Here is a 55,635-nt window from a genome sequence, read left to right on the forward strand (position 1 = left end):
CTACGATTGAATAAATAAATATACTTATATATCAAATAGATAAAAATAAGATCCAATTTTTGGCCATCACGTCACCGGATAGGTTCATCTTTTTTCCGATGTGAACAAGTCATCAGTGCCCATACCAAAGGCACCAGGCAGGAAGGGGGGAGAAAACCTTCCTGCCTGAAGCATATCGACCCAGGATGAGTGCCCCGCAAGGCATCAGCCCGGAACCACACGCATCAGTTGCCGTGCAACTTGCGGCTATGACTGTGGACCTCGTCGACCAGGGCAGCCACCACATCCGGCTCGGTGAACTGCGAAATGCCATGGCCCAGATTGAAGACATGACCGGCACCGGCATCGACCGTACCGAAGTCATCAAGAATGCGGCGGGCCTCTGCCCGAACGCTTTCCTCGGTACCAAACAGCATCATCGGGTCCATGTTGCCCTGCAGCGCCACGCGATCTCCGACACGCCGACGTGCCGAAGCCAGATTGACGGTCCAATCCACCCCCATGGCATCACAGCCACTATCGGCGATATCTTCGAGCCACAGCCCGCCCCCCTTGGTAAACAGGATGACAGGGATTTTCTGGCCATCGCGCTCACGCTTGAGCGCCTGGATGACCTGTCGGCTGTAGGCCAGCGAAAATTTCTGGAACCAGCCATCGGCCAGCACGCCGCCCCAACTGTCAAAAATCATGACCGCCTGTGCTCCCGCCTCGATCTGGGCATTCAGATATTGGGCAGTCGTCTGCGCCACGATATCCAGGATGCGGGTCAGCAAGTCCGGCCGCGTAGCCATCATGGTCTTGATCAGGCGATACTCACGCGTACTGCCCCCTTCCACCATATAGCAGGCCACGGTCCAGGGACTGCCGGCAAACCCGATCAACGGTACCTGCCCATCCAGTTCGCGGCGAATCTGGCTAACGGCATCGAACACATACTGCAGTTCCGACATGTCCGGCACAGCCAGGCGTCGGACGGCATCTTCGTCACGCACCGGTCGTGCGAACTGAGGGCCTTCGCCGGCCACGAAGTCCAGCCCCAGTCCCATGGCATGAGGCACCGTCAGGATATCCGAGAACAGGATCGCTGCATCCAGCGGAAAGCGCCGCAACGGCTGCAGCGTGACCTCGGTCGCAAAATCCGGGTTCTGCGCCAGTTGCATGAACGAGCCAGCCTGGGCCCTGGTTTCACGATACTCAGCCAGATAGCGACCTGCCTGGCGCATCAGCCAGACCGGCGTATAGGGAACAGGCTGGCGCATCAGGGCGCGCAGAAAGACGTCATTCTTGAGGGGCGTGGCGGGCATGTGGCTTCCTATCATTGAGTCGGGCTGATTTTAACCGCTATGCCCTTTTTATTCATGGGGTTATGTCAACACGATAGGGTTCAGCCCTGATCTGGTGTTTGCTCATCAGCGCCCACAGGGAACGACGATGCTTGCGGGCGATCCGCGAGGCATGCGTGATATTGCCACGCGCCCGATGCAGCAGGTCATGCAGATAGGCCTGTTCGAAGCGATCCGTGACACGGCGCTTGGCCTGCTTGAAGGACTCATCCCCGCTTGCGCGGCCTGCCGGTCCGGGCGAGGCCTGTCTCTGCCAGGGCCGGGCATCACTCACCGCGTAGCGCCCGGGCAACTCCATGATGCCCGTCGGGCAGTGAGCCGTCCTGCCTGCAGGCAACATTGCATCCGCAAGGCCATCGAGGACAATATCCGGGCCTTTCAGGCGCTGCCGGCCATGACGTGCCATCAGGGTCAGCATGCGTGCCCTGACGACATCGGCATCGTCCTGACGATAAAGATAGTCATCCAGACCAAGATGCACCAGATCGCGTACCGCGACGGCACATACCTGATGCATCAGTCCCAGCAGCGGTGTCTCGAAGCGTATGCCCTGGCCCTGCGCAGCACCGGCCAGGGCCGTACGGAACCAGGCCAGCGAATTGCGCTCGATGGGCAACACGCAGATATCATATCGGCGCAGCACCATGGCCAGGGCAGGCAGCATCCCTGCAGCATCATCCATGCAGCTCCAGTCCAGTCGGTGCAGTCGGGTCCGAACCAGTGCCGGCTGCATATGTGCCAGCCATCGCTGCGTGGACAAGGCCTGCGCCGGCAGTGACAGGACCGCACAATCCAAGGTGTATGTCATCTCCGGGACTCCTATTTTGCCAAGAAGATAGAAGCGTAGTCGCATGCATCGGAGTGAACAATCCGCAAATCTAACAGAACCCTGCAAATGAAAAACCGAATTCCTGATGAAACAGCAGCATTCATTCAATTTAAACAAGTGCTCCATTCATGGACAGCCATGGACATTCACGAAGCACAGGCGCTCATGGATGCCTTCATTGAAAACCTGATCCTGTCCGGATGGAACAGGAAAAAAACATATGAATTCATTTTTTATTATGCAAGAAAAAACCTGTCCAGCTCAGACCACAAGAAAATCCCCGAAATTGCCTTTGATTACTTGGGAAACATAGAGTCAAGCATTATCGGGCACTGCAGCCATGATTCATTTTTAATATTTCCTGGAGAACCGACAGACACGGAAGAACTCATCGCCCATATCAGAGGGGAAAAATGGAAAATCGATATTGAAAATCCTGACACTGAATTTTCAAAAAAATGAAATTTATTATCACCTCTACCAAAAGGTGAAAGCATTTTCTTTGCTAAAAATCATGTAAACAGGACTGAGCCAGTCAGACACACCCATGCAACAATCCTGCTTTCCGGGCTTCCAGCACAATGGTAAAGTGTTTCGATATATGACCCATTACGTGTATCTGGCCGGATGGGCTTTCATTTCAGTGCAACTGCATCAATCAGGAAAATCGTATGAATGAATTTCGCATTGTCGTGATCGGTGCCGGGGAAACCGGCACGCCACTGCTCACCCAGCTCCTCGGTGCCTCTTTCGTCAAAGTCCTGGGCGTTGCGGATCTGGATCCGGAACAACCCGGCATCGCCCTGGCAAGGCAGCATGGCGTAACCACCACTCAGGATTTCATGACGCTGGTCAGCAAGGGCAACGAGGTTGATATCATCATTGATGTGACCGGCGTACCCAAGGTTCGCGAAGAACTGCGCAAATACATGGTGGATACGGCCAACGAGCACACACTGATCATGCATGAGCAGATCGCCTTGCTGATGATGTCGCTGTCAGCCGGCAAGCTGGTGCAAGGCAAGCACGGAAATCAGGAATACCACTGACCCGGCGTGCAGACCATCCTGGCACTCGCCGGGAACGAGCAGGAAAGAAAAAACCGCCTCAAGAGGCGGTTTTTTTACGCAGCGGCTGCGCAGATCAGTGACGACTGGAACGACTTTCGCGCAGGCGGCGCGCAGCGGAAGCCTGGGCGGCCAGCATGGCCAGTTCAGCTTCGACCACAGCGATATCCGCCTTGTCGGTGGCCTTGGCCAGGGCTTCTTCGGCACGCTTGCGTGCCGCTTCGGCCTTGGCTTCGTCCAGATCGGCAGCACGGATCGCCGTGTCAGCCAGCACCGTGACAGCGTTGGGCTGCACCTCGAGGATGCCGCCTGCCACGAAGATATGCTCCTCGCTGCCGTCCGGGCGCACCAGCTTGACGGTGCCGCCGGCCTTGATCCGGGAGATCAGCGGCGTGTGGCCGGGCAGGATGCCCAGCTCGCCTGCTTCACCCGGCAGGGCCACAAACTTGGCCTCGCCGGAAAACAGGCTTTCTTCCGCGCTGACGATATCAACATGCATGGTTGCCATAATGCAATCCTCTTTGACCGGTATGCCGGATTACTGCAGGGTCTTGGCTTTTTCGAAGGCCTCGTCGATGCTGCCGACCATATAGAAAGCCTGCTCGGGCAGTGCATCGCACTCGCCTTCGACGATCATCTTGAAACCACGGATGGTTTCGGCCAGCGGCACGTACTTGCCAGGTGCACCGGTAAAGACTTCTGCAACGTGGAACGGTTGCGACAGGAAGCGTTGGATCTTGCGGGCACGGGCCACGGCCTGCTTGTCGTCGGGCGACAGTTCGTCCATACCCAGAATCGCGATGATGTCACGCAGTTCCTTGTAGCGCTGCAGCGTTTGCTGCACGCCACGGGCCACGCCGTAGTGCTCTTCACCCACGACTTGCGGGTCGAGCTGACGGCTGGTGGAGTCGAGCGGATCGACAGCCGGGTAGATACCCAGGGCAGCGATGTCACGCGACAGCACGACGGTCGAGTCCAGGTGAAGGAAGGTCGTGGCAGGCGACGGGTCGGTCAAGTCATCGGCAGGCACGTACACGGCCTGGATCGAGGTGATCGAACCGGTCTTGGTCGAGGTGATCCGCTCCTGCAGCTTGCCCATTTCTTCGGCCAGCGTAGGCTGGTAGCCCACAGCCGAAGGCATACGACCCAGCAGTGCCGACACTTCGGTACCGGCCAGCGTGTAGCGGTAGATGTTGTCAACGAAGAACAGGATGTCACGGCCTTCGTCACGGAACTTCTCGGCCATCGTCAGGCCCGACAGTGCCACGCGCAGACGGTTGCCCGGGGGCTCGTTCATCTGGCCGAACACCATCGCCACCTTGGACTCGGGCAGGTTGTCCTTCTGGATCACGCCTGCGTCGGCCATTTCGTGGTAGAAGTCGTTACCTTCGCGGGTACGCTCACCCACGCCGGCGAACACCGACAGACCACTGTGCTGCTTGGCGATGTTGTTGATCAGCTCCAGCATGTTCACGGTCTTGCCCACGCCGGCACCACCGAACAGGCCGACCTTGCCGCCCTTGGCAAACGGGCACACCAGGTCGATCACCTTGATGCCGGTTTCGAGCAGCTCGACCGACGGCGACAGTTCGTCGAATGCCGGGGGGGCCTGGTGAATGGCACGGCGCTCTTCGGTCGCGATGGGGCCGACTTCGTCGATGGGACGACCCAGCACGTCCATGATGCGGCCCAGCGTAGCCTGGCCGACCGGCACCGAGATCGGAGCACCCGTGTTGGACACGGCCATGCCGCGGCGCAGGCCGTCGGACGAACCCATGGCGATGGTACGCACCACGCCGTCGCCCAGCTGCTGCTGTACTTCGAAGGTCAGACCCTTCTCAGCGAAAGCCGAACTGTCGTCGGCCAGCGTGAGAGCGTCATAGATTTTGGGCATGTGATCGCGGGGGAACTGAATATCCACCACGGCGCCGATGCACTGAACGATGGTTCCGTTGCTCATGTCGATTCCTTGCTTGATGACTGTTGTATGGGATGCTGTCGATGGCCTGATGATCAGACCGCGGCAGCGCCCCCCACGATTTCGGAAATTTCTTTGGTAATCGCCGCCTGACGGGTCTTGTTGTAGACCAGTTGCAGATCGCCGATGACTTTCTTGGCGTTGTCGGATGCAGCCTTCATGGCCACCATGCGCGCCGATTGCTCGGACGCCATGTTTTCGGCAACTGCCTGGTAGATCAGGCCTTCCACGTAGCGGTGCAGCAGGTCATCGATGACCGACTTGGCATCCGGCTCATAGATGTAGTCCCAGCCATACTTGCTCTCGAGCGCAGACTGCTGCTCCTCTTCGAACGGGCTCTTGAGACTGCCATCGGGCAGCGGCAGCAGACGCAGGAAAACCGGCTCCTGGCGCATGGTGTTGACGAAACGGTTGGTGGCCACGTAGACGGCATCGATCTTGCCGGCCATGTAGTCATCGAGCTGCACCTTGATCGCACCGATCAGGCGTTCCATGTTGGGACGATCGCCCAACTGGGTTTCCTGCGACACGATGTTGGCACCGATCCGCGTCAGTACACCCAGACCCTTGTTGCCAAGCGGGGTGAACTGCGTGCTTACGCCTGCGGCCTGAAACTCCTTGAGCCGCTGGAGCACCACACGCATGATGTTGGTGTTGAGACCGCCGCACAGGCCCTTGTCGGTCGATACCACCACCACGCCGACCGCACGCTCCTGAGGCGCGGCGACGAGATAGGGGTGCGAGTACTCGGGATTGGCGCTCATCAGGTGCGAAGCAATTTCCCGCACTTTGATGGCATAGGGGCGGCCTGCTCGCATCCGGTCTTGCGCCTTGCGCATTTTGGATGCAGCCACCATCTCCATCGCCTTGGTGATCTTGCGTGTGTTTTGCACACTCTTGATCTTGGTTCGGATTTCCTTGATTCCGGCCATTGCACTTTATCCTGTCAAGGCATCGCCCGAAGGCGACACCCTAGGTCCATGAGCCTCAATAGGTCCCGTTCTTGATGAAATCCTTGATCGCATCGACCAGAGCGGCTTCGTCGTCCTTGACCAGCTCTTTCTTGTCTTCGATGCGCTGGATCAGATCAGCGTACTTGGATTGCAGATAATCCTTCAGGCCCTTCTCGAACGGCAGGATGCGCTCGACCGCGACATCATCCAGGTAGCCGTTGTTGACCGCAAACAGCGACACGGCCAGTTCCCAAACCTGCAGCGGCTGGTACTGGGGCTGCTTGAGCAGCTCGACCACGCGCTTGCCGCGCTCCAGCTGACGGCGGGTGGAATCATCGAGATCGGAAGCGAACTGCGCGAACGCAGCCAGTTCACGATACTGAGCCAGGTCGGTACGGATACCGCCGGACAGCTTCTTGACGACCTTGGTCTGGGCAGCGCCACCGACGCGGGACACCGAGATACCGGCGTTGATGGCGGGACGCACACCTGCGTTGAACAGATCGCTCTCGAGGAAGATCTGGCCATCGGTAATCGAAATCACGTTGGTCGGCACGAATGCGGACACGTCACCGGCCTGGGTTTCGATGATCGGCAGCGCCGTCAGCGAGCCCGTCTTGCCCTTGATTTCGCCGTTGGTGAACTTCTCGACATACTCTTCGTTGACACGAGCGGCACGCTCGAGCAGGCGCGAGTGCAGGTAGAACACGTCGCCAGGGTAGGCTTCGCGGCCGGGCGGGCGGCGCAGCAGCAGCGAGATCTGGCGATAGGCCCAGGCTTGCTTGGTCAGATCGTCATAGATGATCAGGGCGTCTTCGCCGCGGTCGCGGAAGTATTCGCCCATGGTGCAGCCGGAGTAGGCCGACAGGTACTGCATGGCAGCCGAGTCGGACGCCGTGGCAGCCACGACGACGGTGTATTCCAGTGCGCCATGCTCTTCGAGCTTGCGGACCACGTTGTTGATCGTCGAAGCCTTCTGGCCGATGGCGACGTAGATGCAGGTGACGCCCTTGCCCTTCTGGCTGATGATGGTGTCGACCGCAACAGCGGTCTTGCCGGTCTGGCGGTCACCGATGATCAGCTCGCGCTGGCCACGACCGATGGGCACCATGGAGTCAATTGCCTTCAGGCCGGTCTGCAGCGGCTGCGACACGGACTGGCGAGCGATCACGCCCGGAGCGACCTTCTCGATGATGTCGGTCTGCTTGGCATTGATCGGGCCCTTGCCATCGATCGGCTTGCCCAGTGCATCAACCACGCGACCCTTGAGTTCGGGGCCGACCGGCACTTCAAGAATGCGGCCGGTGGTCTTGACCTGATCGCCTTCGGAGATGTGGCTGTAGTCGCCCAGAATCACGGCACCGACGGAGTCGCGCTCGAGGTTCAGTGCCAGACCGAAGGTATTGTTGGGGAATTCGAGCATTTCGCCCTGCATCACGTCGGACAGACCGTGGATACGGGTAATGCCATCAGTCACGGACACGACGGTGCCTTGGGTGCGCACATCGGTCGAAACGGCCAGATTCTGGATACGGCTCTTGAGCAGTTCGCTGATCTCTGACGGATTGAGTTGCATGTTCAGACTCCTGGAATCCTGTTATCTCGTCGCCATCAGGCGGCCAGCGCGTCGCGCAGGCCAGCCAGCTGGGCTTGTACGGAAGTATCTAGCACCTGGTCACCCACCGTGACACGTACGCCGCCGATCAGCGAAGGATCGACCGTGACATGTGCCTCGATTTTGAGACCGAATTTTTTTTCAAGCCCGGCCACGAGTGCATCGACCTGTGCTGCGTCGAGTTCGTAGGCACTGACGATTTCCGCCTGGGCGCTGCCTTCGTGGCGCAGCTTGAGCGCGTTGAACTGCGACGAAATCTCGGGCAGCAGCAACAGGCGACCGTTTTCGGTCAGCAGCTCAATGAAATTACGGGCGGCAGGCGGCAGGTCCGATTTGACCAGCCCGGCAAACAGCTCGAAACGCTGATTTGCGGACAGGCGAGGATCGTTGAGCGCGGCCTGCACATCGGGCAGCGCTGCTACCTGGGCCAGTTCATCCACCCGTTCTGCCCAGCGCCCGAGGCCTTCCGCATCATCGCGGACGGCAGCGAACAGCGCTTCGGCATAGGGTCTGGCAACGGTCGAAAGTTCAGCCATGGCGGTTCCGAATTAAAGCTGGGCCTTGAGCTGGTCGAGCAGCTCGGCGTGTGCGCGGGCATCGACCTCGCGCCGGAGGATTTGTTCTGCGCCGCTCACTGCAAGCACAGCCACATCGTTGCGCAGCGATTCGCGTACACGCTGTGCCTCCTGCTCGGCTTCCTGGCGAGCCTGTGCCACGATACGGGCACGCTCGGCTTCGCCTTCCTTGCGAGCCTGCTCAATGATGCGAGCAGCCTGCTTGTCCGCATCGGCCAGACGGCCCTGGTTTTCAGTCTTGGCAGCAGCTTCGATCAGGCTGACACGAGCCTGCGCCTGAGCCAGATCCGCCTTGCCTTTTTCTGCCGCAGCGAGGCCGTCGGCAATTTTCTGGCGGCGCTCCTCAATGGCCTTCGTCAGGGGCGGCCATACGAATTTCATCGTAAACCACGCCAGAACGAAGAACACGAGCATCTGGAAAAAGATCGTCGCGTTGAGATTCACGGTCGTTCCCTATTACATCAATCGGCATTGGGCCAGGCCCGCCGCCACAGATTCTGCCAGGCCAGGCATGTCATCGACATGCCCCGCCCGCGCGTGAAGAACCCCCCGCTGCTGCGGGAGCAGCCTGCGCAATCAGCCGACGAACGGGTTTGCGAAAGCGAACAGCAGAGCGATACCGACACCGATCAGGAACGCAGCGTCGATCAGACCGGCCAGCAGGAACATTTTGGTCTGCAGGGTGTTGATCAGCTCAGGCTGACGAGCCGAAGCTTCCAGGTACTTACCACCCATGATAGCAATACCGATGCAAGCGCCGATCGCGCCCAGACCGATAATCAAACCGCAAGCGAGCGCAACGAAAGCGACGTTGGTCATGACAACTCCTTGGTTAAAAATCTGAAATCAGAAAAACAGGTTATAGGGGGAACTTCAGGATATTCCGATCCGCAGCAGCAGACAGGTCAGTGACCTTCATGCGCCTGACCCAGATAGACCAGGGTCAGCATCATGAAGATAAAGGCCTGCAACAACACAATCAGAATATGGAAAATGGCCCAGACGGAACCAGCCAGCACGTGGCCGATACCCAGACCGATGCTCATGCCGTCGAGTCCGACCCATGCACCACCCAGCAGGGCGATCAGCATGAAGACCAGTTCGCCGGCGAACATGTTGCCGAACAGTCGCATGGCCAGCGAAACCGTCTTGGCTGCGTATTCGATCAGATTCATCAACAGGTTGGCGGGAGCCAGAATAATGGCACCGAAGCCGTGACCATGGAAGGGCGCGGTGAACAGTTCCTTGATGAAACCGCCCGGGCTCTTGATCTTGATGCCGTAGTAGAGCATCAGCAGCAGCACGCCCAGCGACATGCCCAGCGGGATGTTCAGATCGGCGGTCGGCAGGACGCGGTGGTAGTACAGTGGATCGCCATGTTCGGCACCCAGGCCGGTAAGCTTCCAGATAGTGGGCAGCAGGTCGACCGGCAGCAGGTCGAGTGCATTCATGAGAATGACCCACAGGAACACGGTCAAGGCCAGCGGGGAGATAAACAGACGGCTCTTGGCGTTGGGAACGATGGACTTGGCCTGATCGTCAACCAGCGCCACGACCATTTCGACGGCAGACTGAAAGCGTCCCGGGACACCTGCCGTCGCACGGCGCGCAGCCAGCCACAGCACGAACACGACGACCAATCCCATCATCAGGGACCAGGCGATGGAGTCATAGTTGATGATGGACCAATCGGCAACCGCAGTCTGCTTCTCGCCGATGGTATTGAAATGCACCAGATGGTGCTGAATATAAGCAGATTGAGGCGATACGTCGCTGGCAGCAGCCATATTTCTTCCTACCCGGTTTGCAGACAGGCCCTGGGGCCCCGTTTATGACAAATCCAATCCCATCTTCTTGCGAAACGGCACAAGCAGCAGATAGCCCTTGAGCGTGAGCAGCAGTCCCAGCAGCAACGCCGGCCAGACCAGCCATTCTCCCGCGACACGCGCCAGGATCCACAGAAGCAGGCCAACCGCGACCAGCTTGAGCATCTCACCCACGAGAAGCACACCCGAACCGGTACGCCTCTGCGCGACGTGAAACATCAGTCGTGCCGCATACAACGCGTTGGGTATCAGATAGGCCAGGGCACCTGCCAGAGCTGACAATGCCGCCCACTTGCCGGCAAAAACGGCCGACAGCAACACTGCCACGCCTGCCATTACAGCCTGCGCCAGCACCGCCCACATCAATCCCCTGCACGCCCGGCTGGTCAGCGCTGCGCGTTCCGCTTCGGTGAACTCCCGCGCCTGCTGCTCCATGCACCGCTCCCGGTTTTCTGCTTCCTGCCGATTCTGTCCGCAGACACGATTCGCAAGTTTCAAATCTCATCAAGTATAGCGTGATTTTTGGTATCCCATCAAGCAAAGGCAGCACCATTTCGTTACAGACCTCCTTTTGAAAAGGTTGCGCAAATTGGTCGCACTCGCATGGGCACGGACACCCGCCATCCCCATACTGTATGGCATGACACCTCCTCCCCCACCGCCTGTCGACACTGTCCTGCATGCCTGGCTGCGCCTGTCCCTGGAGCCTGGCATCGGCCCCATCGCGGCACGCAGCCTGCGCGATGCCCTGGATACGCCAGCCAATTTTTTCAGCCGTCCGCCTGCCGGCTGGCCAGTTGCCCTGCCACGTGCGTTGACGGCACGACTGGAGACCCCCATGCAGCCACAGATTGCCGCAATGATCGACCGCATCGAGCACTGGCGGCAAACACCAGGCAGACTGATTCTGACGCAGGACGACCCGCGCTATCCGGAATTGCTGCGGCACATTGCCGACCCGCCCATTGTGCTCTACGCCATGGGCGACATCGACTGCCTGGCCTTGCCGGGTTTTGCCATCGTCGGCGCACGCAGTGCCACCCGCTACGGCCTGGATGGTGCGCGCCGGTTTTCCCACCATCTGGCCGCCTGCGGCTGGTGCATCGTCAGCGGCCTGGCCAGCGGCATCGATGGTGCCGCCCACGCCGGTGCACTCGAAGCCACAGGGGGCCGCACGATTGCACTGCTGGGCAACGGGCTCGACCACATTTACCCACCCCGTCACCGCGCACTGACCGAACGCATTCTGGGACAGCACGGCCTGCTGCTATCCGAATATCCCCCCTGGCAACAGGCCCGCCCCTTTCACTTTCCACAGCGCAACCGCCTGATTGCCGGCCTCTCACGCGGCATACTGGTGGCCGAGGCCAGCCACGGCAGCGGTTCGCTGATCACTGCGCGCCAGGCAGGAGAAATGGGCCGCGACGTCTTTGCCCTGCCCGGTTCCATCCATTCCCCCCTTTCCCGTGGCTGCCACCAGTTGATCCGCGAAGGGGCCATCCTGACGGAAAGCATGGCAGACATCGAGGTGGTGCTTGTCCCACCTCGGCCGTCTCCCTTCCCTGTCACTGCGGCTACCCGACGCCGCCCGCCTGGCGGCACGGAAAGCACAGCATTGCTGTCAGCCCTGGGCTGCGAAACTTTGCATATCGATGCACTCCAGGCGAGAACCAGCCTGCCTGCCGCCACACTGCAGACCGCCCTGCTGGCACTCGAACTGGCCGGATTCATCGCCTGCCTGCCCGACGGGCGCTACCAGGCCACACAGCCCGATTGAACCTGCAGCAGTACGACGCCAATCAGGCATAATGCACCGATAGGACATTGCCCACCCTCGCCCGGATCACATGACCCACACAGCAAGCTCTCCTGCGCCCGGCATCTCCCCCCAGGACCTGCCTCCCACCATTGCCTCCCTGCTGGCCCAGGGCCCTCTGCGTGGCCCGGCCTGGCCAGGCACAGCCAAGGCCATTGCCTGGATCGTCCTGCTGCTGACCGCACTGCAGATCGGCCGCACTGCGGCCAGCCTGCCTTTCGAACAGATCAGTGGCACGATGGCCGGCATCGTCGGCTTTTGCTTCATCGGCCTGGCCGTGATCGTGCGCGCCATGCAGACATCGACGGTCCGGATCGACAGCCAGGGCCTGCATCAATCCTGGATCACGCACCGCAGCGTCACCTGGCAGGACATCCAGTACGCAAAATTCGTACCCATGCTGTTCTCCAAGCGCCTGATCGTTTTCCGGCGGGGTGGCCGCCCGCTGGTCTTCCAGTCGGGCACCAGGGAGCTTCAGACTGCCTTCGCACATATCGCGCTGGCCTATCGTCGGCAGTAATGTGTTGTCCAGCGGGGATAACACAAACGCTTATCATGTACCCCTGAGGGGCTATGTGCTATATAACTCATGGGCACAAACAAACGTCAGGCGGTTTTGAGTTTGACTTCTATCAAGTCTACTTTTTCACCTGTACGTTAACCTTTGCCACTGGGGTTAGATCAATCCATTCAGGAGTATGTACTATGTTTCGCAAATCCCTTATCGCCGTTGCACTGAGCCTGGTTTCCGGCGTCGCCAGCGCTGCCACTTGCTCGATCGACATCAACAGCAATGATGCCATGCAGTTCGACACCAAGAGCATCGAAGTCAGCAAGCAGTGCACCGAGTTCACTGTCAATCTGCACCACGTCGGCAAGATGCCCAAGAACGTGATGGGTCACAACTGGGTGCTGGTCAAGACCCCCGACCTGCAAGGCGTGTCGTCCGACGGCCTCAAGGCTGGCCTGGGCAGCGACTACCTGAAGGCTGACGACAGCCGCATCATCGCCCACACCAAGCTGATCGGCGGCGGCGAGACCGACAGCATCACCTTCCCCATCTCGGCCCTGAACGGCACCGATGCCTACACCTTCTTCTGCTCCTTCCCCGGCCACCAGGCCCTGATGAAGGGTACGCTGAAGCTGGTCGACTGATCACGCACATGACCTGCCAGACCGTGAGTCTGGCAGCATGAAAAAAGCCTGTCGGGGCAAACCCCGACAGGCTTTTTTATTGATCGGCAGTGGCCAGATCAGCGGCGATAGTGCAGGCGACGGATCTTGTTGCCTTCCGGGTCATCCTGTCCACGGGCCTTGTTGACCACGTAGACATTGCCCTTGCCATCGACGCTGGCGTGGTTGGGCAGACTGCCACCTTCGAGCACAGCCACGATCGTGCCGTCGGGATCCACCACGGTCACGGTGTTGGCACCACGGTTGCTGACATAGGCCAGACGCGATACGGGATCGAACACGACATTGAGCGCACCGGCCCCCGTCGCCACGGTCTTGAGCACCTCGCCGTTGGCTGCATCGAGGATGACCAGGTTGTCCGCCCCCTGCGACGCCACGAACAGGCGACCGGTCTTGCCATCATAGGCCACGCCCGAAGCGCTGCGCGCACCCGGCACGGCCAGCACTTTCTCGACGGCGTCGGTCACGGTGTCGATCACGGCGACCTGGCCGGTCGCACTGACCACGAAAAGCTTGCCGCCCTCTTCATCGAGCACCAGGCTCATGGGATTGAAGGGCTGGCGACGCAGGCCGGATTCGATTTCGATCACGGGGCGCGGCTCGAAGGACACGGCATCGAAAACCGACACCTGGGCCTGGCCCGGCGTGGACACATAGGCCTTGGCACGGCGCTCATCAACGGCCACATCGCGGGCATGCCCGGCCAGGCCGGGTTCCAGCTGACGTACCAGGGACAGGTCATCCTGGCGATAGACAGCGACGGTATTGTCACGCGTATTGGTCACCCAGACCGTGTCGCGCGTATCGTCGACATCGACGCCATAGACCGCATACACATGACCATCGTCTCGGCCCGCCACGACAGCAGGTGCCACGCTGGCCTCGATTTTCAGCGTAGCGGGATCGACCTTGAGCAGTCTGGATTCGCGCACGGGCGGACGGCCGATCGCCGTGGTGACATACAACTGGTCATGCTTCGGGCTGTAGGCGGACTGGTACAGGCCAGGCGACAGTTGTTGCGCGCTGACGCGGAATCTGTCCTGATTGGCCAGCGGCACGTCAGGGGAAATCTTGAACGGTGCCACAGTGGCTGCCACCGGATTTTCGGCAGTGATCACCACCGGATGCACGCCAGGCTGTGCGTCGGCAGGCAATGCCACGGACAGTTGGAAGCCACCCTCGCCATCGGCCACAATGGGACTGGCATTGAGAACCGTATTGCCATAACGCAGCGTGACCTGCTGGCCCGGCTTGAAGGATTGCCCCACGACCGTGACCTGCTGGCCCGGCAGCACTGGCGATTCACGCACCTGGACCTGCCCCTGGAAATCGGGATCGGTCTGGCCGAACAGGCCGGCGGCCGAAGCGGAGGCGGCACCAAAGGCCAGCACAATGGCAGCGGCAAATTGCGCTGGACGCAGAACAAGGCGGCGATCGAGGCCGCGAAGGCGATGACTCATGGAACTCCCTTTCAAGAAAGAAAACTAACCTGACTGAGAATCATAACCGATAAGCTTGCCTTTAAGTGCCGGCAATATTGTCTGCAGCGCTGTTGTCCCGGTCATGTGTGCATGCAATGCCGCCACATCATGGATATCGAGACGGCCGGCATAGGGCTGCCACTGCTCAGGATGGAGGTCGAGCCCCTGATGATCCAGCGCGGCCCTGAAATACAGGATCTCGCCATCATAGTGTCGGTGATGGTGTTCGCGCACCATCCGGTTGTTGTCGTCCACGACCCGCAATACACCGGCGATCTGCGCATCGTCGAGCTCGCCAAGGGGATGGTCGCTGGCACGCAGGAAGCGGATCACCGTATCACGTTCGAGCGGTGCCCCATGAAGGGCCGACAGGTCGAATCCGGCAATATGCATCAGCGCCTTGAGCGCCATGTTTTCCTGAGGCTCCACCTGGGCGCGCCAGCAATCTGCCGGATAGGCGTCGAGCATGGCCACCACCCCCACCGGCAAGCCTCGATCCTGCAGTTCGGCGGCCATGGCCTGGGCAATGATGCCACCGACCGACCAGCCCAGCAGGTGCCAGGGCCCACCCCGATGGCTGGCTCGGATACGATCCACATAGGAGGCGGCCAGCGCCGCCATGCTGGACGGCGATGGTTGGGTAGGGTCCAGGGCCAGCGCCTGCAGGCCATGCACTGGCCGCTGGCTGTCGAGCGCCCGGCCCAGTGCGCCATAGCACCAGCTCAGTCCGCCAGCCGGATGCAGGCAGTAGAGTGGTGCAGCATCGGGATGTGCCGCCCCCTGGGCCAGCACCAGCCAGGGGCCGAAACCTTCCCCACCCGCCTTGGGCATGTTCGACTTCGCGGCAGCCCCTTCTGTCTCGGCAGCCCTATCCAGAGCTTCGAGCCAGGCAGCCATGCGGGCCACGGTGGGATGTTCGAAGACCAGTCCCAGGCCGACGGCATGTGGCCAGGCCTGGCGTACTTTCTGCACCAGCCGGGCTGCGAGCAGGGAATGGCCGCCCATTTCGAAGAAGTCCTGCTCGGCCCCCACGGGCTGCGACAATCCCAGCACCTCGGCAAACAAGGCAGCAAGTCTTTTTTCGGTCGCCCCTTCTGCCTCGCGACCCGCCACGCCGGAGAACATCGGCACCGGCAAGGCCTTGCGATCCAGCTTGCCATTGGCCGTGACCGGCAGCACCGGCAACATCACGAATACGGAAGGAATCATGTAATCGGGCACGAACGCGGCCAGATGCTGGCGCAATGCCTCGGTCGCAGGTGCCTGCTGCGGATCATGCGGCACGATGTAGGCCACCAGCCAGGCTTCGCCACGCGCATCGGCATGTGCGATTACCGCCAATTGGCCAACCCCTTCGGCACGTGCGAGCACCGCCTCGACCTCATCCAGCTCGATACGCTGGCCCCGGATCTTGACCTGATGGTCGGAACGCCCCAGGAACACGACGGCACCGTCGGCACGCCAGCGGGCCAGATCGCCCGTCGCATACATGCGCTCGCCGGCACGGAACGGATCGGCCACGAAACGCTCTGCCGTCAGGTCGGGCCGTCCCAGGTAGCCACGCGCCAACTGGCGGCCCGCCAGATAGAGATGCCCCTGCGTACCGGGCGGGCAAGGCCGCATCGCGTCGTCCAGGACATACAGGGCCGTATTCCAGACGGGGAAGCCTATCGGCACCGGCACGGAGCGGTCATCGGCTGAAGCGGGCCACCAGGATACATCCACCGCTGCCTCTGTCGGCCCGTACAGGTTATGCAATTCAACACCCGGCAGCACCTGATGGAAACGGTCACGCAACGCAGCCGGCAAGGCCTCGCCACTACAAAAAATACGACGCGGTTCCAATCCATCAATACTGGGCTCGTCAAGGAAAGCTGCCAGCATCGAGGGCACGAAATGCAGCGTCGTGATCGCCTGCTCGCGCATCAGGGCTGCCAGCCAGGCCGGATCGCGATGTGCCTGCGGCGGAGCCATGACCAGGGTCGCACCGGACATCAGCGGCAGGAAAAACTCCCAGACCGACACGTCGAACGTGACCGGGGTTTTCTGCAGGATGCGCTCATCCATGCCCACCCCGTAATGCTGCTGCATCCACAGCAGGCGATTGACGATGGCACGATGCTCGATCACCACCCCCTTGGGGGTTCCGGTAGAACCGGAGGTATACAGAATATAGGCTGCATCGTCGGCCTGCGGCGCATTGTCAGCGGCCTGCCCGTCATCCAGGAGCACCAGACGGCTGGCATCGCAATCACGTTCGACCCACAGTTGCTGCGGCACGGCCGGCAGCCTGGCGGCAACCTCGGCTGTCGTCAGCACGACCCTGGGCTGTGCCGCCTCCAGTATGGTTTGCAAACGTCCGGCGGGATGTTCGATATCCAGCGGCAGATATGCCGCGCCCGCCCGCAGGCTGGACAGCAGGGCCAGCGCCAGGTCGTTGCCACGAGGCAGTGCCACCGCGACGATATCGCCTCGTCGCACGCCGTGCTGCCTCAGGATAGCCGCCCAGCGCTGGGTTTCGAGATCGAGGGCGGCATAGTCCAGCGTCTGCTGTGCGTCCGTCAGCGCAATCCGTTCCGGATATTGCTGCATCGCTGTCTCGATCAAGGCCCAGAGCGTGGTATCGGGTACGGGATGCGCGGTATCGTTGACCGTGTGCGTCCAATACACTCGCTCCGCCGGCGTCAGTGTCTGCACCTGAGCCAGGGTATCCGCCTGCGCCGCCGCTTCGATAAAGCAAAGCAGCCGTGCCAGATGTGCCTGCACCACCTGATCATCATAGAGATCCGGATGGGCATCGATATCCAGCACCAGCCCTGCCCCACTGCCATCGGCATGGAAGGAAAACGTCAGGTCATCGACCGGCCCCGTTCCCAGGACATGCCGCGTCGCGGCCAGACCGTCAGGCCAATTGCCGGCATCGCTGAAGGGCAGCACGTTGATCATGGGACCGTACAGGCGTTTCTGCCCCCCCAGCAGGCCAAGATCGCGGCGCAATTGCTCGCTGCGGTAACGGCCATGCCGGCGGGCCTGGCGCAGGCTGCGCATGACATCCACCATGACGTCGGACAACGGTGCCTGTTCGTCAGGCCGGATGCGTACCGGCAACACATTCATGACCATGGCCGGGATCTCGGCGCTGGCATCGCCCATGCGCCCCATCCAGGGTACGCCGACCACGGTCTCGGCCGCAGCCGCATGGCGGCACAGATAGGCTGCCGTCAGGCCGGTCAGCACATCGGGCCAGGCCACATCGATGCGATCGGCCAGGGCATGCACGGCACGCTCGCAGGCGTGCGGCAAGGCCGCCGACACATGGCGAAAGGTGTGCCCGCTGACGGGCAGGCCTTCACCCAGGCTGGCCACCAGGCCCGGCTCGGCAAACGCCTCCAGCCACCAGGCGCGATCACGCTCACGGCGCTCGCCGGCACGATAATCGGCATCGGCCAGCAGGACGGTGGCGCAGGATGGCAGCGCGGTCGGTGCCGCCCCCTGCCCGGCACTCAGCCAGCGGTACCATTGGGCGACCTTGGCTTCGAGCAGCGCCATGCCATAGCCATCGATGGCGACATGGTGCACACGCAGGTACCAGACATGGCGCAGCGCCCCCAGCACAAACAGTTGCTGGCAGGCCATGGCCCGGGCCGACGGGTCCAGCGGCATCGCCATGTCCTCGTGCATCCGCTGCTGCGCCACGGCCAGCGGGTCAGCCTCCCCGCTCAGATCGATCACTTGCAGCAACGGCCGGAAGGCCGGCTCCGGCACCTGTACCGGGCCGTCATCCGGCGTCTCCTGTACGCGCATGGCCAATGCATCGGCCTGCAGGGCCACCGTATCGGCGGCCTGCCTGAACAGGTCGATATCCAGCGCACCATCCAGCACGAGATACTGGCCGGTATTGAAGATCGGATTGGACGGGTCCAGGCGTTGTGCGTACCAGAGCCCGGTCTGCGCCTCGGTCAGCGGTGCTGCAGTGTTTTCGATCATGACTGACGCCGGCTCCGCACCAGTTCCCACCAGTGTCCCAGTTCCGGACGTGCTGCACACTCTGCAAATTCGAGTTGTGCGCCCGCCTGACGCCAGCGCGTAATCAGCGTCATGGCACGCACCGAGTCGAGCCCGAAGTCGATCAGGTTGTCATCGTCGGCCAGCGCCGATGGGTCTTCATGCAAGGCACGGGCCAGATCGGCACGCATGCTCTCCAGCGTCAGTTCAGCCACCCTGTTTCTCCTGTTCCTGCTCTGCCAGCATGGCACGCAACGACGCGCGCAATTCCTTGCGGCTGATCTTGCCTGCCGCCGTGGCTGCGAACTTGTCGACAAAGACGATCTGGTCGGGTACCTTGAAGGCCGCCAGCCCGCGCTCGCGTATCCAGCGCTTGAGATCGACCGCGCGCGGCTTTTCACCACGGGCAATGATGAAGGCACAACTGCGCTCGCCCAGGTATTCATCAGGCATCGACACTACGGCAGCATCGAACACGCCAGGATGTGCCAGCAGGTGATCCTCGACCTCCTCGGCAGAAATCTTTTCCCCGCCGCGGTTGATATGGTCGCCGGCCCGCCCCTGTACCACCAGATAGCCGCGCTCGGTCAGGCGCACGATATCGCCGGTCCGGTAAAAGCCTTCCTCGGTGAACGAACGGGCATTGGCCGTTGGATTGTTGTGATAGCCACGAATCGTATAGGGCCCGCGCGTCAGCAGATTGCCCGGCTCACCCACAGGCACATCGCGGTCCTGGTCGTCCACCAGCCGGATTTCATCATCGGGACTGATCGGCCGGCCCTGCGTGCCGATCATGGTTTCGTCATCGTCATCCAGCCGGGTATAGTTGACCAGCCCTTCGGCCATGCCAAACACCTGCTGCAACTGCACGCCCAGCAGCGGGCGTACGCGCCGGGCCACTTCCGGAATCAGCTTGGCTCCCCCGACCTGCATGACCTTGAGGCTCGACAGGTCATGCTTCGTCTGTTCGGCCGCATCCAACCAGACCAGCAGCAAGGGCGGTACCAGACTGACCATGTCGGCACGCTCACGCTCAATCAGCGGGAAGGCGACTTCGGGGCTGGGTGAAGGACACAGCACGATGCGCGACCCGGCATACAACGCCCCCAGCACGCCCGGCGAACTCATGGGATAGTTGTGTGCCATCGGCAACACGACCAGGAACACGCTGTCGCCGTCCAGCCCGCAGATTTCGGCACTGGCACGCAGCGTGTAGATATAGTCGTCATGCGTACGCGGAATCAGCTTGGAGAGCCCGGTACTGCCACCCGAGATCTGCATGAACGCCACATCGGAGGGCTGTGGCCCGGTCGCTGGTACCGAGGCGGTTTCACCGGCACGGCTGACATCGTCCAGCGCCCGGAAGGGGCCCGCCTCGCCCGCCACGAACACGTGGGCTACGGCCGGCACCCGCTGGCACAGTTCGGTCGCAAGATCACGATAATCGAAACCATCCTGGCTGTCGGCGATGACATACCCTACAGCTTCGGCCGAACGGGCGAAATGCTCGATCTCGGTGATCCGGTGAGCGGGCAGCGCATACACAGGCAGGATGCCGGCCCGGAACAGGCCGAACACCACCGGGAAAAACGCCAGCACATTGGGCAGGTGGACGATCACCCGATCACCGGGCTTCAGCCCCTCAGCCAGGAACCCCGCCGCCAGCAGGTCTGCCCGGCGATCCAGCTCGGCATAGCTCCAGCGGGTCTCGCCCTCGACCAGGGCGATGCGTTCAGGATGCGCCTGGGCGCGTTCCCGCAGCATGCTGCCGAACGTTTCACCGCGCCAATAGCCTTTCTGGCGATAAAGCCGTGCCAACCCCTCTGGCCACACCTGTGAAACCGGAATCATCTTGTCCTCTTGTTCAAAAAACCTGCACTGTTCTTGTTCAATTCGTACCCATCCGGATCATAGCAGCGCGCCCTGCGCCGTCTCCATCGACGCGACCCTAGACGCCCAGGTGCCGCTGCAGGACATCCTGGCGGGCGCGCAAGGTATCCGGCGTACCGTCGAACACCAGCGTGCCACCATCGATGACCGCCACACGGGTCGCCACGGCCAATGCCAGGGCGATATCCTGCTCGGCCATGACGATGGTGACACCCGCCTGCCGCAACAGGCGTACCGAAGCTGCCACGACCTGCTCAACCGCCAGTGGTGCCAGCCCCTCGCCCGGCTCGTCGAGCACCAGCAGCGCCGGCTGTGTCAGCAGGGCACGGGCCAGGGCGAGCATTTGCCGCTCACCGCCGCTCAGGGCGCTGCACATCGACCCGCGACGCTCCTGCAGGCGCGGAAACAGCGACAGGATACGCTCCAGCGTCCATTCGCCCCGGCGCTTGCGGCCCGACCACCATGCCGCCATGCCCAGGCTTTCAGCCACGGTCAAATCAGCAAACACCCCTCGTCCCTGCGGCACCAATGCCGCCCCCATGCGGGCAACCCGATGTGTCGCCCAGCCCTGAACATCCTGACCTGCCAGCACAATCCGGCCTTCGGACTGCGGGCCCAGGTTGAACAGCGTATGCAACAGGGTTGTCTTGCCCGCACCATTGCGCCCCAGCAACGCCAGTACCTGACCACGAGCGACCGACAACTGAATATCATGGAGCACCCGTGCCCCGCCGTAGCCGGCCGAGCGAAGGTTCCAGCTCACCATCTGCGTTTCCATCACACCTCCTGCCGCGCCAGCGCACCCAGGTAGGCCTGGCGCACCGCCTCATGACTGCGGATGCGCTCGGGCGTATCCACGGCCACCAGGCGTCCGAGATTGAGGACAGCGATCCGGTCGCACTCCCGGAACACCACGTCCATGTCGTGCGCGATCAGCACCACGGCTGCATCGGCATGCAATTGCCGCACCAGCCCAAGCAACTGGGCAGCCTCGGCGACCGTCAACCCGGCAGTCGGCTCGTCCAGCAACAACAGGCGAGGCTGCTGTGCCAGGGCGATCAGGATATCCACCATCCGTTGCGCGCCATAGGACATGTCACCGACCCGCGTCTGGCAATCGTCAGCCAGCGGGCTGGCAGCCAGCAACTGGCGCGCCTTCGCCTCTGCGACGGCCAGGGCACGCCGCCCGCCCCACCAGCGATAGCCATCGCCCTGCAAGGCCAGCAGGGCCAGCGCCAGATTGCGGCATACGCTCATGTCGGGGAATATCAGGCTTTTCTGGAAGGTTCGCACGACGCCGGACTGTGCCCGCCGCATGGGATCCCAGGAGCCGATATCCTGCGCCATGAAACGCACCTGCCCCCGGTCCGGCAGCAGGAATCCACTCAGGATATTGAACAGCGTCGTCTTGCCGGCACCATTGGGACCGATCAATCCCAGCGTCTCTCCGGCTTTCAGTTCGAAACTGATGTCGTCGAGCGCCTGCAGGGCACCGAACAACTTGCCAACCGCATTGACCTGCAGCAAGGGAGTCGGCGTCATGCCTGTCTCCTGCTGCGCACACTCTGAGCCAGCCGTGCCACCCCATGCGGCAGGAAAATCACGGTCAGCACGAAAATCAGCCCGACGATCAGTTGCCAGCGCTCGGTGTAGGAACTGATATACGTCTGGATCACCAGATAGATCATGGCGCCGATAAAACCACCATGCAGGGTCCCAACCCCGCCGATCACCAGCATCACCATCAGGGTGGCGGACATGCTCCAGTGCACGGCATTTGGCCCGATGTACTGATTGACGAAAGGATAGAGCGCCCCCGCCGCGCCGGCCAAGGCTCCTGCCAGCAGGAATACCCGAATCTGGATGCGCCGCGCATCGAACCCCAACGCCCGCATCCGCTCGGGCTGATCGCGCCAGGCCGCCAGTGCCTGCCCCAGGGGTGCCCGTGCAAAGGAACGTGCCAGCGCCAGCGCCGCCAGTGCCAGCACGGCCGCCACGACATACAGCGACAGGGGCGTATCCAGCGTCCAGTCGCCCAGGCTCAAACGCGGAAAGCCGCGCAGCCCGTCGGCACCGCCGGTGACAGCCCGCCAGCGGAAGACGACCTCCCAGACCATCTGTCCAAAAATCAAGGTCAGCACCAGGAAAAACAATCCGCCGGTGCGTCGGGCCGCCCAGCCCATCAGGCCGGACAGCAATGCCCCGGCCACCACGCCGGCCGTCAGCACCAGGGGCAGGCTGCCACCCACCTGAGCCGACAGCAAGGCTGCCGCATAGCCCGCCGCGCCAAATACGGCACCATGCCCCAACGAAGCCATGCCCCCCAGCCCGACCAGCAAGTCCAGCCCCAGCACGGCTACGCCCACCAGCAACACTTCGGCAGCAAAGCGCAGGCCGAAGCTGCCCAGCAACCACGGCAGTGCAGCCAGTCCCAGGCACAGCAAGCCCCAGCCCAGCCAGGCCGGCCGCCCCTGCGGAAAAAGCAGCGACCTCATACCGTCCGCACCTCGCGCGTCATCAGCCCCTGCGGACGCCACAGCAACAAGGCCGCCATCACGCCCAGCGATGCGAAGCTGGCGAATTCGGGCCACCAGACGCGGCTGAACGTAGTCACGAACCCGAGCACCAGAGCACTCAGCACCGTCCCGGAAAAATTGCCCAGCCCACCGACCACCACGACCATCAGGGCCTGCAGCAGAGTCTCCTCATCCAGTCCGGGATAGGCTGACTGCATGCCGACCCCCAGCGCGCCGCCCAACCCACCCAGGCCGGCCGCCAATGCCATCGCAAAGGCAAAAACCCGGCGGGTATCGATGCACAGTGTTTCGACGATGCCGCGATCGGCCACGCAGGCTCGCACGACCGTACCCCACAGGGTGCGCTCGACCAGCCACCACAACAGGCCTGCCAGCGCCACGCCCAGGACGATCAGCACCAGCCGATACAGCGGAAACGGCATGCCCAGCACGAAGGCGACGCCGCGCAGCCAGTCCGGCAGCGCCGGCGACAGGGTATCGGCCCCGAAGCCCCAGCGCATCAAATCGGCAAAGATGATCGACAGGCCGTAGGTCAGCAGCACCTGCATCAGGTGGGTCCGGCCATAGAACCGGCCAAAGGGATAGCGGTCCAGCAACCAGCCCGCCACGCCAGCCGCCACGAAGGCGGCAGGCAGCGACAGCCACCAGGGCCAGCCGGCCGCCAGCCAGTAGATGCCCACATAGCCCCCCAGCAGGTAGAAGGCACCATGCGTCAGGTTGACGAAATTCATCAGGCTGAGGACCAGGGACAGCCCCAGCCCTGTCAGCAGCAGCAGGACGGAAAAAGACAGCGCATTGAGGATCTGGACCAGGTAATAGGCCATCGGATCATGCGCCCGGACCCGGATCCCGCACGCCTTCGTAGGTATGCACAACGGTGTTGAACGGCTTGCCATCCTCGCCCGGACGGACTTCATTCACATAGATATCCATGATGGCCTGGTTGTTGCGCGGATCGAAACGCAAAGATCCGAAGGCAGTATCCACCGGAGCATCCAGCAGGCGAGCCTTGAAGGCGGCCGTATCCGACAGATTGCCCGACACGGCCTCAAGGCCGGCCCGGATCACCTGTCCGGTCACATAGCCGGAGGTACTGGCCTCGCCCGGATAGCGGCCACGCAACTGGCGATAGGCCTCTACGAACCCCGCCGCGGCGGGCGCAGAAGGCGTCTGGTGGAAGGTAGAGACACCGCCCAGCCCGGCATCACCGGCAGCCGGCAGCACGTCTTCCTGGTCGAACAGGGCACCCGGCCCGAGCACGCGCACCTTGTCCTGCAGCCGGAAGTCACGCATCTGCTGCAGAAAGCGTACGGCATCCGAACCGGCAAAGAAGGCATAGACAAAATCGGGTTGCTGGGCGGCGATATTCATGACCAGCGGCGCGAAGTCGGCCGTGCCCAGCGGTGTCCAGAACTGCTTCTGGATTTGACCGCCATGCGTCTGGTAGGTCTGGATGAAGTCACCGATGTATTCCCGGCCTGCCGCGTAGTCGGACGCCAGCGTCATGCCACCGCTTTGCGCAACCTGGTCATAGGCCCAGCGGGCACCGGTATGGCCCAGCATCCAGCTGGTCTTGGTCGGACGGAAGATCAGCGGGCTAGCTGCCTCGCGCGCCAGCGCATTGGCCGAGGCATTCGACATGAAGGCCGGCACGCCGGCGTCGGTCACGATATCCCGGATGGCCAGCGCCACCGCCGCGCTGATCACCCCGCAGATGATATCGACACGATCCTGTTCGATCAGCTTGCGGGCCTTGCGCACGCCCTCATCGGGCTTGCCGTGGTCATCCTCGACCAGCAGCTCGACCGGCCGACCGGCCATCTGGCCACCCGACTCGGCAATCAGAAGCTGCAGACCGGCGCGCATGCTCTCGCCCAGCGACGCAAACGGCCCGGACAACGAGGTGATCAGGCCGATGCGCACCGGCTGCGCCGCGCCCTGCGCACGCACCCAGGTCGGCAATGCCAGCCCGGCGGCACAACCACCCAGGCCGGCGGCCAGCAGACGCCGGCGCGTCGTCATCATTTTGGGAGCCATTTTTTGCATCAGAGGATAAATACCGTGAGATTCTTGATGAGAAGCAAACTCATCTATTTTAAACAATTCGTGCCATCAGGCTCTTCACGGAATCTTCACGACAAAATCAGCCTACCAATCCTGCATGCAGTCCAGCGCATAGGGGACCGAGGCATGCAGCATGGCACGATGGTCACACTCTGGGAAACCACGAAAATCGACCGCCAGCCCAGGCACTCTGGCCAGCACCTGTCCCATGTCACGAATGATCGGCAACGTCGGGATGCCCTGCGGGCGGGCCTGCATCTGTCCAGCCACGAATTCGGCGGGCTTCGGGCGCCATTGTTCCTGTCCGCCGGCTGCCAGATAAAGCCGGTGCGGTTGCCTCTCCCAGCCTTCCGGCAGCGCTGCCCCGCCGCCGGGAGTCAGGCAGCGGGTCGCAAACGCATCGGCACGCGACAGAATGTACTGCTCATTCCACCATACCGACGGGCTGACGGCGATATGCCGATCAAAGGCGGCAGGCCGATCAAACAGCGCATGCAGCGTGAACAGCCCGCCATAGGAATGACCGTACAGCCCCTGCCGATGTGCGTGCACGCTGAAGTGCCGGGCAAGACGCGGCCGCACCGTACCCTGCACCCAGTCGAGGAACAGGTCGGCACCACCGGCACGCCGCTCGGGAATACGTGGATCGAAGTTGGCCCGGTCAGACCACAGCGCCGGCGTGTAATCGTAGGCGCGTGCCACGCGCGGGTCGGTCAGCACCATCTGGTAACCCAGTCCCACCACCAGCACATCGGGCACGGCAACCTGGTCGGCCAGGATATCGAACACCGCATTGCCATCCAGCATGAACAGCACCGGGTAGCCTTCGGGAGGAGGCGGCGCATGCGGCACCCCTATCCTGACTTCCCAGGCATGGATGCCATCCGCAGCCTGCTCATGCCACACCTGCACGTCGCGAAAAGGCGTTCGTGCCTGTGTCTCACTCATCGCTGCCGGCCTTGATCAGATAGGTGCCTCGCATCGGCACGGCCAGGAAACGCTCGTTGACGATGTCCAGCGTCTCCTGAGGCGACACGTCGGCAAAACGCTCGGGATCGAGCCAGCCGGCCAGCGCTTCGATGAACACCATATGCAGGGGCGAGTCATTGAAGGCATGCCAGATGCCATAGGCCCGACCATCCCGCACCGCCGGCAAGGTGGACAGGCCGCGTGCACCGACAACCTCGTCCAGGCTCTCGCGTGCCTGTTCCGGCGTGATGCCTGCGCCCATGTGCACGCCACCGCGACGCACGCCCGTCCCGGTCGCTACATAGACCTCGGGATTGCGGCTGACGATGTATTCGATGCTCAACTGGCCGGTCGGCCCCTTGAGCGTATCGCTGCCGATATTGTGCCCGCCGGCAAAGGCAATCAGGTCATTGAACGTGCCAAAGCCCGGCGAGTTGCAGCAATCGGTACTGCCGGCATGGGCATGCATGAGCACATTGGGCGCAGCCTTGCCTTCCGCCTGGGCCTGGGCAACCCGCTCGCGCACCCGCTGCATGCGCGACTCATAGAACTCGATGAATGCCTCGGCCCGCTCGGACTGTCCCAGTGCCTGTCCCAGCGCCCGGATGCTGGGTACGGTATTGTTGAGCGGATCCAGGAAGAAATCGACGACCAGCACCGGCACGCCCGCCGCCTCGAACGCCTTGATCAGCGGCGACTGGCTCACGTCGCCCCCCGGTGGCACGCCGGCAAAGGAAGACGTCAGGATCAGCAGGTCCGGGCGCAGTGCCAGCGCCTTCTCGATGGAAAACGTGTCCGGCGTGTGGCGCGCCACCTCGGGCACATCGGCCAGCGCCGGAAAGCGTGCCAGGTAATCCTGGTACTCGTTGGAAAAGGCCGTCTTGAATTCGTTGGACCAGCCCGCCAGGACACTGGCCGGATCGGGATGGATCAGCGACAGGACCGGCAGATAGCGCGCCTGGGTCAGGACAACCCGCTCGGCAGGCTTGGGCAGCGTCACCTCACGCCCCAGCACATCACGCACCGTGATCGGTTCGGCCTGCACCGCCGCCATGCCTGCAAGCAGCAGGCACACCATGGCCGCCACACGTCTGATCAATGAAAACATAGGCCTCTCTCATCCGCCATGCCGCAAACGGCCGATTTTATAATTAAAATCCCCCCATGACCGAAAGCACTTTTTCCGCCGACGCCATCCTGGCCTCGGCGCGACGCACATTGCAAATCGAAGCCCATGCCCTGCACGACATCGGGCAGCGCCTGGGCGACGCCTTCGTGCAGGCCACCCGACTGCTGCTGCAGTGCAAGGGGCGAGTCGTCGTCAGCGGCATCGGCAAATCGGGCCATATCGCCCGCAAGATCGCTGCCACCCTGGCCTCAACCGGCACGCCCGCCTTTTTCGTGCACGCAGCGGAAGCCGTCCATGGCGACCTGGGCATGGTCACACCGCAGGACGTGGTACTTGCACTGTCCTACTCCGGCACTGCCCAGGAGCTGCTGACCATCCTGCCCGTGCTGCGACGCCTCGATATTCCCCTGATCAGCCTGACCGGCAACCCGGATTCCGACCTGGCTCGTGCCGCCGACATTCATCTCGATGGCCACGTCGAGCATGAAGCCTGCCCGTTGAACCTGGCCCCGACCGCCAGCACGACCGTGGCGCTGGCCATCGGCGATGCGCTGGCCGTCGCCTGTCTGGAAGCACGGGGCTTCGGTGCCGAGGATTTTGCCCGCTCCCATCCTGGCGGTGCACTGGGCCGACGCCTGCTGACCCTGGTCCGCGATGTCATGCGGCAGGGCGAAGCGCTGCCTGCCGTACCCGAGCACACCCCGGTTGCCGGCGCACTCGAGGAAATCTCGCGCAAAGGCATGGGCATGACCGTGATTCTCGATGCCGCACGCAGGCCGGTCGGCATTTTCACCGATGGCGACCTGCGCCGCCTGATCGAGCGTTCGGGCGATATCCGCGCCCTTGATGTCGAAGCCGGCATGACACGCGCCCCCCGCACCATTTCACCGGACGCGCTGGCCGTCGATGCCGCCACGCTGATGGACCGTCACCGCCTGAGCCAGCTCCTGGTCACAGGCCCCGAAGGACAGTTGATCGGCGCATTGCACATGCACGATCTGCTGGCAGCCAAGGTTGTCTGACATGAGCCACTCTCCCCTTTCCTCCCTTCGCCCCGCCCACCCCGTCGAGGCACAGATACTGGCGCGCATTCCCGAAAACGTGCGCGAGCGCGCCGCTGCCGTTCGCCTGATGGCCTTCGACATCGACGGCGTGCTGACCGACGGCCGCCTCTGGTATGGCGAGCATGGCGAAATCACCAAGTCCTTCCATGCCCTCGATGGACACGGCATGCGCATGCTGCGCGAGTGCGGCATCACCGTAGCGCTGATCACCGGCCGCGAAGGCCCCATCGCCGCCCGCCGCGCAGCCGAGCTCGGCATTGCCGACATCCACCAGGGTGTGCGCGACAAGGGCCGGGTCCTGGCCGATCTGGCGCAAAAGCATGGGCTTTCGCTGGAGCAGACCGGCTTCATGGGTGATGACCTGATCGACCTGCCGGCGTTCCAGAAGGCCGGCTTCACGGCCAGTGTGTCCAGCGCCCCGTTCTACATCACCCAGTCCGTACACTGGATCAGCCAGGCTGCCGGCGGCAATGGCGCGGCACGCGAGTGCTGCGACCTGATCCTTGCCGCACAGGGCCGCCTGGGTGCATTCCTGCAGACCGGCGGTGCCTCCACGGTACTGCCCGGCGTACCGCAATGACGCCATGAAAGACCGACTTCCAGCACTCACCTCGTTTGCACTGCTGATTGCCCTGGCTGGCGGCACCTGGTGGGCGGCCGAATATGCCCAGCAGGCCGTCCCGCTCGACCCGCCACGCCGGGTCACGCACGAGCCGGACGCCTGGGCCAGCGATTTCGTGCTGCTGCGCACCGACATCGGCGGCATTCCCGTCAACCGGCTGGCAGGCACCCACATGCAGCATTTCCCGGATGACGACTCCTACGAGGTCGACCACCCCGTCGCCACTGGCCTGCGCGCCACCAATCCGGTTACAATCGGCACCGCCCGCACCGCCGTCATGGACCAGGGTGGCGCACGCATCACCCTGCGTGGCGATGCCCATCTGCGACGGCTGGCCGATGCCGAGCGTGCCGAACTGAACCTGTACAGCCCCGAACTCATCATCCTGCCCGACGCCGACCGAGCCTACACCGACCACCCTACGCTGGTCGAACAGGGGCGCTCGCAAATGCGGGGCAAGGGGATGCAGTACGATAATTCCAGCCGGATTCTGACGGTCGAATCGGCCTCTCAGGTCGACATTGCCCCCAATACGCTGCCGCAGCGCGAAACCGAGCCGCGCGCGGCCCAACCCTGATCCAATCGACTCATGACTGCACCACGCCTGTCTTTCTGTTCCCGCCTCTGTGCCGGCCTGCTGCTGGGTGCACTGCTGGTGCCTGCCACGGCCACTGCACAGGAAGCCGCCGAAGAGCCCAGCACGCAGATCCTGTCGGATTCGCTGCGCTATGACGACATCGGCCGTACCAGCGTCTTTACCGGCAACGTCATCCTGACCCGCGGGCCGATGACCCTCACGGCAGACCGCCTTGACCTGCGCGAAGACGAACAGGGCGTGCGCCATGGTGTCGCCACCGCCGACAAGGGCAAGCGCGTGCGCATCCGCCAGGAACGCCCGGAGCAGTTCGACCTGATCGATGCCAGCGGTCTGCGTGCCGAATACAGTGAAAAGGACGACCAGATCGACCTGATCGGCCAGGCCGTCGTGATCCGCTACATCTGCGGCGAAGCCATGGACACCATCCGCGGCCAGCGCATCCGCTATAACCAGACCACCGGTCTCTACCAGGCCGAAGGCGGTGCCGAATCGGCCGGCCCGGGCCAGCGCGTCCGCTCGATCGCCCAGCCACGCTCACGTGTCGATGCAGCCATCAAGGCCTGCCAGGACAAGAACGCCGCTGCCCGTCCCTGATCCCGGATACCGACTGCCACATACTGCTCATGCCTACGCCCGTTTCCGCCTCCGCCGTCCAGGACAACCTGCCCACCGGCCGCCTCTCGGCCACCGGACTGCGCAAGACTTACCATGGCCGCACCGTGGTCCAGGATGTCTCGCTCGAGTTCAGCAGTGGTGAAGTCGTCGGCCTGCTCGGCCCCAACGGCGCAGGCAAGACCACCAGCTTCTACATGATCGTGGGGCTGGTGCCGGCCGATGCCGGTCGCATCACCATCGACGACGACGCCGTCACCGCGATGCCCATGCACCAGCGCGCCCGCATGGGCCTGTCCTATCTGCCGCAGGATGCCTCGGTCTTCCGGCGCCTGACGGTCGAGCAGAACATCCGGGCCGTGCTCGAAATCCAGAACGACATCCGGCCGGCCAGCGAACGGCAGGAAATCGACGCACAACTCGAATCACTGCTCGACGAGCTGCAGATCGGCCATATTCGCCGCAACATGGCCATCTCCCTGTCGGGCGGCGAACGCCGACGCGTGGAAATCGCCCGTGCACTGGCGACCCGGCCGCGCTTCATCCTGCTCGACGAACCCTTCGCCGGGGTCGATCCGATCGCCGTGATCGAGATCCAGCGCATCGTCCGATTCCTCAAAAGCCGGCATATCGGCGTGCTCATCACCGACCACAATGTCCGCGAAACCCTGGGCATCTGCGACCGCGCCTACATCATCAGCGAAGGCTCGGTACTGACCAGCGGCACCCCCGATGAAATCGTCGATGATCCGGGCGTGCGCCGCGTCTACCTGGGCGAACACTTCCGGATGTAGCAGGCACTTGCCTTCCTGACAAAACGCTTTACACTGGAACTGTGTCAATCAGTCGCGCATAGCGTGAATGCCAGACACGGGGCGCTTTGCGCCTATCATTCCTGTCAGCTGCAAGGAGACTGCCGTATGAACCTGACCATCAATGGACACCACCTCGAAGTGACGCCTGCGATCCGCGAATACGTCACCACCAAACTGTCCCGCGTGCTGCGCCGTTTCGACAACGTCATCGACACCCAGGTCATCCTGTCCGTGGAACACCCTCGCCACAAGGCCGAAATCACCATGCGCCTGCCCGGCAAGGACATCCACTGCGAGTCGATCGAAGAGAACCTGTACGCAGCCATCGATCTGGTCATAGACAAGCTGGACCGCCAGGTCGTCAAGCACAAGACCAAGCTGCAGGATCACGCCCACGAGCCGCTCAAGCGGCAAGAAGCCAGCGCGGTCTGACCATGACGACGCATTGACCATTTACAACATCGACCCGCACATGCGGGTTGATGTCTATGTATTTTTTTGCAGTGCGTCATATAATGCCGGCCATGAACCACCTGTCGCGCATCCTGCCCGTTGGCAACATCCTGCTCGACTTGCCCGTCACCAGCAAGAAGCGGGCTTTCGAACAGGCTGGACTGCTATTCGAAAACAACCACGGCATCAGCCGCCTCACGGTCTTTGACAGCCTGTTCTCACGTGAACGACTGGGATCGACCGCGCTTGGCCAGGGTGTTGCCGTTCCTCACGGCCGTGTCAAGGGCCTGGACAAGACCCTGGCGGCCTTCATCCGGCTCAGCCAACCGGTTCCCTTCGATGCCCCCGATGGCCAGCCTGTCCGGCTGCTGATGTTCCTGCTGGTCCCCGAGACCGCGACCCAGCAACACCTCGACATCCTTGCTGAACTGGCCCAGTTGCTGTCCAACGGTCAACTCAGGGAGCAGCTCTGCAACGAAAACGATCCTGCCGTGGTCCACAAGTTGCTGACCAGCGGCACATCCTGACATTCCATGCCCCACTCGCCACCCATGCAGATATCCGTCCGTGAACTGATCGAAGAAAACGCCGACGAAGTCGCATTCCGCTGGGTGGCAGGGCAGGAAGGTGCGCATCGCATCATCCGCAATCACGAAGGCTCGTCCGCCGCAGACCTGGTCGGGCATCTCAACCTGACGCACCCTGACCGCATTCAGGTATTCGGTCCTGAAGAAATGGTGTATTTCGCCCGGCTGAGCAACCGGCGTCGGCTGTTCCGGCTGGCCGGCCTGATGACAGCCGATGTGCCGGCTCTGCTGATCGCCGACGGGCAGGAACCGCCTGCCGAGCTGATCACCCATTGCAACCAGCACAACCTGCCGCTGCTGGCGACCACGCTGCCAGCTTCCCATGTCATCGAACTGCTGCGCATCTACCTGAGCAAGAAATTTGCGCCCGCCACCACGGTGCACGGCGTGTTCATGGATGTGCTCGGCGTTGGCGTACTGATCACCGGTGAGTCCGGCCTGGGCAAGAGCGAACTGGCACTCGAGCTGATTTCACGCGGCCATGGCCTGGTTGCAGACGATGCCGTCGAGTTCCTGCGCATCGCGCCCAACATGATCGAAGGCCGCTGCCCCGCCCTGTTGCAGAACCTGATCGAGGTACGCGGCCTGGGGCTGCTCGACATCCGCACCATCTTCGGCGAGGCTTCGGTGCGCCGCAAGATGCGGCTCAAGCTGATCGTCCACCTGATGCGCGCCCTCTCGCCCGAGCAGTTCGAGCGACTCCCGCTGCAGGACCAGACCCAGGAAATACTGGGCCTGCCCATCCTCAAGGTGCAGTTGCAGGTCGCGGCAGGTCGCAACCTTGCCGTGCTGGTCGAGGCGGCCGTGCGCAACACCATCCTCAAGCTGCGTGGCATCGACACGCTGCGCGAATTCATGGCGCGCCAGACCCTGGCGATGCAGCAGCATTTCGAATAGCCCGCCTGCCGTCCCAGGACGTAACAGGTCGACACATCTGGACCGTCATGTCACAATCCGATTCCATGATCCACGTCGTTCTGATCACCGGCATGTCCGGCTCCGGCAAGTCCGTTGTCCTGCGTCTGCTCGAAGATGTAGGGTATCTGTGCGTCGACAACCTGCCGGTCCGCTTCCTGCACCAGTTCATCGCCGATGCACGTGACGAAGGTCGCTCCCGCGTAGCGGTCGCCATCGATGTGCGTTCGCCCGGCGAGATTTCCGACCTGCCGGGCGTGCTGACCGCCTTGCGCGCCATGGGCACGGCACTGCGGGTCATCTTCCTTGATGCCGACAGCGAAACCCTCAAGCAACGCTACTCGGAATCGCGCCGACGCCATCCGCTCAGCGACCGCCTCACCAACGAAACCGGTGCGACACCGTCACTGACCCAGTGCATCGAACGGGAGCGCCAGATCCTGGAACCGCTGCGCGAGCAGGAACCACCGATCGACACCTCCGACCTGATGCCGGGACAATTGCGCAACTGGGTACGTGATCTGGTCCAGGTTGACTGGCGTCCACTGGTGCTGACCTTCCAGTCCTTCTCGTACAAACGGGGCGTACCGCGTGATGCAGATCTGGTCTTCGATGTCCGCTGCCTGCCCAACCCCTACTATGACCGGGACCTGCGCCCGCTCACAGGGCGCGATCCAGGCGTGGCGCAATGGCTGGGCTCCACGCCCAGCGTGGTGCAGATGATTGACGACATCCAGCTGTTCGTGCGCAAGTGGCTGCCCCACTACATGCAGGACACCCGCAGCTATCTCACGATTGCCATCGGCTGCACAGGCGGCCAGCATCGCTCGGTCTACGTCACCGAGCAGCTTGCGCGCTGCTTTGCAGACCATGATCCGGTTCTGATCCGCCATCGTGCCCTGCCCATCCCCAAGTCAGACTGATTCCATGCCCGCCGCCCTGTCCCGACTGCTTCATCTCGCCAGCCTTTCGGCCCTGCTGATCATCGCCGGTTGCGGCACGTCGGGCTACGTACCGGGCAAAGGTGGCTACTACGAAGACGACGGCCCCGACTCGCGACCGCCTTCGGCCTCGCAACTTGAACGCATTCCTGACGCCACGCCTCGTGTCGAACCACTGGCAAGCGGCCCCAACCGCCCCTACACGGTTCTTGGCAGAAGCTACACGCCAGACACCAGCGGTCGGCCCTACGTCAAACGTGGCATCGCCTCCTGGTACGGCAAGAAATTCCATGGCAACAAGACCTCCAATGGCGAGATCTATGACATGTATGCCATGACGGCGGCACACCCCACGCTGCCCATTCCCAGCTACGTGCGGGTCACGCGCACCAGCAGCGGCAAGAGTGTCGTCCTGCGGGTCAATGACCGAGGCCCATTCCATGCCGACCGGATCATCGACCTGTCCTATGTGGCAGCACACAAGCTCGATCTGATCGGCCCAGGCAGCGGCGAAGTCGTCGTCGAGTGGATTTCCCCGGATGCCATCCGCAATGGTGCCTGGCAACAAGCCGGCAATACTGCCCTGGCCACCGGCAACAGCTATCAGGAGGAGCCTCCGATTGCCTCGATTTCGCTGGCGGCCCCCGTCAGCACGCCCATCGAGCAGGACTCAGGCTTCCAGTCGGGTACGCCATTGCCGGCCCCCGAACGCCGTCCCGAACCTGTCACCAGCGCGCAGGCAGCCCCCGCTGCATCTTCGCCACGGCCAGCAACTGCAGGCGGCTACCAGGTACAGCTCGGTGCATTCTCCCAGCACGCCAATGCGCAGCGCCTGGTCGATCGCATCCAGCCCTACCTGCCAGCCGGCAGCCAGACCGCCTATGTCGATGACAGCACGGGCCTACACCGGGTTCGCATCGGCCCGTACAACAATCTGGGCCAGGCACAGGAAGCCTCGCGGCAGGTCGCGGATCGCATCGGCGTACCTGCCATCGTCATCTCGCCCTGACGCGCTCAATCGGCCAGTTGCCTGAGTGCCAGTGCCCGTGCATACAGGACATCCCGGGGCAACCCCAGGGCCTGGGCAGCCAGACGCGCCGCATCCCGCACCGAAACGCCCCGCAGCAATGCCGACAGCAGTTCATCGGCCTGTTCCAGCGCCACCCCCCCCTGGTCGGCAGCGTCAGCCGGCGCTTCGTGCAATACCAGCGCGAACTCACCCTGCAGGCGGTGCGCATCCTGTGCCAGCCAGGCGGCTACATCCTCCAGTGCCAGGGTTTCAACCTGCTCATAGCGCTTGGTCAGTTCTCGAGCAACCGTAACCTGACGGGCTGCGCCAAAGAGTGCCAGCATATCGTCCAGCATGGCAGCCAGGCGATGAGGGGACTCGAACAGCACCACCGGTGCAGGCAAGCTACCCCACTGCCGCAGCCAGTTCTGTCTTGCCGTGGCCTTGGACGGCGCAAAACCGGCAAACAGGAAAGCGGGGTTTTCATCCGAGGTGGCACCGCTGGCCATGAGTGCCGAGATCACCGCACTGGCTCCCGGTACCGGAATCACGCGCAGCCCTGCCGCCCGGACTTCGCGCACGATACGGGCCCCTGGATCGCTGACCGCCGGGGCACCGGCATCGGACACCAGTGCCACACGGGCTCCCTCCTGCAGACGGGCCACGATATTCTGCGCGGCCCCGGCTTCGTTGTGCCGGTGTGCCGCCATCAGCGGCGTCGTCAGCCCCCAGGCATCGAATAGCACCCGCGTCGCCCGTGTATCTTCGGCCGCCACGACATCGGCCTGCGACAGCGCCTGCCAGGCACGCAGGCTCAGGTCGCCAAGGTTACCGATGGGTGTCGCCACCACATACAACGCACCGGCGGGCCAATCCTGGCTGCGCACCCTGTCCAGCATCCGTGCCCACAGCAGCGCCGAGGCCTGTCCACTCACACCAGTGCCCTCATCCTGTGTGCCGGCAGCACGGGCTTCCACGGTCATTGTCTTTCTCCTGTCTTGCGTGATCCGGCAGCGACACACCGGCCGCCCTTGCCACCCGTCTGGTGTGCGCATAAACCGCACACTCCAGCCCCCTGCCGGGGGCCGGCATCAGACAATGAAGGCCTTTTCCGGAAAAGCGACAGCCTATCACATGGAACATGCCCAGCATCTCTGCCGACTCGCCCAGGCACGCCGGCATCGTCGGCGACGGCGACAACCGGCCGTTGCCATCGAAATCGAATCTCGCCCCGGCTCGTCGCATCCGAACGAATTGGCCAACGGCCCGGGCCGGGCACCGCGACAGCGCATCGGTGCCGAGGCCGAAACACGAGCGGCAATACTGCTTCAACAACAGGGCATGCGCCTCATCGCCCGCAACCTGCGCTGCCGCCTCGGCGAAATCGACCTTGTCATGCTGGATGCACAGACACTGGTCTTTGTGGAGGTCCGCCGCCGCAACCATGCCCGCTACGGCAGCGCTGCCGACAGCATTACCCGGCACAAGCAATTGCGACTGGTCCGGGCTGCCCGATATTTTCTGCCCCGCCTGAGCGCCCGATTGCGACTCCCTGCGGTGCCGGCCTGCCGCTTCGATGTCGTGCTGGAGAATGGCACGACATCTCCTGTCTGGATCCTCCAGGCCTTTGACTGCCCACCGGATTAAATATCACAAGCCAGATCACGCTGAACAACGGCTACTGCGCACTGCGACTGGCCGCCTCGACCTGGCCGGCAGAAACAGGTGCCGACTGCCCACCCCACTCGGTGCGCAACCACGTGGTCAACTCTGCCACCTGCGTCGTATCCAGCAGGTCACGGAAGGGCGGCATGGCATACATGCGCTGCCCACCGGTAAACACCTGAGTGGGAATCCCGTGCAGCACGGCATAGAGCGTATTGACGGGATCCGGCATGGCGAGCGTGGCATTGCCCCGCATGGCCGGAGCCACGTTCGGAATCCCCTCTCCCTGTGCCCCATGACAACCTGCGCAGGCCGACATATAGAGGCGACGACCGATCTGCAGCCCGCTGTCGGCATCGGCAGTGCTGGCCTGCGACGCCAGGGCCACAGGTGCGGGGGTCGGCGCAGGCGCTGGTGCCACGATCTTGCCCGTATCGTCAGTCAGGAGATAGGTGGCAATCGCCTCGACATCCTCGGCCTGCATGGCGCTGGTCGAAAAGTGCACCACCGTATACATGCCGCCGAATGCCGTTCCTTGCGGCGCAATGCCTGTCCGCAGATACTGGGTGAGCGTGGCCTGGTCAAAGCCAACCCTTGCCAGGCCTTCGGCCGTGATGTCCGGGGCGTTCAGTCCATCGACGCTGCCCCCTTGCAGATCGCGGGGAAAATCCGTGCCCATCATGATATTGCGCGGCGTATGGCAGGCACCGCAATGGCCCAGCCCCTGGACCAGGTAGGCACCGCGCAGCCACTGATCAGAGCGATCCGGTACTGCAGGCACCTTGCGTTCCGGGAAATTCAGCAGCGCCCAGAAGTTCATGAAAGGCCGCACCGGGAACTCGAACACACCCGTATTCTCGACATTTTCCACCGCCATCGGCGGGAGGCTCATCAAGTAGGCATAGAGCGCATCAATATCTTCCGGCGTCGTGATCTGCGTGAAAATATAAGGCATCGCCGGGTACAGGTTGCGGTTGCCCGGCGCGATGCCATCACGCAGCACTCGATGGAAATCCGCACGCGTATATTGACCGATACCGTAGGTAGAGTCCGGCGTGATATTGGTCGAATGCAACGTACCGAACGGTGTACCGATCGGTACGCCGCCGGCCCCGCGTGGCCCCTGGGTCTGTGAGTGGCAGCCGAAACAGTCGCCGGCCAGCGCCAGTTCCCGCCCTCTCGGCAGCAGTCGCTGCATTTCCTCGGCGGTCAGCGGGGTGTCGACATCCGATGCCACCGATGAAGAACGAAATGCCCCCAGCAGGATGGCCAGCGCCACCACGGCACCCAGCACCAGCACGACCAGGATGCCGTTGCGCAATCTATGATTTTTCATGGTGCGTCTCCTCAATCCACGACGCAGCCAGGGGTGGCCAGGGCCAGATCCCGTACGGCTTCGTAGTAGCGCACATAGCCGGTACAACGGCAGATGTGGTCATTGAGCGCATCCTCGATGGCACTCTCCAGGTCACTGCGCTTGACGGGTTCGCGCTGGAGGCGCTCCATGAATACGGTCGCCCCCGCCACGAACCCTGGCGTACAGTAGCCGCACTGAAAGGAAAAATGATCGATGAACGCCTTCTGCACCGGCGTAATGGCCGTCACTTCGCCCGTTGGGCCGTGCGTGGCGTGGCCCTCGATGGTCCGGATGGATTTTCCATTGAAGAAGTGGGCATCGAAAATACAGGTGCGCAATTCGGTACTGGAGCCGTCGGCATGCAGCTCCATGATCGTACAGGCGTGGCAGATACCCTGCCCGCAGCCGAAATGGGTGCCGGTCAGGTTCAGATAATCATGGAGGAAGTCGATCATGGGCATGCCGACCGGCACCGCCACGGGGCCGACCTGCTTGCCGTTGATCATCAGGGTCAACATCTGTGTCTCGATGCTCATGACAGTGCCTTTTTGATTTTTTCAGGGGTGACCGGCAGCGTATAGAAGCGCTTGCCGATGGCATGGGTAATGGCATTGCCGGTTGCGGCAATGATGGGAATCATCACGACTTCGCCCATGCCCTTGGAGGGTGAAGTCTCGGAAAGCGGCGCGAGATAGTCGGCTGTCTGGCTCCAGACTGCCACATCCCTGGCACGAGGCAAGGTATAACGGTTGAAGTTCCAGGTGCCGTCGCCCGGCCCGTCTTCGTAGAGCGGCAGCTCTTCCATCAGGGCATGGCCGATACCCATTGCCGTGCCGCCCTGCAACTGCCCGGATACCAGCTCCGGCACCACCACCGTACCGGGATCCAGCAGCGTATGGTGCTGCATGATCTCCACCTGTCCGGTAAACGTATTGACGTTGAGCTCGACGATACAGGCTGCAGGCGTATAGGTCGTCACGCCGGCATTGTTGCGCTGCGTCGGTGGAAACTGCACGCTGCTGCGCCGGATGTAATCGTAGCCACCCACGGTCATCCGCTGTTTCAGCGCGGCCGGCGCACCATCGCCATAGCGCACGGCCAGTGCATCGACAGGCAACGTACGACGACCGACGCCGGGAATGTCGAACTCGGCCCGAGCCCATTCCCAGCGACTGAAGCAGTGCAACGACACGCCGGTGACCAGCCCCATTTCATGCGCCTTGCGCGCCAGTTGCTCGAACGGGATCGGCGACATGCCAGCACCGCCGATCCCTCCCGGGAACGCCCGCAGGTCGGCCAGCGTCACTTCGCCGCTGGCGATCTGTCCACCCCCCTCGCCTTCGCTCCAGATCGCGCGCGCTGCCGGCCACAGCGCATGTTCCAGCAGGAACTGCGCGGCCTGGCGTGTGCCGAAGCCGATGAAGTAGGCGCTGTTGGAAGCGCTCATGGCCGGCAGGATGAACGGTACCCAGAACGGGTCTTTCTGCAATTCATCCTGCTGTGCCTGCGTGATGGTATAGGGTTCGAAATTGCTGACCAGGGGCAAGGAGGCAAATGCCGTTTCGCCGAAATAGGCCTCATCCGGCACCTTGCCCAGTATCCGCCCCACCATGATCTGCTGGGCGGTCGTCGCACCGGTGCCGATTTCCTGCACACAATGGTGCATGGTCAGCTTGCCGTCGGCATCGAACGCCAGCGTCAGCGCGCTCGTATCGGCCCCCGTGCCATAGTCTTTCTGGACCTGGGCAAAGCCCACGCCATAGCGACGACCGGGATGGGCAGCGTCGTATTGCGCCTTGGCCTGCGCACGGCCGCGCCAGACCGGATGCTCGACCGCGCGATCCAGCATCTCGACATTGCGCGGGTCACCCAGTTGAACAGCCCCCTGGGTATTCGGATAACCAGCCCGCAAGGCATTGCGCCGTCGCAGCTCGATGGCATCCATACCCAGCTCGGCAGCGATCTCGTCCACCATCAGCTCGGTAATGGTCATGACCTGCAGCGTACCGTAGCCCCGCATGGAGCCGGCCTCGACCGCGGCCGTAGCCAGCGCCATCGAGCCCAGGTCGGACTTCGGAAAATAATAGATGGACTGCGCGGCCGTGGCGGCCACCTGGGCAACCGAAAACGAGAAGTTGGCCCGCCCGCCACCATTGCAGTTGTAGAACCCTTTCATGATCTCGAACTGGCCTGTCTTGCGGTCAGCCGTGATCGTCACATCCATCTGGATGGAGTGCCGCTTGATGCCCATCTGAAACTGCTCGTAGCGATCATTGGCCATGCGCACGGGCCGGCCATTGCCGTAGAAACAGGCTGCGATCGTGTAGAACGGGAAAATCGAATGGTCCTTCGAGCCATAACCGACCGTCGTACCGCTCAACAGCTCGATTCTTTCGACCGGAAAACGGGTATTGTCCTTGACCATCAGCGCCGCCACCCGCGCCACCTCGTAGGGTGACTGGGCAGCGATCAACAAATGCAGGGTACGCGTCTCGGCGTCGTACCAGGCATTGCCATTGTCCGGCTCCAATGCGCTGGGATCGATGGACTGCGAAAAGGCCTGCCGCTGCAGCACAAGCTTGTCGCTGTCGGCGCGGGCGGCCTCAATGTCCTGCTCGATCAGCACGGCCGCCTCCATGCCGCGCCGCATCGGCTCATAGGTTTCATGCGCAACCTTGAGCGGATCGCGTACCCCACCGCCACCGCGGTGTTTGAGCACGACAGACTGGGGCACGAAGATCCCCTTGCCATCGGCCGGCGGCCAGGTCGGGGCATTCCCATCGAAACCGCCCCAGATCACGGCATCCTGCATCGGGGAAAATTCCGGAGGATCGGTCGGCGTAGCCCCGCCGATCCGCACATAGCGTGCCGCACCATAATTGGCAGGCGGCTTGAAACCGGTTTCCTGCCCGTACAGCACCGCTCCTTTCTCGAACCGCAACATGCGCTTGGCTGCCTCGAAGCGGTCGAAGTCGTCATACACCAGCAAGGCCACCGGCTGCCCATACATGGGCGGCGTGGTGCCTTTGGGTGTCAGGAAATCCTTGCCATAGAACTCGGCGGCCAGGTCGGGGGGCTGCGGCACCGCAACCCCGTCGCGGGCCATGTCTTCGTGCAGTACCAGGCGATCCGGCTGCAGGTCCGGCCCCAGCATGGACAGGTCAACGCCCTCGAAAGTCCGGTCCGCACGCGTAGCCTTGAGAAAGAAGGCATGCGACTGGGCTTCGGGCCAGCCCGGCAGGTCCCTGGCCCGAAAGTCGCGCGCAAAGACTTTCGCCCCCGTGACCTTGCGCACGGCATCCCAGCGGTAGCGTGCCTGGCCATCGACCCCCATCCACTCCAGCCCATGCGTGCCGGAATGGACCTCCAGGGCCTCGGCCAGCGGCAGGCGGCCGAACATGACCGTGATCCCTGCGAACGTGCCTAACTTGATAAAGCTGCGGCGTGAAATCCCTTCCCGTATGCCCATGTCGTCTATCCCTTGGTTCGTTGATACAGGTGGCAGCTTTCTCGCATACCGAACGAATGATATATGTCATTCAGTATGGCGAAATTACCCTTGATAACAATGCGTGGTTATACCAACGCCACTGCCATATCACCAGCAAAGGATTACAAACTATCGGGCCCCGGGGAGGCCGGCCAGATCGGCGGGCACATCGATATCGTGCAAGACACTGTCATCGTTCACGTCAACCCATTGCACCGGATATCGGTCAAACAGGCCCCTCGCGCCCTGGTCGCCAGACAAGGCGGCCAACTCAGGCAGGCAGCTCGCACGAAAACCGACAGGATGCCCGCGCCGGCCATGTCGAACCGGCACCGCGACCGGCGCATCATGCAGTGCAGCCTTTACTTTTTCATAGGTATCGGGGCATATCCAGGGCATATCTGCCAACGCCACGACAACCGCCGGCAGGTGCTCCGGGTTGCGCGCCTGAAGATAGTGCGCCGCTGCCGCCAGACTGGCTCCCATGCCTTGTCGGGCCTGCTCCGTTTCGAGCACATGGCAGCCTGACATCTCCAGGCACGCACGCAGGGCCGGCTTGCCCGGACGCACCACGGCCAACACCCAATCCACCGCCCGGTGCAAATTGGTGGCGCTGGTTTCGGCGACGTATCGTCCATCCGCCAGCCGGGCCAGCAGCTTGTCTGCGCCAGGCATCTGCTGCGCAAAACGCTGCCCCTCGCCGGCAGCCAGGAGGATGCCCACGCAAGGCAGCGGTACGGTAGACACAGGGTGTGGGCTTTCGACATCAGACATGCGCGTAGTATATATTCAATGCCTTCCAACCATAAGACACTCCGCATGAATGCCCTGGATCTGGACGTACTGCAACGCGCCCGCGACTGGGTCATGCTCGGCCACGCCACGCATCTGATCACTGTCGTGCAGACCTGGGGATCCGCCCCTCGCCAACCCGGTGCCATGCTGGCCGTCCGTGCCGATGGCCACGTCGTGGGGTCGGTCTCGGGCGGCTGCATCGAGGACGACCTGATCGTGCGCGCCCGCGCAGGCACGCTGCCGACGGCCCCCGCCAGCCTGACATACGGCGTCACGCAGGAGGAAGCCAACCGCTTCGGCCTGCCCTGTGGCGGCACGCTGCGCCTGGTCTGCGAACCCCTGGCCGACACCTGTTGGCTCGATCCGGTGCTGGATGCCATCCAGGCACACCAGTCCACCCTGCGCACCCTGGACATGCAGACCGGCATCTCCAGCCTGCTGCCAGCCACCTCCGACGACAGTCCGGGACTCGACAACCAGACATTCCGCAGTATCTATGGCCCACGCTGGCATCTGCTCATCATCGGAGCCAACCAGACCGCGCGCGTCCTGTCGGCCATCGCCGCCACGCTGGACTTCCATGTCACGGTCTGCGACCCACGCGAAGAATTCTTCCAGGAATGGCAGGAGCCCCGCACCACGCTGAGCACCCTCATGCCCGACGATGCCGTGCTCGAACTTGACATCGATACGCGCACCGCCATCGTGGCACTGACCCATGACCCCAAGCTCGACGATATGGCACTGCTCGAAGCCCTGAAATCGCCGGCGTTCTACGTGGGAGCCCTGGGTTCGCGCGTCAACCAGGAAAAGCGGCGGGCCCGGCTGGCGCTGTTCGACCTGACACCGCCACAGATTGCGCGCCTGCACGGCCCGGTCGGCCTGCGCATTGCCAGCCGCACGCCCGCCGAAATCGCCGTCGCCATCGCCGCCGAGCTGATCCTGGTCCGCAATACGACAGGAGAAGCACAGGCGCACGCAGACAGCACAGGCCGTCACGTCTGCTGACACCGGCGTATCAAAAGCGGGGTATATTTCTTCTTTGGCATCATGAAACTCTCCCGCCATGGATATGACCTCACGCATCAGCGGCCACTTCCGCGACAGCATCGCACTGCTCGAACAAAGCATCCTCGCCCTTTCCGAACCCACTGCCGCCGGCGTGGACCTGCTGTTTTCAGCACTGATGAACGACGGCAAGATCCTGGCCTGCGGCAATGGTGGCTCTGCCGCCGATGCCCAGCACTTCATCGCCGAACTGGTCGGCCGCTTCGAGCGTGACCGCCTGCCGCTGGCCGGCGTGGCGCTCAATACCGACACCTCCATCATGACGGCGGTCGCCAACGACTACAGCTACGACCAGATTTTCGAACGGCAGGTCACCGCACTGGGGCGCCCTGGCGACGTTCTGGTCGCCATTTCAACCAGCGGGAACTCCGAGAACGTATTGCGGTCAATAGATGCAGCCCATGAGCGCGAAATGCGGGTCATCGCGCTGACCGGCAAGGGCGGCGGCCGGATCGGTACGCGGCTTGGCCCCGAAGACATACACCTTTGCGTTCCACACGATCGCACCATGCGCATCCAGGAGGTTCATATCCTGCTGCTGCATGCACTGTGCGATGGCGTGGACGCCTACCTGCTAGGAGACCCGGCATGATCAAGTCACAATCTGCCCGCCGCCTGCCCGGCACCTTCGCCCTGTGCAGCATTCTCGCAGCCGGCGCACTGTCCGCCTGCGCCCCGCTGATTGTCGGCGGCGCAGCCGCCACCACCGCCGTGGTCGTCACCGACCGCCGCACGGCCGGCACGCAACTCGAAGACCAGAGCATTGCCATCAAGGTCGACAGCGCCGAAGCCCAGCACTTCGGTGACCGCGCCCGCATCAACGCCTCGGCCTACCAGCACCGCGTGCTGCTGACCGGCGATGTACCCAACCAAACGGACAAGGACGAAGCGACACGCGTCGCCCAGGGCGTCGAAAATGTCAAGGAAGTCATCAATCAGCTCAACATCGGCCCGCCGGCCAGCTTCAGCGAACGCTCGGGCAACTCCTGGCTGGCGTCGAAGGTCCGGACCACGCTGATCAATACCCGCGATGTTCCATCCCGCACCATCACCGTCACCGCAGAACGCGGCGTCGTCTACCTGATGGGCCGCGTCACCCAGCACGAAGGCAACCTGGCTGCCGCCGCTGCCGCCAGCGTGTCGGGTGTCCGCGAGGTCGTCAAACTGTTCGAGATCCTGACGCCGGAAGAGGCTGCCCGTCTGGCCGAGGAACAGCGCCAGGCCGAAGCAAAGCGCCAGCAGGAAAGCCGGACGGAAACCATCACCCCTTGAACCCTTTGCAGACAAACACGCCATCGTGAAAAAAATAATCGCTGCAGTTGCCCTGGCCGCCGTCGCCGGCGTGGCCGCCTGGTTCTTCCTGCCGGGCAAGACGCCGGCCCCCCAGGTCACGTTCAATCTCATGAATGGTCAGTCCGTCACGACTGACGACCTGCGCGGCAAGGTCACACTGGTCAAATTCTGGGCCACGAGTTGCGTCACCTGCGTCAAGCAGATGCCCGACAACATCGACTACTACAAAACCTATCACGACAAAGGCTTCGACATGATCGCCGTGGCCATGCGCTACGACCCGCCCAGCTATGTCGAGAACTTCATCGAGACGCGTCAACTGCCCTTTCCTGTGGCCCTCGACAAAAACGGCGAGCTGGCAGAGGCGTTCGGCGACATCCGGCTGACGCCCGTCGCTTTCCTGATCGATCGCCAGGGCAATATCGTCAAGCGCTACCTGGGCGAATACGACAAAAAAGAATTCCTCGCCACGCTGGAAAAGGCGCTGGCAGGCTAACCGGGGCAGGCTCGCCCCAAGGGTGCCTGGCCCGGCCTCGGGCATCTGCCCCCACGCTAGTCGCTACGCCTCTGCACTGCTCTCCCCCAGGAGATGCTGTTTGTCTTGGACTGCCCGGTAAAAAAATGGCTGCCTCATGGGCAGCCATTTTCGATAGTTCACAAAGAACTAGGCCATCAGAACGCCGGCACGACAGCGCCCTTGTACTTTTCCAGGATGAAAGCCTTGACCTCGGGCGAATGCAGCACCTCGATCAGGGTCTGCACATCGGCACTGTCCTTGTTGTCGGGACGTGCTGCCACCAGGTTGGCATAGGGCGAATCCGAACCTTCGATCAGCAGGGCATCGGTGGTCGGGACCAGGCCGGCTTCCAGCGCATAATTGGTATTGATCAGCGCGACATCCACGTCTTCCAGCACGCGCGGCAGCGTGGCGGCCTCAAGCTCGCGGAACTTCAGCTTGCGGGGATTCTCGGCCACGTCGCGGGCCGTCGCCAGGATGTTGGACGGGTCCTTGAGGGTAATCAGCCCGGCTTTCTGCAGCAGGAGCAGCGCCCGGCCGCCGTTCGAGGGATCGTTGGGAATCGCCACGGTCGCACCATCCTTCAACTCGGCAAGATCCTTGATCTTGCGCGAGTAGATGCCGAACGGCTCGACATGGACCAGGCCGACGCTGACCAGATCCGTGCCACGATCCTTGTTGAAAGTATCGAGATAGGGCTGGTGCTGGAAAAAATTGACGTCCAGTTGCTTCTCGAAGACCTGCAGGTTGGGCTGCACATAGTCATTGAAGACCTTGATGTCCAGTTCGACGCCCTGCTTGGCCAGCTCGGGCTTGGCAAACTCCAGGATCTCCGCATGCGGTACCGGCGTTGCCGCCACCGACAACTTGCCGGCAAAACTGGCCGATGCGCTCACAGCCAGGACCGAGGCGCCCAGCGCCACCACGAGTTGCTTCAGTTTCATAGGTTTCTCCCAAAAAATAAATAAAAACTCACTTGCGCTTGAGCCTGACCACCAGCCAGTCACCAAATACCTGGGTCAACTGGACCATCACGACCAGGATGGAAACGGTCACTACCATGACATCGGTCTGGTAGCGCTGATAACCGAAGCGCACGGCCAGGTCACCGAGGCCGCCACCGCCGATCACCCCCGACATGGCCGAATAGCCCACCAGCGTAATGGCGGTCACGATCACCGCAGCCACGATAGCCGTCGTAGCCTCAGGCAGCAGTGCCCACCAGACGGTCTGCCCCGAGTCGGCACCCAGCGCCTGGCACGCCTCCATGACGCCCGGATCGAGCTCACGCAAGGCATTCTCGACCAGGCGAGCGAAGAACGGTGCAGCACTCGCCACCAGCGGCGGCACCGAACCGGCCACACCCAGCGAGGTACCGGCCAGCATGCGGGTCAGCGGAATCATTACGATCAGCAGGATCAGGAACGGAACGGACCGCAGCACATTCACGCAAATGGACAGCAGACCGTACAGTGCACGGTTTTCCAGCATCTGCCCGCGTCCGGTCAGGAACAGCACCACCCCCAGCGGCAGACCGATCAATATCGTGAACAGCAGCGCCAGACCTGTCATGAGCAACGTGTCGCCGGTAGCTTCCAGGATCATCCACCAGTCCATGCCTGCCAGGGATTGCCAGAATCCGCTCATGCCTTCAACTCCTCGAATTCAACCCCTTCCCGCGCCAGCATCTCGGGGAGCTGGGCCAGTGCTGCATCGGTGCCGGACACGGCCAGCACCAACTGACCATAGGCCGTATTCTTGATCCGCCCCACCGAGCCCTGAAGGATACTGAGATCCAGTGCCAGGTCACGGCTGATCCGGCTCAACACCGGCTGGGCAATGGCATCCTCGCGAAAGCTCAGTCTCACCAGGCGACCATTGACGCCATCGGCCAGCGCCTCCCAGCCCTGGGCATCGATACCGCTTTCGGCCAGCAGGGCCTGCGTGACTTCATGGCGTGGATGCAGGAAAACATCCACCACCGGTCCTTCCTCGACAATGCGCCCGCCTTCTATCACAGCCACCCGGTCGCAGATGCGCCGGATCACATCCATGCCATGCGTAATCAGCACAATGGTCAGGCCAAGCTGCTGGTTGATCTCCATCAGCAGCTTGAGAATGGCCTGCGTGGTTTCGGGATCCAGCGCCGACGTGGCTTCGTCGCACAGCAGGACCTCGGGACGATTGGCCAGGGCACGGGCGATCCCGACACGCTGGCGCTGGCCCCCCGACAGTTGGCGCGGATACTTGTGCTGCTGGCCTTCCAGGCCAACCAGCGCGAGCACCTCGGCAACCCGCTGCTCGGCTTCGCGGCGCGGCACCCCTGCCAGCCGCAGCGGGAAACGCACATTTTCGAATACGGTTCGGGAGTCCAGCAGGTTGAAATGCTGGAATACCATGCCTATGCGCTGGCGCAACCGCCTCAACGCAGCGCCCTGCAGCCCGGTAATGTCTTCGCCGCCGATATGCACGCTGCCCGTATCGGGGCGCTCCAGCAGATTGATCATGCGGATGAGCGTGCTTTTCCCGGCACCGGACCGACCGATGATACCGAACACCTCGCCCTTGCGGACCTGCAGGCTGACACCCGCCAGCGCAGCATGCACCCCGCCATCCGGCGTGCGGTAATGCTTGGTGAGATGCGACAGTTCAATCACGGCGGTTCAACCTCGTTGCGTACCCGGGAAAATCCCGAGAGCCTTGATCGGCAGATAAATATATAGTTATTTCAATCGTCATTCTTATATATTAAAGCTATATTGAAATATGGATGCGACGCTGATTCCAGCGTGCCTCGTGCAGTGCGCCGCTGCCACAGGCCCCTATCGCACAGCCGGCTTCACTGGCTACAATGACCGTTCCCGATTCTGACTGATCATGCACCCGGAGTCTTCGCCGACATGAGCACTTCTTCCGTTCCCGACAGCGCCGACCTTTTGACCACTGCCACGCTGGCGTCCAGGCTCAAGGCCGATGTGCTTGCCGAAGCGTTGCCGTATATCCGCCGTTTTCACAACAAGACCATCGTCATCAAATACGGCGGCAATGCCATGACCGACGAACGGCTGCAGCGCAGTTTCGCACATGACGTCGTGATGCTCAAACTGGTCGGACTCAAGCCGGTGGTCGTGCACGGTGGCGGCCCGCAGATCGACGCCGCACTGCAACGCGTCGGCAAGCAGAGCAGCTTCATCCAGGGCATGCGCGTGACCGATGCCGAGACCGTCGAAGTCGTCGAATGGGTGCTGGGCGGCCAGGTGCAACAAGACATCGTCATGATGATCAACGAGGCCGGCGGCAAGGCCGTAGGACTGACCGGCAAGGACGGCGGTCTGATCCAGGCCCGCAAGAAACTGATGCCCAGCAAGGAAAATCCTGGCGAACTGATCGATATCGGTTATGTAGGCGAAATCTCGCAAGTCGAACCGGCCGTCGTGAAAGCGCTGCAGGATGACCAGTTCATTCCGGTCATCTCCCCCATCGGCTTCGGCGAAGACGGCATGGCCTACAACATCAATGCCGACCTCGTGGCCGGCAAGATGGCCGAAGTGCTGGGCGCAGAGAAGTTGCTCATGATGACCAACATCCCTGGCGTGATGGACAAGGCCGGCAACCTCCTGACCGGACTGTCGGCTCGCGAGATCCATGCGATGTTCGAGGATGGCACCATCTCCGGGGGCATGCTGCCCAAACTGGCCTCGGCACTCGAGGCTGCCAGCAACGGCGTCAATTCAGTCCACATTGTCGACGGTCGTGTCGAACACTGCCTGCTGCTCGAGATCCTGACCGACCGCGGCGTCGGCACCATGATCCGCGCAGGCTGACAGCCCGGCATGCCCGTCACGTCGAATCGGCCGCGCACACAATCATCCGGGGCGCTCGTGCGCGGTCCGGAACGAACCCTGGCAGGGCCGCCCAGACGCCTGCGAGCCAATCGCATCGCCAGCAATGGTACGCATGCCAAATCGGGCAGCGGCCCGGTCTGGCTGTTCGACCTGGACAACACGCTGCACGACACCTCGCATGCGATTTTCCCGCAGATAGACCGGCACATGACACAGGCGGTGCAGTCCATGCTGCAGGTCGACGAAGCGCAGGCGCATATCCTGCGTGAGCGCTACTGGCGTCGCTACGGTGCCACCATGATCGGCATGGTGCGCCATCATGGCGTCGATGCCCGTGAATTCCTGGCACGCAGCCACGGTTTCGACATTCCACCCCTTATACGGGCCGAGCGCGACCTGCCACGCCTGCTCTCGCGCCTGCCCGGGCGCCGCATCCTGCTGACCAATGCGCCGCTCTGCTACGCCACGACCGTGCTGCGCCACCTGGGCATCCTGCACCTGTTCGACAGTCTGTGGGGCATCGAGGAGATGCAGTTGCACGGCCAGTTCCGGCCCAAGCCCTCGCGCAGCATGCTGCGCCACGTGCTGGCCCGTGAGGGTATCGAGTCACACCACGCCGTCCTGGTCGAGGATACGCTGGACAACCTTCGTGCCGCCCGTGCCACCGGCATGGGCACGGTCTACATCCATCACCCACATACCCCTTTCGGTGGCAAGCATCACAGACGACCTGGCTACGTCGATCTGCGCATCAATAATCTGCGGCAACTGCTGCTGCACGCATCCGCCCGTTTCCTCGTCTGACCACCCGCCAGCCCATCCGGGCAGGCATTGATGGAGGTATTGTTTTGCCCACCAACAAGAATGATTCTCCATTCTAATTTCCACACATTTTTTCAGGGTTTTCCCTTAATCACGGTTATACTGTAACCATCGTTTTCATCAACGGGACAGGCCTCACAAAGGCTGCCACCCAGTGCATCACGAGAGACCGACCATGTTAAACATGCTCAGATACTTCAGAGAAGCCGTACCATTCAAGTTCTGGCCGGCCACCATCACCACCCTCGTCCTTTTTGCCCTGTTGCTGGTGCCTACACCAGAAGGCTTGACGCCAAAATCCTGGGCCTTGCTGGCCATTTTCATCACCACCATCGTCGCCATCATCCTGAAGGTCATGGTGATCGGCGTGATGTCGATGATGGCCATCATGATCATCTCGCTGTCGCAGGTCACGGCAGATTCGTCCAAGGCTGCCATCGCCGATGCGCTGAGCAGCTTCTCCAGCCCGCTGATCTGGCTGATCGTGGTCTCCATCCTGATATCGCGCGGCCTGAAGAAAACCGGCCTGGGTGCCCGCATCGGCTACATCTTCATTTCGCTCCTGGGCAAGCGCACCATCGGTATCGGCTACGGCCTGGCCGTCTGCGAACTGTTGCTGGCCCCTTTCACGCCCAGCAATACGGCACGTGGCGGCGGTATCGTCCACCCGATCATGCGTTCGATTGCCAATGCCTTCGATTCCGACCCGGAAAAAGGCACGCAGGGCAAGATCGGTACCTATCTGGCTCTGGTCAACTACCACGCCAACCCGATCACTTCGGCCATGTTCATCACGGCCACGGCACCCAACCCGCTGGTCGTGGACTTCGTCGCCAAGGCCACCAACAACGACTTCCACCTATCGTGGGGCACCTGGGCACTGTGCATGCTGCTGCCCGGTCTGGTCGCCATCCTGCTGATGCCCATCATCATCTATTTCCTGGCCCCCCCGGAAATCAAGCACACGCCCAACGCTGTCACCTTCGCCAAGGATGAGTTGCGCAAGCTGGGCAAGCTCCGTCCGCCAGAAATCGTCATGATGTCGGTCTTCATCCTGCTGCTGGTGCTGTGGGCAGACGTTCCCGCCATGCTGTTTGGCCCGGCCTTCAAGATCGATGCCACCGTCGTCGCCCTGCTCGGCCTGTTCCTGCTGCTGCTCACCGGCACCATCACCTGGGATGACGTGCTCAGCGAAAAAAGCGCCTGGGATACCCTGATCTGGTTCGGTGCGCTGGTCATGATGGCCGGCCAGCTCAACAAGCACGGCGTGATCTCGTGGTTCTCCGAAGGCCTGCGCAGCGGCATCGTCAGCAGCGGCATGAGCTGGGAAATGGCCGCCTCCGTGCTGGTCCTGATCTTCCTGTTCTCGCACTATTTCTTCGCCAGCACGACCGCCCACATCAGCGCCATGATGCTGGCCTTCCTGACTGTCGGCGTCAGCCTGATTCCGCCCGAGTATGTCAATGTATTCATGCTGATCATGGCGGCATCGTCCTGCATCATGATGACGCTCACCCACTATGCCACGGGCACCTCGCCGATCATCTTCGGCAGTGGCTACGTGACCATGGGCAAATGGTGGCAGGTCGGCTTCGTAATGGCAGTCTGCGAACTGATCATCTTCGCCGTCGTCGGCGGGATCTGGTGGAAGGTGCTCGGCTACTGGTGATATCCGCACACCGGACAGGCGGGGTCGCGTGCGACCCGCACTGTCCGCCACTGCATGCTGAACGCATCCAGCAGCAACAGACGGCCGGCCAGGGTATCGCCCACGCCGGCCATTATTTTGAGTGCTTCGGCAGCCTGCAGACTGCCTACGATGCCCACCAGGGGTGCAAATACCCCCGAGGTGGCGCAATTCAATTCCACCGCCTCCTCCGCCTCCGGAAACAGACAGTGATAGCAGGGCGCATCGTCGCGCCGCATGTCGAAGACGCTGACCTGCCCATCGAAACGGATCGCCGCACCTGACACCAGCGGCTTGCGACAGGTCACGCAGGCACGATTGATGGCGTGCCGCGTGGCGAAGTTATCGGTACAGTCGAGTACGACATCGGCCTGGCGCACCTGTTCCAGCAGCACTTCGCCAGACAGGCGCTCGACCAGCGCCACCACCTCGATCTCGGGATTGAGCGCCTGCAGCATCGTACGCCCTGACTCGGCCTTGTGAAGCCCGAGTCGGTCCGTCGTATGCAGGATCTGCCGCTGCAGGTTGCTCAGTTCGACCCGGTCATCATCGGCCAGCACCAGACGGCGCACACCCGACGCCGCCAGATAGGCCGCCGCAGGAGAACCCAGACCACCCGCCCCTATGATCAGGGCGCTGGCAGCGCAGACTTTTTCCTGCGCCTCGTAGCCGAATTCGTCCAGCAGGATGTGCCGGGCGTAGCGCAGCAGTTGCTGATCGTTCATTGCCCGGGTTGCGACTGCACCCCTTCGGGCGTGACACGCAGCCGCTCGACCTTGCCAGTTTCGCCGTGGGCCTCATGGCTTGCCACGTCGGCACGACGACGCGGCTTGGCCTCTTCGAGCGGCTTGCCCTTGAGGTGATTGAGCGCCTGGCGCAACTGGAAGTCATCGTCACCACCCAGCTCGAACGGCTGCGGCATTTCGAACTCGTCCCAGGGGATTTCCGACGTCGTGCTTTCTTCCTCGATCTGCTGGTTGGACAGGTGCTTGCGCAGATCGGCCTCACGACGAATGATGAACAGGTCGCCCTCGGCCGTATCCGGCACGGTGATGTCCGGCTCGATGCCGGTTGCCTGGATGGAGCGGCCCGCCGGTGTGTAGTAGCGCGACGTGGTCAGCTTGATGGCCGTATCCTCGCTGATCGGCAGGATGACCTGTACCGACCCCTTGCCGAAGCTGCGGTTGCCCATGACGGTGGCGCGCTTGTAGTCCTGCAGGGCACCGGCCACGATCTCGGAAGCCGAGGCCGAGCCGACATTGACCAGCACCACCATCGGCACGGTCTTGGCCCAGGCCGGCAGGTCCGACAGGTAATCGCTGCGGCCGCGGGCGTAATCCGCAGGCGATGCCATGTAGCGATACTGCGAGTCGGGTGCGCGGCCGTCGGTGGAGACCACCAGCACATCCTTGTCAAGGAAGGCCGAAGAAACGCCGATGGCACTGCCCAGCAGGCCCCCCGGATCATTGCGCAGATCGAGGATCAGCGCGCTGGGCGGCGTGGCAAAGCCCTTGAGGTGCTGGACCAGGTCGTTGCCGGTCTTTTCCTGGAACTGGGCGATGCGGACATAGGCCACATTGTCATCCAGCAACTTGCTGCGCACACTGCGTACATTGATGATGGCACGCTCGAGCGTGACTTCAAGCGGCTGGGCCAGACCCTCGCGCATGATGGTCAGTCGGATCTTGGTGCCGGGCTCGCCACGCATCAGCTTGACGGCATCGGTCAGCGCCAGCCCCTTGGTGGAGTTGCCGTCGATACGCACGATCAGGTCGCCGGCACGGATATCGGCACGAGCGGCCGGCGTATCCTCGATGGGCGAAATGACCTTGACGAAACCGTCCTCGGTGCCGACCTCGATCCCCAGGCCGCCGAACTGTCCCTGGGTCGAGTCCTGCATTTCCTTGAAGGCATCGGCATCGAGATAGGCCGAGTGGGGATCGAGATCCGACAGCATGCCGGAGATCGCGCCCTTGATCAGTTCCTTGTCTTCGACATCTTCGACATAGTTGTTCTTGATAGCGGCAAACACGCTGGAGAACTGCCTCAACTCATCCAGCGGCAAGGGTGCGCCACGCTGCGCAACGGCGGAAATGCCCAGGCTGATCAGGACGCCTGCCAGTGCGCCAACGGCGATCAGGCCAAAATTCTTTGCTTTACGAGTGCCCATGCACCTTCCCGTATGAGTCAAACACAAATAGCCGCCGCGACATCGTCGCTAGCGCGCCAACCACAGCACCGGGTCCACCGGATTGCCCTGATGACGAATTTCGAAGTATAGGCCCGAATCGGCCAGACCGCCCGTGGCACCTGCCTCGGCAATGCGCTCCCCGGTCCGAACCTGGTCACCCACCTGCCGCAGCAGGCTCTGATTGTAGGCATACACGCTCAAATACTGCTCTCCGTGATCCACGATAATCAGATTCCCGAAGCCACGCAACCAGTTCGCATAGACAACCGTCCCCGCAGCCACTGCTGCAATGGGCGTGCCTTCGGCCGCGCGCAGGAGTACGCCACGCCAGACACCACCATCGGGACGCGGCATTCCGAAGCGCCCCTGCACCTGTCCCCGCACGGGCCAGGGCAGGCGTCCACGCAGGGTTGCAAAGCGAGCTGAAGAAGCCGACCGCTCCGGCACTGCGACCGGCGGTTCGGGTTCGGCCTGCCGGGGTGCCACTGCCTGCATATCGGCAGCCTCGTCGGCGCGGGCTTGCGCAGCCTGCCGGGCCTGTTCCCTTTCGGCACGCTCCCGTTCCGCCTGTGCCAGCGCGGCCTGCCGGCGCACCTCGGCGCGCTCGGCCGACGAGGCCTGTGCGGCAGCCTGCCCGCGGGCTTCTTCCTGGGCCAGGCGCTCGCGCTCGACCCGCGCCTGCTCCTGGGCGGCCTGGGCACGGCGCGCCGTTTCCGCCTGGCGCTCGGCCTCGGCAGTACGACGTGCTGCCTCTGCACGTCGCGCCTCTTCCGCAGCCCGGCGTGCCACCTCGGCGCGACGCGCGGCTTCGGCACGTCGGGCAGCCTCAGCCTGCTCCTTGAGCAAGGTATCCAGATCACGCACGACACGTCCCAGACGCGCCTCGTCCTGCCCGAGGCGTCCAGCTTCCGCGCGTTGTGCCTGCAACTGGCCTTCAATCCGTGCGACCACGCTGGCCCGCTCGCGGCGCTGGGCCTGCAGCGTCTCCTGCTGCTGCACCGCTTCCTGTTCGAGGCTGGCCAGTTCCTGCTGCTTGCCTGTCGTTTCGTTCTGTACGGCCTGCAGGCGATCGAGCGTGGCCTGCAGGACAGCCACGTTATCGGCGCGGGCACTGGCAAGATATTCCATGTAGCCCAGATGCCGTCCGATCTGCTGGGGGTCATCCCCCGAGAGAGCCGCCACCCAGGGGGACATCTGGCTGGCATACTGGCTGCGCAACTGGGCGGCAAGGGCCTGCTGTGCAGCGCTGCGCTCCTGGGTCAGGTGCCCGGTTTCGCTTGCCAGCCGGGCCAGTTCAGCCCGGACTGCGTCCTGTTGTTCACGCAACTCATGCAGGCGACGGCTGACGGTGGAAATCGTCTGCTCGGATGCGCGCAGTTGCTCTGACGCGGCACGGCGATCCTGCTCGCGACCATCGATATCCTTCTGAAGCTTTTCGAGCCGCTGGCGCAGCTCGGTCCGCTCCTGCGAGGCAGCCTGCTGCCGCTGCGACAGATTTCCGCCTTCCTGCGCCAACGCAGCAGATGTGACCACCACACCCGCCAGCGCCAGGCAAACGGCGCGCACGCACGCCTGCAATTGCATGATTATCCTTGCTTGGCCTTGCCCTGCGCAGCCACGGCCGCCATCGCCGCCTCGATTTCGGCTGCATCGCCCAGATAGTAATGGCGGATCGGCTTGAGATCGCCATCCAGTTCGTAGACCAGCGGCTGGCCGGTCGGGATGTTGAGATGCACGATATCGTCGTCGGAAATACCGTCGAGATGCTTGATCAGCGCCCGCAGGCTGTTACCGTGTGCCGTGACCAGCACCTGGCGGCCCGCCTTGATGGCCGGGGCGATCGAATCATTCCAGAACGGCACCACGCGAGCCACGGTATCCTTGAGACATTCGGTCGCCGGCACTTGCGCAGGTTCGAGGCGTGCATAGCGGCGATCGAAACGCGGATGCCGGGGATCATCTTCGGCCAGCGGCTCGGGCGCAATCGCATAGGCACGGCGCCAGACCAGCACTTGCTC

The 55,635-nt window shown here is 62.7% G+C and carries 57 protein-coding genes (1 of these 57 only partly in view); 23 read left to right on the forward strand and 34 right to left on the reverse strand.

Annotation, left to right across the window (positions count from 1 at the left end; all coding sequences use genetic code 11):
* Window positions 1–224: 224 nt before the first annotated feature.
* Both hemE and ABN482_RS08985 read right to left on the reverse strand, forming a co-directional pair.
* On the reverse strand, window positions 225–1,304 hold the full coding sequence (gene hemE / locus ABN482_RS08980; RefSeq protein WP_349503667.1) for a uroporphyrinogen decarboxylase: 1,080 nt from the start codon (window positions 1,302–1,304) through the stop codon (window positions 225–227).
* A gap of 52 nt (window positions 1,305–1,356) precedes the next feature.
* The gene (locus ABN482_RS08985; RefSeq protein WP_349503668.1) at window positions 1,357–2,151 is read right to left on the reverse strand and encodes a hypothetical protein; all 795 of its coding nucleotides are present in this window, start codon (window positions 2,149–2,151) and stop codon (window positions 1,357–1,359) included.
* 87 nt (window positions 2,152–2,238) lie between these two features.
* Here ABN482_RS08985 and ABN482_RS08990 point away from each other — a divergent pair, with 87 nt between their 5' ends.
* Both ABN482_RS08990 and ABN482_RS08995 read left to right on the forward strand, forming a co-directional pair.
* Window positions 2,239–2,634 carry a hypothetical protein gene (locus ABN482_RS08990; RefSeq protein WP_349503669.1) on the forward strand — a complete coding sequence of 132 codons (396 nt, stop codon included), beginning with the start codon at window positions 2,239–2,241 and terminating at the stop codon, window positions 2,632–2,634.
* Window positions 2,635–2,843: 209 nt separating this feature from the next.
* Window positions 2,844–3,221, forward strand: coding sequence for an MDR/zinc-dependent alcohol dehydrogenase-like family protein (locus ABN482_RS08995; RefSeq protein WP_349503670.1), 378 nt, complete (start codon window positions 2,844–2,846; stop codon window positions 3,219–3,221).
* A gap of 94 nt (window positions 3,222–3,315) precedes the next feature.
* Here the strand turns inward: ABN482_RS08995 and ABN482_RS09000 are convergent, their stop codons facing one another.
* The 9 genes from ABN482_RS09000 to ABN482_RS09040 all read right to left on the reverse strand — a co-directional run bounded on the left by ABN482_RS09000 (window position 3,316) and on the right by ABN482_RS09040 (window position 10,621).
* Window positions 3,316–3,747: a F0F1 ATP synthase subunit epsilon gene (locus ABN482_RS09000; protein ID WP_109061176.1), complete on the reverse strand. Its 432-nt coding sequence runs from the start codon at window positions 3,745–3,747 to the stop codon at window positions 3,316–3,318.
* Window positions 3,748–3,777: 30 nt separating this feature from the next.
* Entirely contained in the window at window positions 3,778–5,199 is a 1,422-nt protein-coding gene (atpD, locus tag ABN482_RS09005) for a F0F1 ATP synthase subunit beta (RefSeq protein ID WP_349503671.1), read from the reverse strand.
* A gap of 53 nt (window positions 5,200–5,252) precedes the next feature.
* Window positions 5,253–6,149 carry a F0F1 ATP synthase subunit gamma gene (atpG, locus tag ABN482_RS09010; protein ID WP_349503672.1) on the reverse strand — a complete coding sequence of 299 codons (897 nt, stop codon included), beginning with the start codon at window positions 6,147–6,149 and terminating at the stop codon, window positions 5,253–5,255.
* 55 nt (window positions 6,150–6,204) lie between these two features.
* A complete protein-coding gene (gene atpA, locus ABN482_RS09015; protein WP_349503673.1) occupies window positions 6,205–7,746 on the reverse strand; it encodes a F0F1 ATP synthase subunit alpha in 1,542 nt (513 codons plus the stop codon).
* Window positions 7,747–7,781: 35 nt separating this feature from the next.
* Window positions 7,782–8,321 (reverse strand): F0F1 ATP synthase subunit delta, encoded by a 540-nt coding sequence (locus ABN482_RS09020; RefSeq protein ID WP_349503674.1) that lies wholly within the window; start codon window positions 8,319–8,321, stop codon window positions 7,782–7,784.
* A gap of 12 nt (window positions 8,322–8,333) precedes the next feature.
* Window positions 8,334–8,804 carry a F0F1 ATP synthase subunit B gene (locus tag ABN482_RS09025; protein ID WP_349503675.1) on the reverse strand — a complete coding sequence of 157 codons (471 nt, stop codon included), beginning with the start codon at window positions 8,802–8,804 and terminating at the stop codon, window positions 8,334–8,336.
* Between the two features lie 132 nt (window positions 8,805–8,936).
* Window positions 8,937–9,179, reverse strand: a complete 243-nt coding sequence (atpE, locus tag ABN482_RS09030) for a F0F1 ATP synthase subunit C (protein ID WP_109061170.1) — start codon at window positions 9,177–9,179, stop codon at window positions 8,937–8,939.
* Between the two features lie 86 nt (window positions 9,180–9,265).
* Window positions 9,266–10,147, reverse strand: a complete 882-nt coding sequence (atpB, locus tag ABN482_RS09035; protein ID WP_349503676.1) for a F0F1 ATP synthase subunit A — start codon at window positions 10,145–10,147, stop codon at window positions 9,266–9,268.
* A 42-nt stretch (window positions 10,148–10,189) separates the two neighbouring features.
* On the reverse strand, window positions 10,190–10,621 hold the full coding sequence (locus tag ABN482_RS09040; RefSeq protein ID WP_349503677.1) for an ATP synthase subunit I: 432 nt from the start codon (window positions 10,619–10,621) through the stop codon (window positions 10,190–10,192).
* A 205-nt stretch (window positions 10,622–10,826) separates the two neighbouring features.
* Between ABN482_RS09040 and dprA the strand changes: the two genes are divergently transcribed.
* The 3 genes from dprA to azu all read left to right on the forward strand — a co-directional run bounded on the left by dprA (window position 10,827) and on the right by azu (window position 13,157).
* Window positions 10,827–11,963, forward strand: a complete 1,137-nt coding sequence (gene dprA / locus ABN482_RS09045) for a DNA-processing protein DprA (RefSeq protein WP_349503678.1) — start codon at window positions 10,827–10,829, stop codon at window positions 11,961–11,963.
* Between the two features lie 70 nt (window positions 11,964–12,033).
* On the forward strand, window positions 12,034–12,522 hold the full coding sequence (locus ABN482_RS09050) for a hypothetical protein (protein ID WP_349503679.1): 489 nt from the start codon (window positions 12,034–12,036) through the stop codon (window positions 12,520–12,522).
* A gap of 185 nt (window positions 12,523–12,707) precedes the next feature.
* Window positions 12,708–13,157: an azurin gene (gene azu / locus ABN482_RS09055; RefSeq protein ID WP_349503680.1), complete on the forward strand. Its 450-nt coding sequence runs from the start codon at window positions 12,708–12,710 to the stop codon at window positions 13,155–13,157.
* Between the two features lie 98 nt (window positions 13,158–13,255).
* On the opposite strand, the gene ABN482_RS09060 is transcribed toward azu, so the two are convergent.
* The 11 genes from ABN482_RS09060 to ABN482_RS09110 form a co-directional block, all read right to left on the reverse strand.
* The gene (locus ABN482_RS09060; RefSeq protein WP_349503681.1) at window positions 13,256–14,656 is read right to left on the reverse strand and encodes a YncE family protein; all 1,401 of its coding nucleotides are present in this window, start codon (window positions 14,654–14,656) and stop codon (window positions 13,256–13,258) included.
* A gap of 24 nt (window positions 14,657–14,680) precedes the next feature.
* Entirely contained in the window at window positions 14,681–18,664 is a 3,984-nt protein-coding gene (locus ABN482_RS09065; protein WP_349503682.1) for a non-ribosomal peptide synthetase, read from the reverse strand.
* On the reverse strand, window positions 18,661–18,897 hold the full coding sequence (locus ABN482_RS09070; RefSeq protein WP_349503683.1) for a phosphopantetheine-binding protein: 237 nt from the start codon (window positions 18,895–18,897) through the stop codon (window positions 18,661–18,663). The genes ABN482_RS09065 and ABN482_RS09070 overlap by 4 nt, the downstream gene beginning before the upstream one ends.
* Window positions 18,890–20,533 carry a (2,3-dihydroxybenzoyl)adenylate synthase gene (locus ABN482_RS09075; RefSeq protein ID WP_349503684.1) on the reverse strand — a complete coding sequence of 548 codons (1,644 nt, stop codon included), beginning with the start codon at window positions 20,531–20,533 and terminating at the stop codon, window positions 18,890–18,892. Before ABN482_RS09075 ends, ABN482_RS09070 begins: the two co-directional genes overlap by 8 nt.
* A 97-nt stretch (window positions 20,534–20,630) precedes the next feature.
* The gene (locus tag ABN482_RS09080) at window positions 20,631–21,350 is read right to left on the reverse strand and encodes an ABC transporter ATP-binding protein (RefSeq protein WP_349503685.1); all 720 of its coding nucleotides are present in this window, start codon (window positions 21,348–21,350) and stop codon (window positions 20,631–20,633) included.
* Window positions 21,350–22,114, reverse strand: a complete 765-nt coding sequence (locus ABN482_RS09085; protein WP_349503686.1) for an ABC transporter ATP-binding protein — start codon at window positions 22,112–22,114, stop codon at window positions 21,350–21,352. The genes ABN482_RS09080 and ABN482_RS09085 overlap by 1 nt, the downstream gene beginning before the upstream one ends.
* Window positions 22,111–23,067 carry a branched-chain amino acid ABC transporter permease gene (locus tag ABN482_RS09090; protein ID WP_349503687.1) on the reverse strand — a complete coding sequence of 319 codons (957 nt, stop codon included), beginning with the start codon at window positions 23,065–23,067 and terminating at the stop codon, window positions 22,111–22,113. Before ABN482_RS09090 ends, ABN482_RS09085 begins: the two co-directional genes overlap by 4 nt.
* Window positions 23,064–23,933: a branched-chain amino acid ABC transporter permease gene (locus ABN482_RS09095; protein ID WP_349503688.1), complete on the reverse strand. Its 870-nt coding sequence runs from the start codon at window positions 23,931–23,933 to the stop codon at window positions 23,064–23,066. The genes ABN482_RS09090 and ABN482_RS09095 overlap by 4 nt, the downstream gene beginning before the upstream one ends.
* A gap of 4 nt (window positions 23,934–23,937) precedes the next feature.
* A complete protein-coding gene (locus tag ABN482_RS09100) occupies window positions 23,938–25,134 on the reverse strand; it encodes an ABC transporter substrate-binding protein (protein WP_349503689.1) in 1,197 nt (398 codons plus the stop codon).
* Between the two features lie 123 nt (window positions 25,135–25,257).
* Window positions 25,258–26,121, reverse strand: coding sequence for an alpha/beta hydrolase (locus ABN482_RS09105; protein WP_349503690.1), 864 nt, complete (start codon window positions 26,119–26,121; stop codon window positions 25,258–25,260).
* Window positions 26,114–27,250 (reverse strand): ABC transporter substrate-binding protein, encoded by a 1,137-nt coding sequence (locus tag ABN482_RS09110; protein WP_349503691.1) that lies wholly within the window; start codon window positions 27,248–27,250, stop codon window positions 26,114–26,116. Before ABN482_RS09110 ends, ABN482_RS09105 begins: the two co-directional genes overlap by 8 nt.
* A gap of 56 nt (window positions 27,251–27,306) precedes the next feature.
* Between ABN482_RS09110 and ABN482_RS09115 the strand changes: the two genes are divergently transcribed.
* The 10 genes from ABN482_RS09115 (at window position 27,307) to ABN482_RS09160 (ending at window position 34,887) form a co-directional block, all read left to right on the forward strand.
* Complete coding sequence (locus tag ABN482_RS09115) at window positions 27,307–28,293, forward strand: KpsF/GutQ family sugar-phosphate isomerase (protein ID WP_349503692.1); 987 nt, start codon at window positions 27,307–27,309, stop codon at window positions 28,291–28,293.
* Between the two features lies 1 nt (window position 28,294).
* Complete coding sequence (locus tag ABN482_RS09120; protein WP_349503693.1) at window positions 28,295–28,915, forward strand: KdsC family phosphatase; 621 nt, start codon at window positions 28,295–28,297, stop codon at window positions 28,913–28,915.
* 4 nt (window positions 28,916–28,919) lie between these two features.
* Window positions 28,920–29,534: an LPS export ABC transporter periplasmic protein LptC gene (gene lptC, locus ABN482_RS09125; RefSeq protein ID WP_349503694.1), complete on the forward strand. Its 615-nt coding sequence runs from the start codon at window positions 28,920–28,922 to the stop codon at window positions 29,532–29,534.
* Window positions 29,535–29,546: 12 nt separating this feature from the next.
* Complete coding sequence (gene lptA / locus ABN482_RS09130) at window positions 29,547–30,149, forward strand: lipopolysaccharide transport periplasmic protein LptA (protein ID WP_349503695.1); 603 nt, start codon at window positions 29,547–29,549, stop codon at window positions 30,147–30,149.
* A gap of 29 nt (window positions 30,150–30,178) precedes the next feature.
* A complete protein-coding gene (lptB, locus tag ABN482_RS09135) occupies window positions 30,179–30,961 on the forward strand; it encodes an LPS export ABC transporter ATP-binding protein (protein ID WP_349503696.1) in 783 nt (260 codons plus the stop codon).
* A 126-nt stretch (window positions 30,962–31,087) separates the two neighbouring features.
* Window positions 31,088–31,414 (forward strand): ribosome hibernation-promoting factor, HPF/YfiA family, encoded by a 327-nt coding sequence (gene hpf / locus ABN482_RS09140; RefSeq protein WP_109061152.1) that lies wholly within the window; start codon window positions 31,088–31,090, stop codon window positions 31,412–31,414.
* A gap of 92 nt (window positions 31,415–31,506) precedes the next feature.
* The gene (locus ABN482_RS09145; RefSeq protein WP_162300425.1) at window positions 31,507–31,962 is read left to right on the forward strand and encodes a PTS sugar transporter subunit IIA; all 456 of its coding nucleotides are present in this window, start codon (window positions 31,507–31,509) and stop codon (window positions 31,960–31,962) included.
* A 24-nt stretch (window positions 31,963–31,986) separates the two neighbouring features.
* Window positions 31,987–32,919 carry an HPr(Ser) kinase/phosphatase gene (gene hprK, locus ABN482_RS09150; protein WP_349503697.1) on the forward strand — a complete coding sequence of 311 codons (933 nt, stop codon included), beginning with the start codon at window positions 31,987–31,989 and terminating at the stop codon, window positions 32,917–32,919.
* A 65-nt stretch (window positions 32,920–32,984) separates the two neighbouring features.
* Window positions 32,985–33,860 (forward strand): RNase adapter RapZ, encoded by an 876-nt coding sequence (rapZ, locus tag ABN482_RS09155; protein WP_349503738.1) that lies wholly within the window; start codon window positions 32,985–32,987, stop codon window positions 33,858–33,860.
* Window positions 33,861–33,864: 4 nt separating this feature from the next.
* The gene (locus ABN482_RS09160; protein WP_349503698.1) at window positions 33,865–34,887 is read left to right on the forward strand and encodes a septal ring lytic transglycosylase RlpA family protein; all 1,023 of its coding nucleotides are present in this window, start codon (window positions 33,865–33,867) and stop codon (window positions 34,885–34,887) included.
* 5 nt (window positions 34,888–34,892) lie between these two features.
* On the opposite strand, the gene rsmI is transcribed toward ABN482_RS09160, so the two are convergent.
* On the reverse strand, window positions 34,893–35,786 hold the full coding sequence (rsmI, locus tag ABN482_RS09165; RefSeq protein WP_349503739.1) for a 16S rRNA (cytidine(1402)-2'-O)-methyltransferase: 894 nt from the start codon (window positions 35,784–35,786) through the stop codon (window positions 34,893–34,895).
* Window positions 35,787–35,985: 199 nt separating this feature from the next.
* Here rsmI and ABN482_RS09170 point away from each other — a divergent pair, with 199 nt between their 5' ends.
* Window positions 35,986–36,534 carry a YraN family protein gene (locus ABN482_RS09170; protein WP_349503699.1) on the forward strand — a complete coding sequence of 183 codons (549 nt, stop codon included), beginning with the start codon at window positions 35,986–35,988 and terminating at the stop codon, window positions 36,532–36,534.
* A gap of 31 nt (window positions 36,535–36,565) precedes the next feature.
* Here the strand turns inward: ABN482_RS09170 and ABN482_RS09175 are convergent, their stop codons facing one another.
* The 4 genes from ABN482_RS09175 to ABN482_RS09190 all read right to left on the reverse strand — a co-directional run bounded on the left by ABN482_RS09175 (window position 36,566) and on the right by ABN482_RS09190 (window position 42,173).
* Complete coding sequence (locus ABN482_RS09175; RefSeq protein ID WP_349503700.1) at window positions 36,566–37,888, reverse strand: cytochrome c; 1,323 nt, start codon at window positions 37,886–37,888, stop codon at window positions 36,566–36,568.
* A gap of 11 nt (window positions 37,889–37,899) precedes the next feature.
* Complete coding sequence (locus ABN482_RS09180; protein WP_349503701.1) at window positions 37,900–38,445, reverse strand: (2Fe-2S)-binding protein; 546 nt, start codon at window positions 38,443–38,445, stop codon at window positions 37,900–37,902.
* Complete coding sequence (locus ABN482_RS09185; protein WP_349503702.1) at window positions 38,442–41,309, reverse strand: xanthine dehydrogenase family protein molybdopterin-binding subunit; 2,868 nt, start codon at window positions 41,307–41,309, stop codon at window positions 38,442–38,444. Before ABN482_RS09185 ends, ABN482_RS09180 begins: the two co-directional genes overlap by 4 nt.
* Window positions 41,310–41,528: 219 nt before the next feature.
* Entirely contained in the window at window positions 41,529–42,173 is a 645-nt protein-coding gene (locus tag ABN482_RS09190; protein WP_349503703.1) for a nucleotidyltransferase family protein, read from the reverse strand.
* Window positions 42,174–42,218: 45 nt separating this feature from the next.
* Between ABN482_RS09190 and ABN482_RS09195 the strand changes: the two genes are divergently transcribed.
* From ABN482_RS09195 to ABN482_RS09210, 4 genes are read left to right on the forward strand one after another with little or no spacing between them, the layout of a single operon-like run.
* The gene (locus ABN482_RS09195; protein ID WP_349503704.1) at window positions 42,219–43,202 is read left to right on the forward strand and encodes an XdhC family protein; all 984 of its coding nucleotides are present in this window, start codon (window positions 42,219–42,221) and stop codon (window positions 43,200–43,202) included.
* A gap of 58 nt (window positions 43,203–43,260) precedes the next feature.
* On the forward strand, window positions 43,261–43,854 hold the full coding sequence (locus ABN482_RS09200; protein ID WP_349503705.1) for a phosphoheptose isomerase: 594 nt from the start codon (window positions 43,261–43,263) through the stop codon (window positions 43,852–43,854).
* Window positions 43,851–44,534: a BON domain-containing protein gene (locus ABN482_RS09205; RefSeq protein ID WP_349503706.1), complete on the forward strand. Its 684-nt coding sequence runs from the start codon at window positions 43,851–43,853 to the stop codon at window positions 44,532–44,534. Before ABN482_RS09200 ends, ABN482_RS09205 begins: the two co-directional genes overlap by 4 nt.
* 25 nt (window positions 44,535–44,559) lie before the next feature.
* On the forward strand, window positions 44,560–45,051 hold the full coding sequence (locus ABN482_RS09210; RefSeq protein ID WP_143858993.1) for a TlpA disulfide reductase family protein: 492 nt from the start codon (window positions 44,560–44,562) through the stop codon (window positions 45,049–45,051).
* Window positions 45,052–45,227: 176 nt separating this feature from the next.
* On the opposite strand, the gene ABN482_RS09215 is transcribed toward ABN482_RS09210, so the two are convergent.
* The 3 genes from ABN482_RS09215 to ABN482_RS09225 are packed head-to-tail and all read right to left on the reverse strand — an operon-like array spanning window position 45,228 to window position 47,729.
* Window positions 45,228–46,016, reverse strand: coding sequence for a MetQ/NlpA family ABC transporter substrate-binding protein (locus ABN482_RS09215; protein ID WP_109061141.1), 789 nt, complete (start codon window positions 46,014–46,016; stop codon window positions 45,228–45,230).
* 28 nt (window positions 46,017–46,044) lie between these two features.
* Window positions 46,045–46,719, reverse strand: coding sequence for a methionine ABC transporter permease (locus ABN482_RS09220; RefSeq protein WP_109061140.1), 675 nt, complete (start codon window positions 46,717–46,719; stop codon window positions 46,045–46,047).
* Complete coding sequence (locus ABN482_RS09225; protein WP_349503707.1) at window positions 46,716–47,729, reverse strand: methionine ABC transporter ATP-binding protein; 1,014 nt, start codon at window positions 47,727–47,729, stop codon at window positions 46,716–46,718. Before ABN482_RS09225 ends, ABN482_RS09220 begins: the two co-directional genes overlap by 4 nt.
* Window positions 47,730–47,972: 243 nt before the next feature.
* On the opposite strand from ABN482_RS09225, the gene argB reads away from it, so the two are divergent.
* The 3 genes from argB to ABN482_RS09240 all read left to right on the forward strand — a co-directional run bounded on the left by argB (window position 47,973) and on the right by ABN482_RS09240 (window position 51,408).
* Complete coding sequence (gene argB / locus ABN482_RS09230; protein WP_349503708.1) at window positions 47,973–48,896, forward strand: acetylglutamate kinase; 924 nt, start codon at window positions 47,973–47,975, stop codon at window positions 48,894–48,896.
* Between the two features lie 9 nt (window positions 48,897–48,905).
* Entirely contained in the window at window positions 48,906–49,721 is an 816-nt protein-coding gene (locus tag ABN482_RS09235) for a pyrimidine 5'-nucleotidase (RefSeq protein WP_349503709.1), read from the forward strand.
* Window positions 49,722–49,914: 193 nt separating this feature from the next.
* Window positions 49,915–51,408, forward strand: coding sequence for a DASS family sodium-coupled anion symporter (locus ABN482_RS09240; protein ID WP_349503710.1), 1,494 nt, complete (start codon window positions 49,915–49,917; stop codon window positions 51,406–51,408).
* On the opposite strand, the gene ABN482_RS09245 is transcribed toward ABN482_RS09240, so the two are convergent.
* The 4 genes in view from ABN482_RS09245 to gpmA are tightly spaced (at most 48 nt apart) and all read right to left on the reverse strand, a layout consistent with a single transcriptional unit that may run on beyond the window.
* Window positions 51,399–52,151, reverse strand: coding sequence for a HesA/MoeB/ThiF family protein (locus tag ABN482_RS09245; RefSeq protein ID WP_349503711.1), 753 nt, complete (start codon window positions 52,149–52,151; stop codon window positions 51,399–51,401). The two genes, ABN482_RS09240 and ABN482_RS09245, sit on opposite strands and share 10 nt — an antisense overlap.
* Window positions 52,148–53,596 carry a S41 family peptidase gene (locus ABN482_RS09250; protein ID WP_349503712.1) on the reverse strand — a complete coding sequence of 483 codons (1,449 nt, stop codon included), beginning with the start codon at window positions 53,594–53,596 and terminating at the stop codon, window positions 52,148–52,150. The genes ABN482_RS09245 and ABN482_RS09250 overlap by 4 nt, the downstream gene beginning before the upstream one ends.
* A 48-nt stretch (window positions 53,597–53,644) precedes the next feature.
* Window positions 53,645–55,201: a murein hydrolase activator EnvC family protein gene (locus ABN482_RS09255; RefSeq protein ID WP_349503713.1), complete on the reverse strand. Its 1,557-nt coding sequence runs from the start codon at window positions 55,199–55,201 to the stop codon at window positions 53,645–53,647.
* A gap of 2 nt (window positions 55,202–55,203) precedes the next feature.
* Window positions 55,204–55,635: the 3' portion of a 2,3-diphosphoglycerate-dependent phosphoglycerate mutase gene (gene gpmA / locus ABN482_RS09260; RefSeq protein ID WP_109061490.1), read on the reverse strand. Its footprint extends 321 nt past the window's final position; only the last 432 of its 753 coding nucleotides appear in the window; its start codon lies off the right edge, out of view; the stop codon is at window positions 55,204–55,206.

This window comes from Corticimicrobacter sp. (genome assembly GCF_040137905.1).
Classification (GTDB): domain Bacteria; phylum Pseudomonadota; class Gammaproteobacteria; order Burkholderiales; family Burkholderiaceae_B; genus Corticimicrobacter.

Excerpts from the sequence above, each read along its gene's own strand:
- hemE (WP_349503667.1), bottom strand. The coding sequence starts at position 1,304 with ATGCCCGCCACGCCCCTCAAGAATGACGTCTTTCTGCGCGCCCTGATG.
- ABN482_RS08985 (WP_349503668.1), bottom strand. The coding sequence starts at position 2,151 with ATGACATACACCTTGGATTGTGCGGTCCTGTCACTGCCGGCGCAGGCC.
- ABN482_RS08990 (WP_349503669.1), top strand. The coding sequence starts at position 2,239 with ATGAAAAACCGAATTCCTGATGAAACAGCAGCATTCATTCAATTTAAA.
- ABN482_RS08995 (WP_349503670.1), top strand. The coding sequence starts at position 2,844 with ATGAATGAATTTCGCATTGTCGTGATCGGTGCCGGGGAAACCGGCACG.
- ABN482_RS09000 (WP_109061176.1), bottom strand. The coding sequence starts at position 3,747 with ATGGCAACCATGCATGTTGATATCGTCAGCGCGGAAGAAAGCCTGTTT.
- atpD (WP_349503671.1), bottom strand. The coding sequence starts at position 5,199 with ATGAGCAACGGAACCATCGTTCAGTGCATCGGCGCCGTGGTGGATATT.
- atpG (WP_349503672.1), bottom strand. The coding sequence starts at position 6,149 with ATGGCCGGAATCAAGGAAATCCGAACCAAGATCAAGAGTGTGCAAAAC.
- atpA (WP_349503673.1), bottom strand. The coding sequence starts at position 7,746 with ATGCAACTCAATCCGTCAGAGATCAGCGAACTGCTCAAGAGCCGTATC.
- ABN482_RS09020 (WP_349503674.1), bottom strand. The coding sequence starts at position 8,321 with ATGGCTGAACTTTCGACCGTTGCCAGACCCTATGCCGAAGCGCTGTTC.
- atpE (WP_109061170.1), bottom strand. The coding sequence starts at position 9,179 with ATGACCAACGTCGCTTTCGTTGCGCTCGCTTGCGGTTTGATTATCGGT.
- atpB (WP_349503676.1), bottom strand. The coding sequence starts at position 10,147 with ATGGCTGCTGCCAGCGACGTATCGCCTCAATCTGCTTATATTCAGCAC.
- ABN482_RS09040 (WP_349503677.1), bottom strand. The coding sequence starts at position 10,621 with ATGGAGCAGCAGGCGCGGGAGTTCACCGAAGCGGAACGCGCAGCGCTG.
- dprA (WP_349503678.1), top strand. The coding sequence starts at position 10,827 with ATGACACCTCCTCCCCCACCGCCTGTCGACACTGTCCTGCATGCCTGG.
- ABN482_RS09050 (WP_349503679.1), top strand. The coding sequence starts at position 12,034 with ATGACCCACACAGCAAGCTCTCCTGCGCCCGGCATCTCCCCCCAGGAC.
- azu (WP_349503680.1), top strand. The coding sequence starts at position 12,708 with ATGTTTCGCAAATCCCTTATCGCCGTTGCACTGAGCCTGGTTTCCGGC.
- ABN482_RS09060 (WP_349503681.1), bottom strand. The coding sequence starts at position 14,656 with ATGAGTCATCGCCTTCGCGGCCTCGATCGCCGCCTTGTTCTGCGTCCA.
- ABN482_RS09065 (WP_349503682.1), bottom strand. The coding sequence starts at position 18,664 with ATGATCGAAAACACTGCAGCACCGCTGACCGAGGCGCAGACCGGGCTC.
- ABN482_RS09075 (WP_349503684.1), bottom strand. The coding sequence starts at position 20,533 with ATGATTCCGGTTTCACAGGTGTGGCCAGAGGGGTTGGCACGGCTTTAT.
- ABN482_RS09080 (WP_349503685.1), bottom strand. The coding sequence starts at position 21,350 with ATGGAAACGCAGATGGTGAGCTGGAACCTTCGCTCGGCCGGCTACGGC.
- ABN482_RS09085 (WP_349503686.1), bottom strand. The coding sequence starts at position 22,114 with ATGACGCCGACTCCCTTGCTGCAGGTCAATGCGGTTGGCAAGTTGTTC.
- ABN482_RS09090 (WP_349503687.1), bottom strand. The coding sequence starts at position 23,067 with ATGAGGTCGCTGCTTTTTCCGCAGGGGCGGCCGGCCTGGCTGGGCTGG.
- ABN482_RS09095 (WP_349503688.1), bottom strand. The coding sequence starts at position 23,933 with ATGGCCTATTACCTGGTCCAGATCCTCAATGCGCTGTCTTTTTCCGTC.
- ABN482_RS09100 (WP_349503689.1), bottom strand. The coding sequence starts at position 25,134 with ATGATGACGACGCGCCGGCGTCTGCTGGCCGCCGGCCTGGGTGGTTGT.
- ABN482_RS09105 (WP_349503690.1), bottom strand. The coding sequence starts at position 26,121 with ATGAGTGAGACACAGGCACGAACGCCTTTTCGCGACGTGCAGGTGTGG.
- ABN482_RS09110 (WP_349503691.1), bottom strand. The coding sequence starts at position 27,250 with ATGTTTTCATTGATCAGACGTGTGGCGGCCATGGTGTGCCTGCTGCTT.
- ABN482_RS09115 (WP_349503692.1), top strand. The coding sequence starts at position 27,307 with ATGACCGAAAGCACTTTTTCCGCCGACGCCATCCTGGCCTCGGCGCGA.
- ABN482_RS09120 (WP_349503693.1), top strand. The coding sequence starts at position 28,295 with ATGAGCCACTCTCCCCTTTCCTCCCTTCGCCCCGCCCACCCCGTCGAG.
- lptC (WP_349503694.1), top strand. The coding sequence starts at position 28,920 with ATGAAAGACCGACTTCCAGCACTCACCTCGTTTGCACTGCTGATTGCC.
- lptA (WP_349503695.1), top strand. The coding sequence starts at position 29,547 with ATGACTGCACCACGCCTGTCTTTCTGTTCCCGCCTCTGTGCCGGCCTG.
- lptB (WP_349503696.1), top strand. The coding sequence starts at position 30,179 with ATGCCTACGCCCGTTTCCGCCTCCGCCGTCCAGGACAACCTGCCCACC.
- hpf (WP_109061152.1), top strand. The coding sequence starts at position 31,088 with ATGAACCTGACCATCAATGGACACCACCTCGAAGTGACGCCTGCGATC.
- ABN482_RS09145 (WP_162300425.1), top strand. The coding sequence starts at position 31,507 with ATGAACCACCTGTCGCGCATCCTGCCCGTTGGCAACATCCTGCTCGAC.
- hprK (WP_349503697.1), top strand. The coding sequence starts at position 31,987 with ATGCAGATATCCGTCCGTGAACTGATCGAAGAAAACGCCGACGAAGTC.
- rapZ (WP_349503738.1), top strand. The coding sequence starts at position 32,985 with ATGATCCACGTCGTTCTGATCACCGGCATGTCCGGCTCCGGCAAGTCC.
- ABN482_RS09160 (WP_349503698.1), top strand. The coding sequence starts at position 33,865 with ATGCCCGCCGCCCTGTCCCGACTGCTTCATCTCGCCAGCCTTTCGGCC.
- rsmI (WP_349503739.1), bottom strand. The coding sequence starts at position 35,786 with ATGCTGGACAGGGTGCGCAGCCAGGATTGGCCCGCCGGTGCGTTGTAT.
- ABN482_RS09170 (WP_349503699.1), top strand. The coding sequence starts at position 35,986 with ATGAAGGCCTTTTCCGGAAAAGCGACAGCCTATCACATGGAACATGCC.
- ABN482_RS09175 (WP_349503700.1), bottom strand. The coding sequence starts at position 37,888 with ATGAAAAATCATAGATTGCGCAACGGCATCCTGGTCGTGCTGGTGCTG.
- ABN482_RS09180 (WP_349503701.1), bottom strand. The coding sequence starts at position 38,445 with ATGAGCATCGAGACACAGATGTTGACCCTGATGATCAACGGCAAGCAG.
- ABN482_RS09185 (WP_349503702.1), bottom strand. The coding sequence starts at position 41,309 with ATGTTCGGCCGCCTGCCGCTGGCCGAGGCCCTGGAGGTCCATTCCGGC.
- ABN482_RS09190 (WP_349503703.1), bottom strand. The coding sequence starts at position 42,173 with ATGTCTGATGTCGAAAGCCCACACCCTGTGTCTACCGTACCGCTGCCT.
- ABN482_RS09195 (WP_349503704.1), top strand. The coding sequence starts at position 42,219 with ATGAATGCCCTGGATCTGGACGTACTGCAACGCGCCCGCGACTGGGTC.
- ABN482_RS09200 (WP_349503705.1), top strand. The coding sequence starts at position 43,261 with ATGGATATGACCTCACGCATCAGCGGCCACTTCCGCGACAGCATCGCA.
- ABN482_RS09205 (WP_349503706.1), top strand. The coding sequence starts at position 43,851 with ATGATCAAGTCACAATCTGCCCGCCGCCTGCCCGGCACCTTCGCCCTG.
- ABN482_RS09215 (WP_109061141.1), bottom strand. The coding sequence starts at position 46,016 with ATGAAACTGAAGCAACTCGTGGTGGCGCTGGGCGCCTCGGTCCTGGCT.
- ABN482_RS09220 (WP_109061140.1), bottom strand. The coding sequence starts at position 46,719 with ATGAGCGGATTCTGGCAATCCCTGGCAGGCATGGACTGGTGGATGATC.
- argB (WP_349503708.1), top strand. The coding sequence starts at position 47,973 with ATGAGCACTTCTTCCGTTCCCGACAGCGCCGACCTTTTGACCACTGCC.
- ABN482_RS09235 (WP_349503709.1), top strand. The coding sequence starts at position 48,906 with ATGCCCGTCACGTCGAATCGGCCGCGCACACAATCATCCGGGGCGCTC.
- ABN482_RS09240 (WP_349503710.1), top strand. The coding sequence starts at position 49,915 with ATGTTAAACATGCTCAGATACTTCAGAGAAGCCGTACCATTCAAGTTC.
- ABN482_RS09245 (WP_349503711.1), bottom strand. The coding sequence starts at position 52,151 with ATGAACGATCAGCAACTGCTGCGCTACGCCCGGCACATCCTGCTGGAC.
- ABN482_RS09250 (WP_349503712.1), bottom strand. The coding sequence starts at position 53,596 with ATGGGCACTCGTAAAGCAAAGAATTTTGGCCTGATCGCCGTTGGCGCA.
- ABN482_RS09255 (WP_349503713.1), bottom strand. The coding sequence starts at position 55,201 with ATGCAATTGCAGGCGTGCGTGCGCGCCGTTTGCCTGGCGCTGGCGGGT.